This window comes from Rhodococcus coprophilus NBRC 100603, assembly GCF_001895045.1.
Taxonomy (GTDB): Bacteria; Actinomycetota; Actinomycetes; order Mycobacteriales; family Mycobacteriaceae; genus Rhodococcus; species Rhodococcus coprophilus.
This window is the reverse complement of the sequence record NZ_BDAM01000001.1, coordinates 685,988-743,229: the sequence shown is the minus strand read 5'-3', so window position 1 is coordinate 743,229 and position 57,242 is coordinate 685,988. Positions and strand designations below refer to the sequence as shown.

Sequence of the window (57,242 nt, the reverse complement as noted above, 5' to 3'; positions counted from 1 at the left end):
TCTCCCCGAGATCGCCGAGTCCCACGGCATGCAGCGTCGAGGCCACGAGTTCGTCCGTGCCGGTCTTCCGGCGGCCGAACAGATCCCGCCACAGCGTCGCCGGTCCGCCGGGACGCAGCGCCGCGACGACATTCTGCGCGACCGTGAGATTGCCGAAGAGCTCACCGGATTGCCATGTGCGGGACAGTCCGGCGCGTCTGCGCAGATGCGGAGCACGTCCGTCGAGCCGTGTGTCGCCGAGTGTGATCTCGCCGGAGTACTCGGTGAAGCCCGTGACTGCGTCGACGAACGTGGTCTTGCCGGCACCGTTCGGCCCGATCAGTCCGACGATCTCCCCGGAGCCGACCGTCAGCGACACGTCGTCGTTGGCGACGACGCCTCCGTAGGCCACGGTCACGTTACGCGCGGACAGCCGCGCCGGTTTCTCATCCGGCATCACTCACCGCAACCTTTCTGTCGTCGGCGTTCGGGGCGGAGTCGATCCCGGGTGGGGCCGGTGGTCGCGATCGGCGGGAGCGGACCAGATCGGCGATCCGGGATGCTTCTCCCGCCACCCCGACGGGATTGACGATCGCGGTGGCGATCAGCGCCAGTCCGGAGATCAGGGCGTAGTAGTCACCGAAATCGAACACGTTGTGCAGCAACACGTAGACGATCCCCAGTGGCCCGATCACGCCGGCGATCATCGCGCCGCCGACCGAGGTGATGCCGCCCAGGTACGCGACCGCAAGCACCTGCAATCCCACGAAGACCGTGAAGGACTCTGCCGACAGCTGGCCTGCGCTGTACCCGATGAGGCACCCGGCGACACCGGCGATGAAGGCGGAGAGACCGAACCCGACGAGCTTGGTCAGCCGCACGTTGATGCCGCTCGCGGCGGCGGCGCGCTCATTGGCGCGTACTGCCAGAAACGTCCGGCCCGTGTCGCCGGATGCGAGCCGGATGAATCCCCAGACGACCAGGGCTGCGACGACCAGGACGGTGAGGGAGAACGACAGACGCGCGATGTCGCTGCCCTCGCGCACACCGAGATTCAGTCCGAACAGCGTGGGGTTGGCGATGGGATTTCCCGACGGAGGGGTCAGGCTGTAGTTGTTGAAGACGAACCGCTCGATGGCCAGGGCGGCCGCGATGGTGACGATCGCGAGTTGCGCGCCCCGGATTCTGAAGGCGGGCAGCGCGACCAGCATTCCCAGCCCCGCCGCGACGAGCGAGCAGAACACCAGTGCTACCGGGAACGGTAGACCCCAGCCGGTGGTCACCTTCGACAGCATGAATCCTGCCGCTCCGGCGAATGCCGCCTGCGCCAACGAGATCTGGCCGAGGTAACCGGTGATCACCACGTACGACAGGGCCAGGAGCATCAGGATGATCGAATAGGTCAACCCGAAACGGTACGTGCCGGAGGTGACCGCCAGCAGGACCCCGGTCGCGACGACCACGACGGCGGCGGGGATCGGCCGGAAGCGCGGAATCCGCACATCGGGCAGTTTGACCGTCTGGAGCGAACCGCGGGACGGTATCCGTCCGCCGAACGCGAAGAGGATCACGATGATCACGAGGAACGGCACAACCTGGTCGACGCCGGATTGCGCCCACACCGGCCACCAGTTCTCACCGGTGAGCAGGTTGAGCACCGATTGGAATGCTCCCAGGGCGAGCGAGGCGATCACGATCGTCGCGACGGACTCCATCCGGGCGACGAGGAGCACCGCGAGAGCGGGCACCACGAGCAGCGAGTAATTGAGAGGATTCAACCCGGTCAAGCTCGCGCCCAGGACGACACCCATCGTGCTGACGAACGACGCCATCACCATCGCGAGTGCGGCGAGGCGGTCCGCCGAGAATCCCATGAGCGTCGCGCCCCGCTCGTTCTCGGCGGCCGCCCGGGTAGCCGCACCGGCCCGCGTGAAGCGGAAGTATGCCCAGATCAGTGCGGAGAGCGCCACCATAATCCCCGCCATCACCAACTCGGCGGACGAGACGGTGGTGCCGAAGACGTCGAGGGAGCCGTCCGGGACGATCGCCTCGATCGGAATGTTGTTCGGGCCGAACCGAAGCACCACCAGCGCCTGGATGGTGAGCATCAGTGCGACCGAGACGACCACCTGCGCGAGTGCCGGTGCGCGCCGGACGGGCCGGAACACCAGGTAGTGCGTGAGAAGGCCGAGGAGCAGTGCCATGAGCAGCCCGATGGCCAGCGCCACCGGGGTGGACGGTTTCTCGTCGAACTCCAGGCTTCCGATCGGCAGAACCAGTGTTCCGTCGCGGCGCAACTGCGCGAAGACGTACGCGCCCCACATCGCGGTCGCGCCCTGGGCGAAGTTGATGATGCCGGTCGACCGGTAGACGAGCAGGAGGCCGCCCGACAGCCCGATGTACACCGCTGCGAGGCCGAACCCCAGGACGATGAACTGCAGGTAGGTGCTCATGGTGTACTCCGGCGCGTCTCGGTCGTCATGTCTCGGTCGTCATGTCGTGATCGTCAGGACGCGGGCATCAGTGACGGATCGAGGTCGATGTATCCGTTCTCGTCCACCGAGCGGAGAGTCCCGTCCTCCTGCACCTCGAAGAAGATGGCCTGCGCGTTGCAGGTGGTGGCGACCCCGGGCCATTGCTGCCCGTCGCACGTCACCGTGGGTCCTGCGAACGACGGGAAGTCCTTCACTGCCTTGAACGCGTCCGTGACCGTGCCCGCGGTGATCTCTCCGCCGTGGTCGGACAGGATCTGGGCGATGTTGACGATCGCGGCGAACGTGTAGATCGACCGCGACGACAGTTCGTTCCCGTAACCGACCGCGTCCATCGCGTCGGCGAAGATGTCGAGTTGTTCCTGCACCTCGGCGGGCGCCGACTCCTTGGCCAGCGGCACCCACAACCGCGGCTGTGTGACGATACCGGCGGCGTCGGTCCCCATCTCGTCGATGAACTGGGAACACGACCCCGCGAGGATGGTGTCCTCGTAGCCTTGCCGGCGCAAGGCCTGGAACAGGCTGGTGCAGCCGTCTTCCGGTAGAGCGATCACACCGGCCATGTCGGGGTTGTCCGCAAGCTGTGTCGCGGCAACGACATTCAGATTCGCGCCCGATGCCGGGGGGTACTGCACGCTGACATCGATCCCCATCCCGTCGGCAATCGGCATGATCAGATCGTCGACGTAGGCATGGGAGGTGGGGGATTCGTTGACCGCGAGCGACGCTGTCGTCTTCCCCATGGTGTCGAGCGCCGACATGCTGGCGAGCGCCGCGAACGACACCGGGCCGGTGAAGTAGAACGCCTGCCCGTATTCGGCGGCATCGGCGACGAACGATCCGGCGAGCGTTCCGATGATGGGGATGCCCGCCGAACCGAGGATCGGTACCGCGGCCCCCATGCTCTGATCCACCGCGTCGATCACGAGCGGCACATTCTTCGAGACGAAGCCGTTGGCACAGTTGATGGACGTTTCGGGACTGCCGTCACCACCGCACACATCCACTTCGAGTGGGCGGCCGTTGATGCCTCCGAGCACCTCGTTCACGTAGTGGACGCCGGCTTCGAGTCCGTACGCGGTCTGCGGGTACGCGGTTGCACCTTTGATGGGTGCCTGCGCGCCGATGACGATGGGGGCGCCGGTGGGTGCGGCGGCGTCTCCGGACGCGTCGCCGCCGCTCGATCCGCACGCCGACACGGTGAGTGCGGCCACTGCTGCGATCGCACCGATGTGGAGCTTCTTCATTGGTGGGCCACTTTCTCGAATCAGTCGCGGGATGTGAGAGATCGGGCGGCGAGTGTGTGTTCGGGGAGGTACGGCACCAGGCCGGGTTCGGGCTGCACCTCGAACGAGCGCAACGCGGTCGCCAGCATCGCGTAACACCCGACCGTGAACACGATGTCCATCAGTTGCTGCTCCCCGAACTCGCCGGAGAGCACACCCCACGTCTCGCCGGACACCGCGCCCTCACCGATCAGTTCGTCGGTGGCCGCCAACAGTGCGCGGTCGATGTCGGACCAGCCCGGCGCTGCGGGACCTTCGGCGATGCGGGTGATCTCGTCGGCCGTGATGCCGGCACGATCCGCGAGGATGACGTGCTGGGCCCATTCGTAGTCGGAGTGGCGGAGTGTGGCGACTCGGAGAACCATCAGTTCCCGCTGCCGGATCGACAGCGTGGACTGCGCCAGCAAATGCCGGTTGAAGCTCAGAAACGCCATTGCCAGCGACGGGTGGCGGGCCAGCGTGCCGAGCAGATTGGTTCCCGGTTGCCGGTCTTCTTCGGGCGCGCTGCTCGCGACGGCCGAACGGAACCCGGTGACGTACGCTGCGATCTCCTCCGTCCAATCCTCTTGGGGGGCAGGAGAAATCCGGACCATCGTGCTCGGTGTCCTTTCTTCGGGAAGATGAGTGCTCGGCAGAGCCCGATCAGGTATTGCGTCCGCCGTTGACGCCGATGACCTGGCCGGTGATGTAGCCGGCCTCCTCGCGGACGAGGAACGCGCAGGTCGCGGCAATGTCCTCGGGCTGCCCGATCCGCCCGACCGGCGTCTTCGCGGTTTGCTGATCGAGGTCGACGAATCCCTTCTCGACCGTTCGGCGCAACATGGGTGTGTCGATGAAGCCGGGCGGAATCGTGTTGACGGTGACACCGTGCTTGCCGAATTCCAGGGCCAGCACCTTGGTCAGTCCGACGACACCCGACTTGGCGGACACGTAGCCCGCAAGACCGGGGGAGCCGCTGTGGAAACTCGAGGACGAGATGTTGACGATGCGGCCCCAGCCTTCCTCTAGCATGTCGGGAAGCACGGCCTGGCAGCAGTCGAATGTGCCGGTGAGGTTGACCGCCAGGGACTTCTGCCACAACTCCGCGGTGATGTCGAGGAAAGGAGAGTCGAGGGAGAGCCCGGCGTTGTTCACGAGAATGGTGGGCCGGCCCAGATTGGAGCGCACCTCCGCGACACCGGCGTCGATGTTCGCTCGGTCGGTGACATCGACCTGCACACCGAGTGCTTTTCCTCCGGCCTCGACGATCGTGTCGGCCGTGGCGGCTGCAGCGTCGCCGTCGAGATCGAAAATTGCCACCATGTTCCCGTCGGACGCGAGACGCAGGCCGATGGCCCGGCCGATACCGGAACCTCCGCCGGTCACTATCGCGATGCGGTCGCTCATTTGATCGGCTCCCTTCCGGCGATGGTCGAGCGGTGCATCACGCGCGGCTGCGACCGGTCGAAGGCGCACGCCCGGTGCAGCAGGCCGTGGTTGTCCCAGACCACCAGGTCACCGACCGACCAGGTGTGTCGATACACCCGATCCGGAGTCGTTGCCCGTCGTTCGAGATCCTCGAGCAACGCCCGCCCCTCATCGAAGTCCATCCCCACGATGTGCGATGCGAATGCACCGATCACGAGCGAGCGCCGTCCCGAATCGTGTTCCCAGACCAAGGGGTGCTCCCTCGGAGTCCGCGACGACCACTCGTCCAGCTGTTCCTGTGTCGGATTCGGATACGACCGGCGCTGGATGGCTTCGAAGGTGTAGACGGCGTGAAGACCGGCCAATCGCTCCTTCTCGTCGTCGGAGAGCGCGTCGTACGCGGCGTACGTGCTGGCGAACTCGGTCTCGCCGCCTTCGCCGGGAAGGACTCGCGCGCTCAGCATCGACGCTTTCGAGGCGACCTCGTCGGTCAGGCCGTCGATATGCCAGAAGACGTTGGCAGCGAGGTACTCCGCGTTCCCGTTGGCGGGATCGAAGCTAATTTCCATGACTTCCTCCGCGGCCGGAGGTAGATGGGGGAATGCGCGCAGGGGGCCGAGCTTGCGGCCGAACTCCACTTGCGCGTCGTCGTCGGCGTGCAGTTCGCGGAACAACAGGACGCCGTACTGCTCGAGCGCGTCCAGGCATGCTCCGGGCAGGTCCTCGTCGTGGAGCAGTCGATCGACGTCGACGTCGAGGATCTCGGCCCCGACATTCTCGCTCAGCTTTTCTATGGTGAGTGTGCGCATCCGTCATTCCTCGCTTGTGATCATGGGTTCGCGGGCAGGTTCGGATCCTGCTGTCAGCTCGGGATGTTCGGTTCCCGGACGTTGGTCAGCGGGCGGGTGTACGAAGGGTCGCTCGTGCTGCGGGACGGTGCGCCGTTGTCATGGATACCGGGCACGTCGGCGAACGGGATCTCCATCGACGGAACCATTCCCGACCACTCGATCGCGTTGGTGCGCAGAGCGATACGCCACTGGCCGTCGCGGCGTTCCAGCCGGTCGATGTACCGTCCGCCGGCAATCCAGTTGCTGTCGTCGAGGTTCCGGGCGGCGAACAGGTAGTAGGTCTCGGTGTGTGCGGTGTCGCCGTCGATATCGCACGTGTGATTCAGCAGATTGTGGTGGGTGGCCTTCTGGCCCTGCTCATGCATGGCGGTCGACCAGTCGTAGAGCTCCACCGGTCCGCCGACGAAGCTGCCCGCCGCGATGGTCGCGTCGGTGTGGAAGGCGGAGAGAAAGAGGTCGCGGTCGAAGCGATCCATGGCCCGGCTGAATCGGGTCAGCGTATCGAGGATTTCCTGGCGATCGAGAACGGCCTCGAGCTTGGCAATCCTGTCTGCGGAAAGTGATGTCACCGGCGTGGTCATGGTGCGCTCCGTTGCATTCGAGAGGAGTGGGATTCAACCGCTTCGATCGGCGACCAGATGGGTTCGCCGCGCGTCGCTCGTAGTGACGGAATTTCTCTGCCGTCGAGGTCTTTGATTCCGTAGTGCTGTGCCAGTTCGGCGGTGATGAAGGTGCCGCCCGAACGGCTCATGACTGCCGGGTCGTTCGCGAGGGCCGTGATGACCAGCCCGGGAAACTCCGGTGAGCAGCCGTTTTCCGGGCGTGTGGCCGAACCGGTTGTCAGGCCGGGTATGCCGGCGAGGTTCCGTTCCGCGCGTTCGGTGAAGGTCAAGCCCTGCCAGAGCGAGACCGACGCCACGTTGTATGGCTGCAGCTCGACTGCCATGTCGCGCGCCATGCGGTCCACCGCGGACTTGGCCGTCCCGAAGACGACGCCGTAGGTGTAGGCCACGCCGGTATAGCCGGACACCGCCACGATGAGCCCGGACCTTCGCGGAACCATCAGTTTCGCGGCGTGCCGGGCGGCCACGAAGTTCGACCGCACCCCTACATCCACCATCTCCCAGTTCGACAACGGTTTCTCCCAGAAGGGATCAGGGTCCGTCAGGTCGTCGGGAAGCGAGAACGCATTGTTGACGAGGATGTCGAGGCGGCCCTGTTCGTTGCCGACACGCTCGAAGAGGGAAGCAACCTGATCGTCGTCCGCGTGGTCCACCTGGACGGCGACGCCCCGGCCGCCACGGCGATCACACTCGGACGCGGTCTCCCCGATGGTGCCGGGGAGTGGATGCGTGCCGGGCGTATTCGTGCGGCCACTGACATAGACGGTGGCGCCCTGTTCCGCCAGTGCCAGCGCGATCCCCTTGCCGATACCGCGGCTGGCGCCGGTGACCACAGCGACCTTGCCCGACAACGCACCCATTCGAACTCCTTACCGCTGTAGCGGGTTACTTGCGTGTGGCGAGGTCGCCGGCGGCGAAGAACGCTTCGCTGTGATCTCCGGCGGCCTTGCCTGTGAACCGGTCGTCGCTGAACGGCGTGCCCATGACGCCCTGCGACCAGTCGACCGAGACGCCGTCGTCGCGGAACCAGTCGTAGAGCATCGTGCGTTCCGCGATCCGCCACTGCCCGTCGCGCTGCTCGAATCGATCGAGGTAGCGGCCGCCGAGGACGGTGTCGCGTTCTTCGGTGCCCATGTCGACGCGGTGGTAGGCGACGACATGCGTTTCGGCGAGCAACGCATCACCTGCCGGCTCGATGTGGGTCTGACCGAGCAGATGCTGTGTCACCAGAACGGCGGGCGAGCCCGGGACGACCCATGCGAAGTACTCGTCGAACGACCCCGCGAAGATGCCGAAATCCACGGTCGCGTCCGGCCAGAAGGCGGCGCGGACGGACTCACCGTCCCGGCGGTCCTCGCCGCGCGCGAGCCCGACGACGCACGCACGGACTCGATGGTGTGCGAGAAGCATGCCGAGGTCGGGGTCTTCGCTCACTCCGCGCCGTCCTCGGCCGCGTAGCCGATCACGGCCTTGATCTCCAGGTAGTCGTGAAAGCCGAATTCGCCCCACTCGCGCCCGTTCCCGCTCTTCTTGTAACCGCCGAACGGGGCGCCGAAGTCGAATGCGCCGTTGATGGTGATGTTGCCTGCGCGGATTCGACGCGCGACGCTGCGGGCCTGCTCGAGGTCCGCACCGGCCACGAATGCGGCGAGACCGTACTCGGTGTCGTTGGCGATGTCGACGGCGTGATCGATGCTGTCGTAGCCGAGGATCGTGAGGACCGGCCCGAAGATCTCTTCGCGTGCGATCGTCATGTCGTTCTTGACGTCCGCGAACACGGTGGGCTGCACGTAGTACCCGACGGCCAGTCCGTCCGGGCGCCCGACACCGCCGCCGACGAGAGTCGCGCCCTCGTCGATGCCCTTCTGGATCAGCGACTGGATCTTGTCGAACTGCGCCTTGGACACCACCGGCCCGATCGAGAAATCGCCCTCGGGGTCGCCCACGGTGATCTGCGACAGCGTCTGCGCCGCGATGTCGATGGCCTCTGCCATGCGTTCGCCGGGAACGAGCATGCGCGACCCGGCGCTGCAGGTCTGGCCCGAGTTGACCATCATGGTGGCGACGCCCGCTCCGACATTCGCGGCGAAGTCGGCGTCGTCGAGAATGACGTTCGGGCCCTTGCCGCCGAGTTCCTGCGTCACGCGCTTGACGCCGACCGCCGCGGCGGCGGCGATGTCGGCTCCGGCGCGCGTCGAACCGGTGAAGGACACCATGTCGATATCGGGATGGCCGGAGATGGCCCGGCCGACGCCGGCGCCGTCACCCTGGACCAGGTTGAACACGCCCGCGGGGACACCCGCTTCGTGCAGGATCTCCGCGAAGACCTGTGCGCTGAAGGGCGACTGCTCCGACGGCTTGAGCACCATGGTGCAGCCGGTGGCCAAGGCGGGGAACACCTTCACCGCGATCTGGTTGAGCGGCCAGTTCCACGGCGTGATCAGGCCGCAGACGCCGATGGGCTCTTTCGCGATGAGGGTGCCGCCACGCTGTTCCTCGAACGTGAAGTGCTCGAGTACGTCGATCGCGGTGGTCAGGTGCCCGAGTCCCAGGTTCACCTGGAAGCCACCCGCCAGCGCCTTCGGAGCGCCCATCTCCTCGGTCAGTGCGGACGCGAGATCGCCCATCCGCTGCTGGTAGAGGTCGAGGATGTTGCGGAGCACGCCCAGTCGCTGCTCGCGGCTCGTCCCGGACCAACCGGGAAAGGCGCGCCGGGCGGCTCCGACCGCTTTGTCGACGTCCGCGGCGGAGCCGAGCGCCACGATCCCCGCTACCTCCTCGGTGGCCGGGTTGACGACCTCGAAGGTCTCCGACTGCGCAGGATCGGTCCACTGCCCGTCGATATAGAACTTCCGGTACTCACGCATGTTTGCCCGATTCTCTCGTGTTGTTCGACCCGGATGTCACTGCCGGACTCCGGAAAGGCGCTGTCACTGCTGACCTTCGGCGTACCAGGTACGGAACTCGTCGTAGCTGGGCATTTCCTCCGAGTTGGCCTTGGGGTCGACGGCGACGTGGATGACGCCCGGCTTGCCGCTGGCGTAGGCGCGTTTGATCGCGGGCGCGATGTCTTCGTCGCGCTCGACGTACTCGCCGTAGCATCCGAACCCTTCGGCGACCTTGTCGAAGCGGGTGTCCTTGCTCCAATGGACGCCGGTTTCGAGCGATCCCTGACCGTAGGTGCGCTTGTAGACACCGACTTCCAGGCCCCATGCGTAGTCGACCGCGACGACGCAGACCAGCGGGAGACCGAGGCGCGCAGCCGTTTCCAGTTCGGCGATGTGGAACTGGAACGACGAGTCGCCGGTGATGAGCATCATCGGCCGCTTGCCTCCGGCGGCGACCCCCGCACCCACGGCGTAGGGGAGACCCGTGCCGAGATGGCCGAAGTTCTGGTTCCACATCACGTCGTGCGGCTTCGCCTGTGAGTACGTCCAGCCGAAGATGGTGGTGGCGCCGCCGTCACGGACCATGATGCCGTCTTCCGGGAACGCCTTGGTGGCCTCGACGATCAGGCGGGCCGGGTGCACGGGGGACATGCCGGACGGTGCCGTCTCCGCGAGCTCCGCCAGCTGATCGGCGTCCTGCTTGATCCATCCCTCGAGTTCAGGCGACGGGGTCCTCGGGGTGTCCTTCAGCGCGTCGACGAGCTGGGGCACGATCGCTCGCAGGTCGCCGACCAGCGGAACATCGATCGGACGGTTCACTCCGATGGCCGAGGGGTCCTGTTCGACGAGGATCCAATGACGGTTCGCTTCATTCGCGACCCAGTGCCGTCCGCGACCGAAGTGCACCGGCTCACCGAGTTCGGTGCCGATGGCCAGGCACAGGTCGGACTTGACGACCGCGTCGATCGCGGCGGCAGAGAAGCCGTACGGGAAGGTCCGGTCCTCGAGTCCTTCGATGTAGGAGGTGCCGCCGGAGGTCTGGATCACCGGGCAGGCCATCAGGTCTGCGAGTGCCTTCACCGACGCGCCCGCGCGTGAGGTGTGGACACCGTGACCGACGAGGAGAACGGGTTGCTGTGCAGCACCGATCAATTCGGCAGCCTTGGCGACGAGGTCCGCGCCGGCGGTCTGCCCGACGAGGCGGTAGGCCTCGGGCGGGAGGACCGGAGGAACGTCGAGTTCTTCCTGGATGACGTGCTGCGGGTACTCGATGTACACGGGACCGGGGGTGCCGGAGAGGGCTTTGCGCAGACCCTCGCGGATGATCTCGTCCGTCTGCTCGGCGTATTCGATGCTCGCGCTGTACTTCACGGAGTTCTCGACCAGTGCCATCTGCTGCACGAACTGGATGCGTCCGCGCCGGACACGCTGCTCGGTGATCCGCGCCCGCTGCCCGCCGAGGAAGATGACGGGGGAGTTCTCGACCTTGGCGCACATGATGGCGCCGGCGAGGTTCGCGAGTCCCGGCCCGAGCGTGCCGATGCACAACGCGGCCTTGCCCGTCATACGGGAGACGGCTTCGGCCATGAAGCCGGCGGACTCTTCGTGGTGGGGCGCAACGACGTTCCAGCCGCGCTCCTCCGCGAGATGGAACAGATGAACGAAGTTCGGATCGGGAATGCCGAACAGGGTGTTGATGCCCTCGGCTTCGAAGAGATCCAAAATGCGCTCGTAAACCTTAACCGACATGCGTACTGCCCTCCATGGCTATCGCAAAGCTTTTGGTGATGTGGTCGACGTGACCGGAGACGGCCGGCAGAATCCACGGATCGTCCGTGTTCCGGATGGCGTCGATGTTGTCCGCGACCTCGTCGATCGACCAGGACGGCCGGTACACGCCGGGGGTTTCGGCGACGAACACCTTCGCCACCCGTCCGGCGATCGCGGCGAACATTTCGCCGGTGACCGAGCAGGACTCGTGGGCGAGCCACCCGACGACCGGTGCGGCGAGTTCCGGTCCCATCGGGGGGTACGACGAGGTGTCGAGCCCGTCGGCGAGCCTCGTCAGGGCCGCCGGGATGATGACGTTGGACTTCACGCCGTGCTCCGCGCCTTCGATCGCGGCCACGTTGGACAGCCCGATCATCCCGGCTTTCGACGCCGCGTAGTTGGCGACGTTCGCGTTGCCGTAGATGCCGCCGATCGACGAGGTCAGCACGATCCGTCCGTATCCGGCTTCGCACATGAGGGGGAATGCCGGACGGACGACGTGGAACGCCCCGCGCAGGTGAACGTCGAGGACCGCGTCGAAGTCCTCGTACGACATCTCCGACAGCGACGCGTAGCGATTGTTACCCGCGTTGTGGACGAGGATGTCGATACGCCCGTAGTTGTCCAGGGCTGCCTGGACGATCGCCCGGCCGCCTTCGGCAGTCGCGACGGATTCGGTACAGGCGACGGCCTCGCCACCGGCCGCCCGGATCTCCCGGACCACTTCCTCGGCGGGACCGGAGTCCACATTGTCTCCGCTGATGGCGGCGCCCGGGTCGTCGACGACGACCTTGGCACCCAGGGATGCGAGCAGGAGCGCATAGTCGCGCCCCAACCCGCGGCCGGCGCCGGTGATCACGGCGACGCGGCCGTCGAACCGCAGGTCAGACATCGGACACTCCTCGCGCCGTCGCGATGTGGGGGTGGGGTGCACGTGTCATTTCTCGAGCACCAGGCCCTCCAGTTTCCCTGTGCTACGCCAGTTTTCGAGGAGCTCCGTGAGTTCGTAGAAGCCGCCCCAGAAGGGATCGCCGAGGAACGAACGGCCGCTCGGCTCACCTTCGCTGTTGTAGTAGCCGGGAGTGCATTCCGTCGTGAAGGTGCTGTTGTCCACCGAGTACGTCCGGACGGTCTGGATCCAGTCCTCCTCCGCCTCGGCCGTGGGCTCGACGACGGTGGCGCCGCGGGTCTGCGCTTCCTTGATGATGTAGGCGATGTGGTCGGCCTGCTGCTCGAACATGAGGGTGGTCGACGCGGTGACACCGCCCTGGACGAATCCGGTCGCGAAGTGGTTCGGGAACCCGTGCGCCATGATGCCGTGCAGGGTGCGGAAACCCTTACCCCAGTGGTCGTAGAGGGAAGTGCCTTCGCGGCCTGCGAACGGCGCGATGTCGAATTGGCGCTCGAGCGCAGTGGTGATCTCGAAACCGCTGGCGAACACGATGCAGTCGAACTCGTGCTCGACACCGTCGACGATGATGCCCTTCTCGGTGATCCGTTCGACACCCTTCGTCCCGGAGACGTCGACGAGGGTGACGTTCGGGCGGTTGAAGGTCGGAAGGTACTCGTCGTTGAAGACCGGGCGCTTGCACATGTTGCGGTAGTACGGCTTCAGCTTTTCCGCCGTCTCGGGATCCTCGACGATCTCGTCGACCCGGCGACGGAGGCGCTCCATCGACCGGTAGTCCTCGATTTCCTTCAGTTCCATGAACTTCGCCGGATCCGCCAGCGCGGCCCAGCCGTTGGTCTCGTTGAGCTTGGCCGCCATGTTGCGGGCCACCTCGGTCCAGCCGTCGCAGATGAGGTCGGGCTCGCCCGGGTTGTAGAACGCGAACGCGGCGTTGTGGAAGTTGCGCTGCCGAGCCGCGCGCCAGCCCGGCTCGAGGCTTTCCACCCACTCCGGATCGGTCGGGTAGTTGGCGCGCTCGAAGATGTACGACGGTGTCCGCTGGAAGACGGTCAGGTGCTTCGCACCCTGCGCCAGATGCGGGATCGCCTGGACGCCACTCGAACCCGTGCCGATGATGGCGATCTTCTTGTCGGCGATCTTGTCGAGCCCGCCGTGCAGGTCGCCACCGGTGTAGTCGTAATCCCAGCGGGCTGTGTGGAAGGTGTGGCCCTTGAAGTCGGTGATCCCGGGGATGCCCGGAAGCTTCGGGCGGTTGTAGGGGCCTTGTGCCATCACGACGAAGCGAGCGCGGATCTCGTCGCCCCGGTTCGTGCGGATCTGCCAGCGATCGATCTCGTCGTCCCACTCCAGGGAGCGGATCAGCGTATGGAAGATCGCGTTGTCGTACAGGCCGAAGTGCTTACCGATGCGCTGGGCGTGTTCGAAGCATTCGTCGCCCTTCGAGTACTTCTCCTTCGGCATGTAGCCGGTTTCCTCGAGCAGGGGGAGATAGCAATAGGCATCCGAGTCGATCTGGATGCCGGGGTAGCGATTCCAGTACCAGACACCACCGAAGTCGCCGCCCAGTTCGACGATGCGGAAGTCGGTGACGCCGGCCTGCTGAAGACGATGTGCCGCGATGAGACCGCAGAACCCACCACCGAGGATGACCACCTCGATGTCGTCGGTGATCGGTTGCCGTGGCACGACCGGCATGTGGGGATCGCCCTCGTAGAACTCCGCGAACTCGTTGTCGGCTTCGAGGTATTGTTTCTGGCCCTCGGGGCGAAGTCGCTTGTCGCGCTCGGCGAGGTACTTCTCTCTGAGGGCGGGGATGTCGACGTCGGGTGTCTGGGTGGGGGCGCAGTTCTGCATGCGGAGATCCTCGGGCTAGGGGGGAGTCGGGTCAGGCGAGGTCGCGCGGAGCGCCCGTACCCATGTAGGTGGCGAGATTGTGATGGAGATTGACGACGCTGCGTTCGCGGTACGGATTCGGCTTGGGGCCGGAGAATCCGCGGGTCTTCATGCCCTTTTGAACGGCGGCCATGTTGTGGAAGTCCTGCGGAAGCACCGTGCGCCAGCCCGGGTCGTCCGCCGGGGTGTACTCCCATTCCGTCTTCGGCTCCTCACCGGCGGGGAAGAGTTCGTACACAGCGGCTTCGAAGATGCACTTGTCGGGGTCTTCGCCGTAGGGACGGGCGCTGTAGCAGAGCATGTTGTTGAGGGCATGCCCGATCTGGAAGTTCGGGAAGATCTGCCACGCGGTACCGCTCTGGGCGACCACTTCGGGCGGAACGGTCGGCCACACCACGCCGCGTGCCTCGTCGTCGCGGCGGGCCGAATCGAGCCAGTGGCGCAGCACCTGATCGGGAGGCGTGCCCTCGGGCAGCTCGTCGATCAGCCGCTGTGCGGCGTCGACCAGAGTCCGGGTGGTGTTGGTGTTCGCGTTCTCCCACGTGAAGTTCTGCAACTGGATGGTGGCCTTGCGCGCGTCCGGACCGTTTCCGACCCGGAGCTTCGCCTGGTTCTCCTCCATGCCCTTCGGCGCGTCGTAACCGATGTTGCTGTGCTTGCCCTGTGCTCGCGACCACCCGAGGAAGTTGCCGAAGTTCATGAACTCCGGGTGGGTGTACGGCACGTGGTAGGTCTCCATGAAGGCCTCGAGCGCGACCTTCCAGTTGCAGTCGAAGACCAGCCACTTGCGCCAGCGGTACCGCATGTTCTCGAGCTGGAAGTGGTCGAGCAGGGAAGCCGCCGGCTCGAGGTAATCCCGCAGGGGCTCGGATTCCGGGTCCATGTTGATCCAGATCCAGCCACCCCAGGTGTCGACCTTGACGTCCACGAGGCGGGAACGCTCCGCCGTCAGGCTTTCCTGCCAGTCGTCCCGCTCCGGCGCAAAAGTGTTGTTGCCGTCGAGGTCGTAGCGCCATCCGTGGAAACCGCACACGAACTGCTTCGCGCACCCGTGTGCTTCGCGGGCACCGGCCGGGGTGTCGACGAGCCGGCGGCCCCGGTGCGAACAGACGTTGTGATACGCGCGGATCGTCTCGGGGGAAGTACGCACGACGATGATCGAGTCGTCGAGAATCTCGTAGGTGAGGAAGTCCCCGACCTTGGTGAGTTCCTCGACGCGGCCGACCTGTTGCCACACCTTCGCCCAGAGCTTGTCGCCCTCGGCGCGTGCGTATTCGCGGGAGGTGTATGCCTCCACACCGATCGTGAGCGGGGTCGAAAGCGGTTCGGTGGACGCGGTAGCGGTGTCTTCGATGTTGTCGACAGTGTCGGTCATGGGATCTCCTCTGAAACCGTGCTGTGTCAGCGGGTGATGGCGGCGCGGAAGGTGTCGTCCTTGAGGAACAGCGAGGTGTGGTCGGCGCCCATGTGGGTCCACTTGAGGTTCAGTCCGCCGTCCACGAGGATCGTCTGCCCCGTGATGTAGCTCGACAGTTCGGACAACAGGAAGAGAATTGCCCCCGCCTGCTCCTCGGGTCTGCCACGGCGGCCCATGGCGATGGCACGACGGTCGCGCTCGACGTCGTCGTCGACGTAGGTGCCGGAGGCCGGGGTCGCGGTGACCCCGGGTGCGATGGCGTTCACGCGGATGTTGTCGGTGGCGAGCTCGACGGCCATCGTGCGGGTTGCCGCGACGAGTGCGGCCTTTGCAGTTCCGTATCCGACGTGGAACGGCGCGGTGTTCATGCCGCTGATCGACGAGATGGAGACGATCGAGCCGGGCAGCGACTGCGACTTCAGTTCGGCGGCCACCGCCTGGCTCATGAAGAACATCGTCTCGAGGTTCTGGGTGAACAGGGCTCGCCAATCCTCCCGCGTGACGCGGGTCGCCGGCATCCACGTGGCCGGCGCGGCGCCACCGGCGACGTTGACCAGTCCGTACAGGTCGCCGTCCGTCCGGCGTGCAGCCTCCAGGGTGACGGCGATCCCCTCGTCCGTGGAGGCGTCCGCCGCGACCGGAACCACTGAAAGCCCTTCCGCCATCATTGGTTCGATGTGTTTGCCGAGGTTCTCCTCGGATCGGCTCACCGCGACGACCGTCGCGCCGGCCTGGGCGACCATTCTGGTCACCGACGTGCCGATGCCACCGCCTGCTGCCCCGGACACGATGACTGTGCGTCCGCTGAGATCGAGGAAGTTGTTGTCCATCGGGTGCTCAGCTCTGTTCACGGATCGCGAGGATGCTGCCCTCGGCGTCGGCGGAGATGTACAGCGTTCCGTCGGGGCCGGCGGCGATTCCGGCGAACGGTCCCTGAGGGCCGGCGAACGGAACGATGCCCTTGAGGGGTTTGGGCGTCACGCCCTCGGGCGCGCCGACCGGCAGGTGCCGGGCGATGATCTGCTGAGCCTTGGTCTCCAGGTCCACACTGATCAACTGCTTCGACCCGGCGTCGACGATGTAGAGCTTTCCGTCGCGCACGAGGATTCCCTGCGGTCGTTCGAGCCCGTCGACGAGCGTGTCGACGCCACCGCTCGTGACGGAGACGACGCGTCCCGCCCCGGCTTCGGAGACGAGAAGGCTTCCGTCCGCGGTGAATGCCACGCCCGTCGGGTCCTGAAGTCCGGACGCGACCACTTCGGACTGTCCGGATCGAACGGTGTGCACCTTGCCGGTGCCGAGGTCCGCTACCGCCACGGTGCCGTTTCCGGAGACCGCCACGCCGTAGGCCTGGGAGAGTCCGCCGAACAGCGTCTCGCTCTCGGCGGTGGAGGGACGGTAACGGGAGACGTGAGTGTCGCCGGCGACGATGAATTCGCCGTCCCCGACGGCCGTTACGCCGCGGATGTAACCGGGCCACCCGGGGTGGAAGAGCATTCCGGCGGTGTGCAGTTCGCCGTCGGCGCCGAGTGCGAGCAGGAAGGTGCCGTCTGCGACGAACAGCGTGCCGTCCGATCCCACCGTCAGGTCCAGCGGCCAGGTCAGGCCGTCGGCCAGGGCGGTCTTCGTCTCGCCGCCCCCGAGCACCTCGGTGATCTGCCCGGTGAAGCTCGACACGAACAGGCGGTCGCCGACGAAGGTGAGATTGTCCAGGCCCGAGCCGATGTCGGCGATCACGGTGCTCTCACCGTTGCGGGGGTTGATGCGCAGCACCTGTCCCGATGCGACCTGGGGCGAGATGATGAAGCCCTCGGCGTCGAATTTCAGCGCGACGGGCACGCCGAGGTCGCCGGCTACACGCTCGGGTTCACCACCGTCGGGATCGATACGCCAGATGTCGTTGGTGCCGAGCATCGGGTAGTACAGCTTGCCGTCCGGACCGACTTCGAGAGCATTCGGAAGCTGGAGCCCTTCCGCCAGGACTTTCGGTGCTCCGCCGTTGAGGTCGATCTCCATCAGGCGGCCGTCGGGGCGGCACTCGTCGACGAACAGCCGGCCCTGGTGGAACGTGATGCCGTTCGCACCGGGGAGGTCGTCGCGCAGCAGGCGCGTGGACCCGTCGGTGCCGCGCACGCTGACGCGGCCGTCGTAGTACTCGGTGATGTAGAGCTCGCCGTCCGGGTGGAAGGCCAGGTCGTCGGGCGCGGTGATGGTGCTGCCCATGGCGCTGATCGTCTCGATGTCCCCGGTGGCGGGGTCGAAGGCGCTGATCTGGCTGCCGGCCACCTGGGCGACGTAGATACGTCCGTCTGCGCCGGCGCGGATTCCGTTGGCGCCGAACAGTCTGCTGGGAGGGGTGATCCTCTCGAGACTCCATCCTTCGGCGAGGCTGGCCGGTGAACCTGTGTAGCGCGACCCTTGCGTCAAGGTGGGTCCCCTCCTGTAAGAGAACGTTGTTCCGCACAAAAAAAGAACATTGTTCTGCGGTCATGGGCGCGGGAGTGGCTCGTCGATACGGACCGTGATGCAGAATCCGTGTGAAAGTAGTGACGTAAGCCACTCCCCGCTGTGTTTCGCAGTTAACCACGAACAGAACAGCGTTACAAGTATTGTTATCCTTGCAAGGATAGAGGTACGCATGGCGAACGAACACGAGAATGCAATTCTCGTCGGTGCGCAGAGAAGGGGCGGTCGGGGTGGCGCCGTTTCGCGGCGCGCGCACGGCCGATCACGCACAGCAGAACGGCCGGGTGAGGGCGTCGAAGCGCCGTACCCGGCCGTTCTGGAAGTCGTGCCGGGGATCAGCCCCGGGCGGGGGTGTGTGAGCTCTACATTCGCGAACGTCGCCCGGCGCGGATCGCGTTGCGCTCCAGTGCGGCCGACGCGTTGACCACGCTGTCGCCGAAGCGTTCGAGGACGAGGGTCTGGGTCGCGGCGAGATGGATGCGTGCGAGTCGTTCCGCCTCGTCGGCGCGGCCGGCGGCAATCTCTCCGAGAATCCGCTGGTGGGCGCGCACCGCTTCGTTCGCGTCCTCTTCTGCGGGGTACTCGCCGCGCCGGGTGAGGGCCTCTGCCCAGGCCTCCTCCTGAGCGGACCACAGTGCGACGTAACTGCTCACGGCGTAGCGGATCGTCACATTGGGAGTGAAGGAGACGACGAGGTCGTGGAATTCGCGGGCAGTCTGGGTGAATGCGACGCCATCTCCCACGACCTGTGCCGAGCTCTCGATGGCGGCCTCGAGGACAGGTACGACCACCTCGAGCCGATCCTCACGCCGCGCGCATTCGGCCGCACACATCGGTTCGAGCATCTGCAGTCCGGCTGCGAGGTCGCGCAGGGTGACTCGGGCGCCCTGGAGTGAGAGGCCGAGATGGTAAGCGGCGGAGAACTCGTCGGGGCGATGCACTTCGGCCCCGCCGACGTTGCCCCGGCGTACGGTGACGAGCCCTTCGGTTTCCAGGATGCGAAGTGCTTCCCGGATCGAGGGGTAGCTGACACCGAAGTCCTTGACCAACTGATCCTGCGTCGGCAAGCGGTAGTTGTCGTCGGACAGGATGTGATCACGCAGTTCGGCGGCAACGGTCTCGGCGATGCGGCGTTGGGGTACCCGGCCGCGCCGCGGGCTCGTCACGAAAAGCGCCTTCCATACATGGAACGTCAGTCTAGCGACAGGCTGTCTTTTCTACCAAGTATTGCGAGGTTAATTCTCGTAAGCATTGCTATCCTTGTTAGGATTGTCGTAATGTCCGGGCATGGACTTCACGATGGGTGGGGCGGCCCCGGAACTCCGGAGTGAGCTACGCCGGCTGGTACACGAGCACGTCCCCTCGCACTTTCTCGGGGCGTTCACCGACGACCCTGCCGATCTCGAAGCGGCACAAGAGTTCTGCCGTCTCCTGGCCGACCGCGGCTTGCTGTGCATGACCTGGCCGGAGGAATTCGGGGGCCGCGGGGCATCGATCTGGGAACAGACGGTGGTCCGCGAAGAGATGTGGGCACATCACGAGCCCAGAGGCGCACAGTACATGGGCGTGAACTGGGTCGGCCCGACGATCATGCGTCACGGAACCGCAGACCAGCAGCGCAAGCACCTGCCGCCCATCGCTCGCGGGGAGGCCATCTGGTGCCAGGGCTTCAGTGAGCCCGGATCCGGCTCCGACCTCGCCTCGCTGCGGACCGCCGCCCGCCGTGACGGCGACGGATGGCTCATCTCCGGCCAGAAGATCTGGACGTCCTACGCCACCATGGCGCAATGGTGCTTCCTGCTCGCACGAACCTCCACCGGAGCGCGGAAACAGCAGGGGCTCACCGTATTCCTGGTGCCGATGTCCGATCCCGCCATCCAGGTCCGTCCCATTCGCGCGATGCTCGGGCCCCACCACCTCAACGAAGTCTTCTTCGACGACCTCCGGGTCACCGACGCCGACGTTCTCGGCACCGTCGACGAAGGGTGGAAAGTCGTGCAGGAGGTACTCGCGTACGAACGCGTGGGTATCGCCCGGTACGCCCGATGTGAGCGACTCCTGCACGCGGCGCCCTCGGTGCTCGGCGACCGGTGGGACGACGTGCCGGACGAACTGAAGGCGCGCTGGGCACGGATGCTCACCCATTGCCGCCGGGCGCGTCTTCTCGCCTACCGCGTGGTGTCGCTGCAAGGCGGCGGCGACGTGCAACCCGGCGACGCAGCGGCGTATCGGATCGCAGTGACCACCCTCGATCAGGACAGTGCCGAGGTGCTCACCGAGATCGCCTCCTACGCAACGCCACCCGAAGCCGGGGCAGATCGATTCGACGACGACACCGCCAAGTGGTTCCGACGCGCGGTCGAAGATCACTGGCGCTATTCGCAGGCAGCCACCGTGGCATCCGGAAGCATCGAGATGCAGCGTATTCTGCTTGCCCGAACCCTCCTGGCGGCATCATGAAAACCGAGTTGAGCACGGAAGCGACCGACTTCGGGCGCGAAGCCCTCCGAGCGCTCGAAGCCGCCGGCGGAGACAGCCTGACCCAGGCAATCGAGAACGACCCCGACCGGCGGGGCACCGTCGTCGCGCCATTGCTCGGCGAACTCGGTGCGTGGGAACTAGATCCGCGCGGTGACGCCGACGAACTCGAGGCGTCCGCTGCCCTGTGCCGCAGCGTGGGGTACTGGGCGGTGCCCTACCCGGTCGCGGAGCGGCTGGCGCGGCCCACCGACCTCGACGTCGACGGACTGCTCGTCGTCGCGGATTCCGACCCCAAGGCACCTGTCGCCAACCTGGACCTCCGCTGGGCCGCAGTCTCCCTGGACGGCCGGCGCAGCACCGCGGTGACGCGGCCCCCGAGCACCTCGCCGCGCACATCGGCATTTGTCGCGCAACTCGACCTGCAGCCCCTCGACGACGACGGTGCGAAGGACATCGCGCTCGCACTGACCCTGCCGTGCTGGACCCTCCTCGGCATGCTCGATCGGGCGATGGAGCTGACGCGCTCACACGTGCTCCTGCGGGAACAGTTCGGGGCGCCACTGGCGAAACTGCAAGGCGTCCAGTTCCAGCTCACCGAAGCGGAAGTCGAACGCACCGGCGTGGACGTGCTCGCCAAATACACCCTGTGGAGCATCCAGGCGGGCAACCCCGAGGCGGTCGACGACGCACTCGCACTGCGGTTGGCGGCCGTCGAAGCAGCACAGACGGTCTTCCGCGTCGCACATCAGTTGCACGGCGCGAGCGGGTTCTGCGACGAGACGACGCTGTCCTGGATCTCCCGGTACAGCCTGCCGATTCGGCGCACACCGTGGGGACCGTCCGGGACGCTCGACGCGCTGACCCGTCGTATCGGGCGGATCGGGCTGACCGGGCTGTTCGGTGACGCTCACGAGAAAGCGACGCGATGAATTACGACTTCCCGGACGCGCTGACCGTGACCTGCGAAGGTCCGGTCCGCATCGTCGAGATCAACCGTCCCGACGAACTCAACGCGGTCGACGAGAAACTGCACCGGGCACTCGCGACCGTGTGGCGGCAACTGGCCGCCGATACCGACGCGGCGGTGGTGATCCTCACCGGCGCGGGCCGTGCGTTCAGCGCGGGTGGTGACCTGGACTGGATCACCTCCTTCCTCGACGATCCGGTGGCTCGCGACGAGAGCATCCGCGAGGGCGCGGAGATCATCGACGAGATGCTCCGCTTCCCACTTCCGGTGATCGCTGCGGTCAACGGTCCGGCGGTCGGCCTCGGATGCAGCATCGCAGTGCTGTGCGACGTGGTCCTCATGTCGGAGAAGGCGTACCTGGCCGACCCGCACGTTGCCGTCGGGTTGGTCGCCGGGGACGGCGGCGCCGCATTCTGGCCGCTGCTCACCCCGATCCTGAGGTCGCGCGAATACCTCTACACCGGCGACCGGATCCCCGCGGCTACCGCGGTCGAACTCGGTCTGGCGACGCGCGTGACCGCAGCCGACGAACTGCTCCCCGAGGCCCGCCGGCTCGCCGGCCGTTTCGCTGCGCAACCTGCCCAGGCATTGCGTGCGACCAAACGTGTCGTCAACATGTATTTGACCCAGGCGCTCGGCGGCCCGATGCAGGCAGGGTTCGCGGCCGAGGTCGCGACCATGCAGTCCGCCGAACACCGGGACCGGTTGACGGCGCTCCGGAAGAGCGCGTCGAGGCAGAAGGAGCCGACGTGACGAGGGCAGCGACCTCCGCCCTCGAGGATTTCCGGGCCGCCGTCCGCGACTGGTGCCGCACCCACATCCCCGAGGATTGGCGCCGAGCACAGACGGGTGTGACGGACGAAGAATTCGTCCGGTTCCAGAAGGAGTGGTTCCAGAAGCTACGCGGAGCGGGCTACGCCGTGCCGCACTGGCCCGAGGAGTGGGGCGGAGGGATGTCCGTCGCCGAACAGGTCGTGCTGTACCAGGAACTGGCCACCCACGACGCACCGCGGCTGGTGCTGCCCTTCGTCTCGATCCACCACGCCGCGTCGACACTGCTCGCAGCCGGAACCGAGGAACAGCGCGCGCGGCACCTGCCCGCCATCCTCGACGGCGAGATCTGGTGCCAGGGGTTCTCCGAACCCGGCGCCGGCTCCGATATGGCGTCTCTGACGACCAGTGCCCGCAGGGACGGCGACGTCTACGTCGTGAACGGGCAGAAACTGTGGGCGAGCGGTGCGATGCACGCCGACCGCTGTCTCCTGCTGGCCCGAACCGACCCCGATGCCCCGAAGCGCAAGGGCATCTCGTACTTCCTCATGGACATGAGCCTGCCCGGCATCGAGGTACGGCCCATCCGGCAGGCGACCGGCGAATCGCACTTCTGCGAGATCTTCCTCGACGACGTCGTAATCCCGGCAACGGATCTCGTCGGCCCGGAGAACGAAGGCTGGCGGGTGGCCCAGGAGACACTCGGCGCCGAACGCGGAATGACCATGCTCGAGCTCGCCGAGCGACTGGGCAACGGTGGATTTCGCCGGCTCGTCGACCTGTCCGCGCGTCGAGGCCCGGACGGGACGGTGCCACTCGACGATCCACTGGTCGCCGACCGGCTCGCGCAGCTCGAGATCGAGCTCACCGGCCTGCGCGCTCTCTGCTCCGACTTCGTTTCCGACGACCGGCCCGGGCCCGCGGATGCCTCGATCGTCAAGCTGTACTACAGCGAACTGCTTCAGCGCATGACCGATTTCGGCACCGAGGTCGCCGGTCTCGCCGCCCACACCGAGCTGCGGAAGCCGCTCTCGAGCGGGTGGGAGTCGGGCGCATGGGTACTCGACTTCATCGGTTCGTGGGAATGGACGATCCCGGGCGGAACCAGCGAGATCCAGCGCACCATCATCGGGGAACGCGGCCTCGGCCTGCCCCGCGAACCGGGAGGCACCCGATGACGGATTCGCTCACCGACCTTTCCGAATTCCACGACGACGTACGGGCGGTGGCCCGGGATCTCCTCGGAAACCGTTTCGCCTCGCCGGAATGGTCGGCGATCGCCGGGGCAGGCTGGCTGGGATTCGAGGCCGGCGGTGACTTCGACGGAGCCGACGCAACTTTCGCGGAGGTGGCCGTGGTGCTCCGCGAGATCGGTCGAGCAGCCGCCGACGGCCGGTACTCCGCGGTCGCTGTGCTCGCTGTGGGGGCACTCGGTCTGCTCGAGCCCGGCCGCGAGCGCGACCGGTTGCTCCGCGACACCGTGTCGGGGGCATGTGCCCCCGTCTTCGTCACCGCGGGGGAGCAGTCGCGAGGGCAGACGCACTTCCGTCTCGAGTACGGCCCCGGAGGTGCCGTCCTCGACGGCACCGCAAGCTTCGTTTCCGGGGCGCCCGGCGCGGACCGCCTCCTCGTCCCGGCCGAGGGACCCGACGGCACCGTCGTGGTCGTCGAAGTCGATCCCCGGGCACCCGGACTGGTGATCACCGAGCAACCGGTGCTCGATGAGACCCGCAGCTTCGGCTCCGTCCTTGCGGGCGGGGTACGCGTCGCACCCGAATCGGTATGGCGATTCCGGGGCGACGCGCGGGCGGACCTGCGACACCTCGAGGATCGGGCCGCGGTCGCGGTGGCCTGCGACAGTCTCGGGTTGAGCGAGGCGATGCTCGAGGCGACGGTCGCCTACGCCGGTGCGCGGGAACAGTTCGGCCGCAAGATCGGCTCGTTCCAGGCGGTGAAACACGCCTGCGCCGACATGCTCGTTCAGGTCACCGTTGCGCGCAGGCTTGTCGACGCCGCGGTGCGGAGTGTCGTGCAGAGGGAAGACGATGCGTCCGTGGCGGCCTCGATGGCCAAGTCGTTCGTGTGTGCGGGGGCTGTCGACGTCGCCGGTAAGGCGATGCAGTTGCACGGCGGAATGGGATACACGTGGGAGAGCGGCATCCATGTGTACCTCAAGCGGGCGACACTGAACCGTGCACTGTTCGGGTCGCCGGCGGTACATCGCAGCAGGCTGGCGCAGCGGTACCGGAGCGGAACCGCGTGAAATGAGATTTCCTCGCGCTCGGTAGAGTTCAGCGCGGGGGAACACGCAGCATCGCGCACGCGAGGTCGAGGATCTCGTTCTCGAATGCCGTCAGATCCGGCGCAGACCGGGTTTCCTGGGCGCGTTCCCACGTGGCGAACGAGCCGATGACGAACCGCACCATCAGTCCTACCCGGCGTCGTGCGTCGCTGTCCGGGAGGCCGAGTCTTTCCGCGATCCGGGTCAGGAGCATGGTCAGGACGTCGAGTGACTCGTCGCTGGGGTAGTAGTCGGCGCTGACGCCCTCCGGCCCGGGAACGGTGAGAAACTCGAGTGGCGCGGCGGCGAGCCACTGCTCGTTGAAACGTGCCCAGTAGCTGGGGTTCCCGCGGGCGACCTCCGCGGCGATCGGATGCACGTACGCATATACCAGGCGCTCGAGCGCAGGTGGTGAATCGAGTTCGGCGACTTCCACGAGCGTGGCGCGTTCGATGTTGATCCGCGGTGCGTGCCGACTCCAGACCGCGTCGAGTAGTCCGTGCCACGACCCGAAGTGGTAAGAAATCGCCGAGTTGTTCCGCTGGCCCGCGGCTTTGGTGAGTTCGCGCGCCGACGTCCCATGAATTCCCTTGAGGGCGACCAGCTTCTCCGCCGCATCCAGAAGAGCGAGGCGACCCGTTGACACTGCCATGCCCCTACTGTACTAAGAAGCTCACCTGAAATATTAATACAGTCTTCTTAGGGAGCTCCATGAACGACTCCTCCACCCGCTCAGTCCTCGGGGCGTTCGCGCTTGCCTCGATGCTCGGTCTCGCGGCCTGCGCGAACGGCAACCCTCCCGAGGGAGGCGACCGCTCGCCCGGATCACTGGTCACCCACCGGGTGGTGACGACTACCGCCGCCCTCCCGAGTGCGGCACGCACCGAGTTGATCACCTACCTGTCCGAGGATGCGACCGGACAACCGGTCCTGGTGTCCGGCACCGTAGCGATCCCGCGAGGGGAAGCGCCGGAAGGCGGATGGCCGGTTGTCAGCTGGGCCCACGGCACGACGGGCGTCGGCGATGCCTGCGCTCCGTCGGCCGACACGATCGGCGGTCCCGCCCACAGTTACGTCTCGAGAGCAGGCGCGATGCTCGATCGCTGGGTCGCCGACGGGAACGTCGTGGTCCAGACCGATTACGAGGGTCTCGGTACACCCGGTGGACATCCCTACATGAACGGCGAGAGCGCCAGGAATTCGGTCGTCGACATCGTACGTGCGGCGCGCGAACTCGATGCCGACGTCGGGAGTCGCTGGACGGTGATCGGGCACAGTCAAGGTGGACACGCCGCGTTGTACACGGCCGCCGGTGGTCCTGATCGCGCTCCGGAACTCGAACTCCAAGCAGCGGTCGTACTCGCACCCGGAAGCCGGACCAGCGACGTCGCGGGCTACTTCGCGTCCGGCGGACCTGGCATCGAGCAGGCGTTGAGCTTCCTGCCGGTCCTGCTGCTCGGCGCGGAAGCGGCCGACCCGAGCCTGTCGGCCGACGCGATGCTCACCGACACCGCGCGACCGTTGCTCGCCGCGGCCCGCACCGGGTGCATGGACGACGTACGCGAGGCGGCCGCAAGAGTTCCCGTCGACAACCTGTTTGCGCCGGATGCGGACATGAGCCGTCTCGGGGAGTACTACGCGACGCAGGAACTCGAGTCACTCACGCCGGTGGTGCCGACGCTGGTCGTGCAGGGCACCGCGGATGTCCTCGTCTCCCGGGCCGCCACGGACCGGATCACCGAAGCGTTGTGCGGCAACGGTGCTGCGCTGACCTACAGCGTCTACGACGGTGCAGACCATCGCGGCGTACTCGAGGAGTCGTTCCCGGAAACGAAGGCTTTCGTCGACAAGGCGAGGACCGGAGACGCTTCGACGCCGACCTGCGGCTGAGCCGACAACTTTGGTTGCTTTCTGCCCGCTGAGCGGGCAGAAAGCAACCAAAGTTCTTTCACCCGAGACGCGCGACGGCGAGGTCCCGGATCTCGTTCGACTTGATCTTTGCGCTGCCCGTGAGGCTGATCTCGTCTTCCTCGAAGAACAGCACCTGGCGCGGCACCTTGTAGCTCGCGAGCCGTTCCCGTAGGTACGACCGGATTTCGTCCGCGTCGACGGTCGCGCCCGAGTGCGCGACGATGCAGGACACCACGACCTCACCGAGCGTGTCGTGCGGGACACCGACGGTGCGAGCGACCTTCACTGCGGGATGGGCCACCAGCGCCTCGTCGACCTCGAGAGGGGAGACGTTCGCGCCGCCGGTCTTGATGATGTCGGTGAGCCGTCCTTCCCAGAACAGCCGGCCGGTCTCGTCGACGTAGCCGCCGTCGCCGGTGTGGAAGAACCCGTGGTCGTCGAGTGTTTCGACGAGCGGTGTTCCCACGTATCCGAGCATCAGGGTCGGCCCCTTAACACAGATCTCACCTCGCTCGCCGCGCGGAAGGACCTCGCCTGTCAGCGGTTCGACTATCGAGATCGTCACCCCGGGCAGCGGTTCGCCGCTGCTACCGGCCGCCACCTCCGGCGGAGTGTTCGCCGGGAAACACGCGCTGATGGTGAACGTTTCGGTGTTTCCGTACGCGTGGCTGGGTTCGTACCATTCCGCCGTCACCGTGGGATGCCGCGCGACGGGGGTGTTGAAGTCGACGTAGAGCAGGCTGCTCAGATCGGCTTTGTCCCAGTTGGGCGCGCCGACGAGTTGTGCCCATTGGTGGGGCCAGGCGAAGGGGAAGTTCACCCGCTCCTTCTCGATCAGGTCGAGTGCCTCGACCGGGTCGAACGTCGGCTGCAACACCAGAGATCCTCCGCTGGCGAGGGTGTTGCCCAACGCCATCGCGAAGTTACCCGACCAGAAGTAACCGTTGGCCGTCCAGCAGCGGATGTCGTGCTCGGGCGCGAACCGGTACATGCGCCGGAAGCGCCACATCTGGATACTCACGCCGCGGTGGGCACTGAGAATCCCCTTGGGTTTGCTCGTCGACCCCGAGGAGAAGAACAGCACAGCGACGTCGCTGGGCCGGACGGCCGCCGCGGAGGCCTCCACCAGTTCGCGGTTCTGTGTCTCTCCGCGGGCGAGAAACTCGTCCCACGACGGGATCTGCACATCCGCGTCCGGGACGCCGAGCATCGCCGCGTAGCGCAGGAACGGGTATTTCACCGACTGCACCCCGCCGGCCGCGTCGGTACCGATCCCTGGTTCCAACGCGACCAGGGTCGCTGCGAAATCCGTCTTGAGCACATTGCGCTCGAACAGCAGAACCGACACCCCGGAAGTCTCGAGCATGTAATCGAGTTCCGAGGGAGTCGAGAAGGTACTCAGCGTGACGGCGACTCCACCGGCCAGCGAGGTACCGAACACCGCGGCGATCCATTCGGGACGGTTCGTCATCAGCACGCCGACGCGGCCGTCCTTGGTGAGTCCGACTCCGCGCAATGCCCGTGCGACCTCGACGGCGCGTTCCCACAGGTCGGCGTAGGTCCAGCGGGTGGTGCCGTCCGCGTCGTGCATCACGAGCGCTTCGCGGTCGCCGTACAACTCGGTCACTTCGCGCAGGAAACCGGGCAGGGTGAGGGCTCCCAGACCGGGCTCTTCGCTGAGCGGAGGTCCCGACACGATCGAAGCGGACTCCACCACTTCCGTTTTCGTCTCAGTGCTCATGATGACTCCCTTGTCTGCGGTGCCGTCAGAGCGGCAGCTCGACCTCGGCGGTGGAGGAGACGAGGACGTTGCCGTCCTGATTGGTCAGGCGCAGCTTGATCTGGACGAGAGGCACACCCCACGTGGTGTCGGTCTCCTTGCCCACGACCTCGGCGTCGAAGTACGTGACGTCGCCTTCGAAAGCAGGTCCGCGGAAGTCGGACTTGATGTGGCGCACCATGCCTTCGTGTCCGGCCCAGTTGGCCAGGTAGTCGGTGCACCAGGCGCCCATCGTGGCGCCGTAGCCGTATGCGCGCGCCATGCCGACCTCGCCGGCCTTCTCGGCGTCGATGTGTCCCCGTGACGGGCCGACGTACAGACCGTCACGCTTGCGCGGGTCGATCATGGCGCCTTCTTCGTCGAAGCCGAATCCCTCGACCCAGCCGGGGTCCTGGTTCACCCAGGGGTCCTCGACACCTTCGGGGGCAACCCATTCGAACGTGCCCCAGATGTTGAAAAGGAAGGCTCGGTACTCCGTCGTGAACGAGGCGATGGTGTGCGGCCCGATCACACGGCGGGGAAGGGTGTCGCCGACCTTGACCTCGTCGAAGTGCGGCGACTTGCCGGCCCAATTGGACAGCAGCCATTCGTGGCGCAGGGCCTCGATCTCGAGGAGTTCCTCGTTGGTCCACTTCTTGATCTCGCCGAGTTGATTCTCGTACATGCCGCGCTTGGTGGCTTCGGCCGAGAGGTAGCGGATCGCGGTGGACCGTTCACGGGCGACGAGGGCGCCGTGCTGATTGGTGTGTGTGGTGTCGCCACGCGAGAACATCGTGGGGCCTGCGAACTTGGTTTCCGTGACCTTGTAGTCGTGGAAGCGGCGATCCTGGAAGAGCTTGTCGCCGGGACGTACCGGGACGCCGTAGAACCACCATTCTTCACCGCCGAAGATCAGGTGGCTGTTCGGGATGTAGCCGACGCACGCGGGCGCGGCGCCGTGCCCGAAGTCGAGCGCGACCGCGATGGACTGGGGAGCGACGAGACCCCCGAACTTCGATTCCCGCGCGAAGGTCTCGTTCCAGTGGAGGGGGTTGGGGTTGTCCATGGCCATGGCCCACCGGCGAATGTCGGAGGTACTGCACGGATCCCACAGCTGTCCACCGCCAACGGGCTTGCCCACGCGATGGTCGACGTCGGACAGGTCCAGTTCGACGGTTTCGGTCTCTGCGGATTTCTTGGTCATCGGTGCTCCCGGTTATCGGTTGACGTCGACGACGATGCGTCCACGCACCGTGCCGTCCATGAGTTGGTCTGCCGCGGTGATCGCTTCGTCGAGCGATGCTTCCCGGGCGATGGCGTCGAGTGCGCTCGTGTCGAGATCGCGGGACAGGCGCGCCCATGCGGCGACGCGTCGTTCGCGCGGCGCCATGACGCTGTCGATGCCGAGGAGAGACACTCCGCGCAGGATGAACGGCGCAACCGAAGCAGGGAAGTCCATCCCCTGCGCCAGCCCGCATGCGGCGACTGCGCCGCCGTAACGGGTTTGGGCGCAAGCGTTCGCGAGGGTATGGCTGCCTGCGGTGTCGACGACGGCCGCCCAGCGTTCCTTCTGCATCGGTTTGCCGGGCCCGGACAGGTCCGCGCGGTCGACGACGGTGGACGCGCCGAGTTGCTGGAGGTATTCGGCCTCGGACGTCTTGCCGGTCGCGGCCGCCACGGTGAAACCGGCCTTGGTCAGCAGCGCGATGGCGACGCTGCCCACTCCGCCGGTCGCGCCGGTGACGAGAACCTCGCCCTGATCCGGAGTCACGCCGAAGTCCAAGAGGGCGTCCACGCACAGGCTTGCGGTGTACCCGGCTGTGCCGATAGCCATCGCTTGCCGCGCGGTGAATTCGGCGGGCAGCGGCACGAGCCAGTCCCCGTTCAGCCGTGCGCGCTGGGCCAATCCGCCCCAATGGGTTTCGCCGACGCCCCAACCGTTGAGGACGACTCGGTCGCCCGGCGACCAGTCCGCGTGGGTGCTCTCGGTGACGACGCCCGCGAGGTCGATTCCGGGAACCATCGGGAACTTGCGCACCACAGGCGATTTGCCGGTGATCGCGAGTGCGTCCTTGAAGTTCAAGGTCGAGTATTCGACGTCGACGGTGACGTCGCCGTCGGGCAGATCGCTGTCCTCGAGGTTCTTCCGCGTCACCGTCTGGCCGGCGTCGCCCTTTTCGATCACTAGTGCCGCAAACATCTGTAGAGACTTCCTTCCTCGGTCCGCCCGTGGTGCGTTCGGACGTTGCATCGAACCGCACCGTACTTCAATCATTACAAGGATGGCAATACTTGAATGTTCGGCGCCGACCGGTGATACTCCCTGTGATCGCCATCACCATCAACGACGGGCAGGCGGTCTCTCGCCCCCCTGGCGGCGCCATCTCTGCCCGTGTCCTTCCATCGCGACCGGTGCAGGTCGCTGCCTCGTCCCGCTGTTCCGTTCTTACCGAGAGGTCCTGATGTTCAGACAGAGACGTTTCCTGCCGGCGGTGGCCGTGGCCTGTGCCGCGGCCCTGCTGCTGAGTTCGTGCAGCGAGTCGAGTTCCGCTTCGGGTGACTCCAGCGCCCCCGCCGGCGATCCGGTCGCCGGCGGTTCCCTCACCGTCCTGCAGACCGGGGAGCCGCGATCGCTCGATCCCGCAGCGCTGACCAACTATTGGGCGTTCCAGCCGGCCCTCGGCAACGCGCTGTACGGCACCTTGATGACCAATGACGTCGAATCCCTCGACATCGAATACAAGATGGCGACGGACTTCTCCACCACCGACGGTGGGGCGACGTTCACGCTGACCCTCCAGCCCGGCCTCATGTTCACGGACGGCACCCCGCTCGATGCGGCCGCAGTGAAGTACAACTGGGATCGCCTCGTCGATCCGGCCCTCGGCTCGACCTCCGGTCGCTGGGCCGCGCAGATCGCGGAGACGCAGGTCGAAGACCCGACCACGCTGCGGGTGACGATGAGATCCCCGAACCCGCACTACGCCCAGTCGATTGTCGGAAGTTCGCTGAACTGGATCGCTTCTCCGGCCGCACTGGCGAAGGGCCAAGCGGAATTCGACGCGAACCCCGTCGGTGCGGGGCCGTTCACCCTGACATCGTGGACGCGTCAGGACGCCATCGAACTGACGAAGAACCCCGGTTACTGGGACGCGCCCAAGCCGTACCTCGACGAACTCGTCATCCGCACGGTGAGCGACACGAACCAGCGTGTGAACGCGATGACGACCGGCGCCGCAGACCTCGCGTCCGAGACGAACTGGGCGAGTCTGAACAAGATCGAAGCAGCGGGACTGAACAGCACGGTGGTACCGACCGGCGGCGGGCAGTTCGTCGGCATGAACTTCGCGCGGGCTCCCTTCGACGACGCACGCGCACGCCGGGCGGTCTCTCTCGCCGTCGATCTCGATGCGATCAACACGGCCGTCTACAACGACGAAGGCCAGATCCCCGACACCCTTTTCGAGGAGAACTCACAGTTCTTCAGCGATATCCCGCTCAAGGAAACCGATCCGGCCGCCGCACAGAAGCTCTTCGACGAACTTGCTGCCGAAGGCAAGCCGGTCTCCTTCACGTTCCTCTCCTACCCGACGACGGAAAGCCGCACACTCGGCGAGGCACTGCAGGCTCAGCTGAGCGCATTCAAGAACGTCGAGGCGAAGGTCGACGTCGTCGACTACGCGCAGGCGACAGCCCGCACCGCTGCACGTGATTTCGACATGCTCATCTCGTCGGCCGTCATCCAGGACCCCGACAACCCGCTGTGGCTCGCGTTCCACAAGGACTCTTCCGGCAACACCGTGGGAGTGAACGATGCGGAACTGAACGCGGCACTGGACGCCGGCCGCACGGGTGTGACCGTCGAAGAACGCACAGCCGCTTACAAAACCGTCCAGGAACGTCTGCTCGAACTCAACCCCGGGATCTGGTACTACCGCGCCGTCCCGGCCGTCGTGTGGGGAGAGAACGTGCAGGGCGTGAACGTGTACGCCCTCGGATCACCGTTGCCCGAGGAGATCTGGGTCACCGATTAGTCCCGACCACCGCCAACCCGCGGAAAACTACGACAGGAGTAGCAGAGTGACAGTGAGATCGCGGACAATGCCACGAGCGTTGCTGATGGCCGTCGCATCGGTCGTGGTGGCCGCGGGTTGCGGTGGTGGCGGCGGGTCGGGAAACGAAGGCGCCGGATCGACCACCCCCGTGCGCGGCGGCGAGCTGGTGATGGCCGTCAACGTCGAGGGACAGACGATGGATCCGGTCTGGTGTGCGACCCATGCCTTCGATCGCTGCCTGCCCGTCTTCGGCACCCTCCTCCGCTTCGACACCGAGGACGAGGAGTTCGTACCGGCGATGGCGTCGTCGTTCGAGTCGGAGGACGGAATCACCTGGACACTGAAACTGCGTGAAGGTGTGCAGTTCAGCGACGGCACCCCGTTCGACGCCGACGCGGTCGTGTTCAACTGGGATCGCGTCAAGGATCCCGCGAATCTCTCGCCGTCCGCCCGGATCGCCGCCCCGCTCACCTGGCGAGTGATCGACCCGCTCACGGTCGAGCTGGTTTCGGCCGAGCCGAACTTCCAGCTGCCGTGGGCGCTCGCGCAGGGTCTCGGCATGATCGGATCGCCCACCGCGATCGCACAGCTCGGGGCCGACTTCGGTAATGCTCCTGTCGGTGCGGGTCCCTTCTTGCTGGACGCGTGGACACGCAACTCCGAGGCCAGGTTCAGCGCCAACCCCGATTATTGGGACGAGGGTGCCCCGTATCTGGATACCTTCGTGCTGAAGGTGATCGGGCAAGACGACCAGAGACTCAACGCCCTGCGGACCGGGGAGATCGACATCAACTGGTCGCTGCTCTCGAAGGACGCAAGGACGGTCGAAGCCGAAGGATTCACCGTCCATGCGCTCCCGTTGGTCGGGGGAACCGGACTGAACCTCAATTTCGAGGATCCGGACCTGAAGGACCCGCAGCTGCGGCTGGCGGTGCTCAAAACGTTCGACAGCGCGCAGATCAACAGTGCCGTCTACCCCGGTGACGAGCCGGTCGACGCGTTCCTGTTCCCGGACAGCGAGTATCGCGACGACACCCTCGGGACTTTCCCGGAGAAGAATCTTCCGGAGGCACAAGCTCTGCTCGACGAGTACCTCGCGAAGACGGGCAAGTCCGACCTCACGTTGCGGTTGAGCACCTTTGCCGGACTGCCTGCGCTCGAACAGGTCGCGCAGTTGATCCAGTCGCAGGTGCAGCAACTCGACGGGGTGCGCGTCGAGATCGAGTCGATGGATTACGCCACGTTGCAAGGTGTTCTGCGTTCCGGCAAGTTTCAGATGGGCATCGCAGCGACGTTGTCGCAACATATGGACGCGATCTACGACACGTTCCACTCGGACGGGACGAACAACATCACCGGGTACTCGAATCCGAAGGTCGACGAGGCCCTCGAGGTGAGCAGGGCATCCAAGGATCCCGAGGTGGTCGCCGAGGCCTACAAGGTGATCAACGGTGAGATCTCCAACGACGCGCCGCTGCGGAACTGGCGCTACCAGACCGGATACATCTTCACGCCGGGCTACGTGAAGGGCCTGGTTCTCACGGGCACGCTCAGTGGCGCAGGGGTCTACCTCGACCGGGCGTGGGTCGACAAGTAATTCTCCGCCTGCCCGGAGATGCGGCGGGCACGGTCGTGATCCACGGCTGTGCCCGCACGCATCTTCGCACCGAACGAACGGGGTTGAACGAGCGTGGGCCGAATGTTCAGACGAACTGCGGTACCGATAGGAAACTTCGTACTGCTGATCTGGATGGTCAGTGTGGCGGTGTTCCTGCTGCTGGAAATGATCCCGGGCGATCCGGTCGACAGCCTGGTCCCGCCGGGCGCGAGCGACGAGATGCGCGAACTCGCACGCACCACCTACGGCCTCGACGAACCACTCGTCGAGCGGTACCTCTCGTGGATCGGCGCGGTGCTGCAAGGTGATTTCGGGCGTTCGTTCACCACGCAGACGGATGTGCTGTCGTCGATCGCCGAACGGGCACCGGTGTCACTGGAACTGGCGATCCTGTCGATGATCGTTGCGCTCGCAGTGTCGATCCCCGTGGGAGTGTGGTCCGCCTATCGCCCGGGTGGCCGCCTGGACCGGATCGCGACCGCGTTGACGTCCGCGACCCTGGCTGTGCCGTCGTTCGTGCTGGGCATTCTTCTCGTCTTCGTCTTCGGCGTGCAGCTGGGCGTTCTGCCGACGCTCGGCTGGGTGCCGTTCTCCGAGGACCCCGTCGAACACCTCCTGCACATCGCGCTCCCGGTGCTGACGCTGGCGGCGGGGGAGTGCGTGTTGTTCACGCGTCTGCTCAAGGGCGACATGATGGCCACCCTGCAGCAGGACCACGTGCTCTCGGCCCGTGCCCGGGGCCTGCCGACGTCACGAATCCTCGTCCGGCACGCACTGCGGCAGTCGTCCTTCTCCCTCGTCACGGTGTCCGGCGTGGTGATCGGCCGGCTCATCGGCGGCACCGTGATCGTGGAACTGATCTTCTCCCTGCCCGGCATGGGCAGCCTCGTGGTCAATTCGATTCTTTCCCGCGACTTCATCGTCGTGCAGGCCGTCGTCCTGCTCAGCGCCTTGCTCTACCTGACCATCAACACCGTCGTGGATCTGGCCTACCCCTTGCTCGACCCCCGGCTGAGGAAGGTGCGTGCGTCGTGACCGATGTCATCAGGCAGGGCGGCGCCGACACCGCGCAAGTGGGTCTCCCGATCGTCGAAGCTCCTCCGGCTCAAAGAAAGACACGCCGGCGCCGACGGGACTACGGCGCGATCCTCGGCGCGGTGTGGATCGCTGCGATCGTCCTCGCCGCGGTGGCGGCGGACTGGCTACCGTTGCCCGACCCCAACGAGATCACCGACGACTTCAGTGCACCGCCCTCATTCGGCGCGCACCCACTCGGAACCGATTCGCTGGGCCGCGACATCCTGTCGCGGTGTATCCACGGTGCGCGGGTCTCGATGGCAGTGGCGATCGGTGGCACAGCCATCGCGATGATCGTCGGCGTCGTGGTGGGGATGGTGGCGGGGTATTTCCGAGGAGTGGTGGACCGTGTGGTCTCGCTTCTCGTGAACTTCCTGCTGTCCTTTCCCGCCCTCATCTTCCTCATCGCGCTGGTTGCCGCACTGGGACCGGGCTTGCCCACACTGGTGCTCGGCCTGGCGTTGCTCGGCATCCCGAACTTCGCGCGCGTGGCGCGCGCCAACACGATGGCCTTCTCCGGCCGCGAATTCGTGACGGCCGCAAAAGCTCTCGGTGCGGGCCCGTGGCGCGTGCTGGTGCGCGAGTTGCTCGCCAACGTCATGCTCCCCGTCATGTCGCTGGCTCTCGTGGTGATGGCGACCCTCGTCGTCGCCGAAGGCAGCCTGAGTTTCCTCGGACTCGGAGTGCCACCGCCGACGCCCAGTTGGGGCGGAATGCTGGCCGCGGGACGCGAATCCCTGAGGGAGTATCCGCATCTCGTACTCGTACCGTCGTTGTTCTTCTTTCTCACCGTGTACTCGTTCAACAAACTCGGCGACTGGGTGCGCGGCCGGGTAGGCAGGGAGTCGTCCATATGACCAAGGCAGACGAGGCGGTACTCGGCACCACCGTCGAGCAACCGGTCGCGACCACGCCCGGCGGCGCGTTGCTCGAGGTGCGGGATCTGCGGGTCCGCTTCGAGACTGCGCGGGGTCTGGTCCGGGCGGTCGACGGAGTGGACCTCGACATCGCGGCCGGCCGAACCCTCGGCATCGTCGGCGAGTCGGGTTCCGGAAAGTCCGTGCTCTCCCGCGCGATCATGAAGATTCTGGCTCCGAACGCGCACGTGCTGCCGGGCAGCCGGATCCTTCTCGACGGGGTCGATCTCGCCACCGTCTCTCCGAAGCGGAACAAGCACCTCTGGGGTGTGGACCTGTCCATGGTGTTCCAGGATCCGATGACGTCCCTGACACCGGTTCTCACCGTCGGACAGCAACTTACGGAGACACTCCGATTCCATCTCGGTCTCGATCGCCGCTCGGCGAAGGCGGAGGCGATCCGGTTGCTCACCGAGGTCGGTATCCCGGAGCCCGCGACACGGTTCGGCCAGTACCCGCACCACCTCTCGGGCGGGATGCGGCAGCGGGTGACGATCGCGCTGGCAATCGCGTGCTCGCCCAAGTTGCTCATCGCCGACGAGCCCACCACAGCGCTCGACGTCACCGTGCAGCAACAGATCCTCGACCTGCTCCGCGATCTGCAGGAGAGGACCGACATGGGCATGATCCTCATCACGCACGATCTCGGGGTCGTGGCAGGACGCACCGATTCGATCGCGGTGATGTATGCGGGAAGGATCGTGGAGACCGGGCCGACGAAACAGCTGTTCTCACGCATGCGGCACCCGTACACCCGGGCACTCATGGACGCGATTCCACGGTTGTCGGATCCGAGCCACACCCGTCTACCCTCGATTCCCGGCCGGCCACCGACCGTCATCGACCCACCGCCGGGGTGCAGTTTCGCGCCGAGATGTCCGTCGGCGCAGGCCCGGTGCTTGTCGGAAACTCCCCGGCTGGTGGTCACCGACGACTCACCCCTGCATTCGGCCGCATGTTTCTTCCCATTGGGAACGCCCGCCGGTGACACCGCTCGAGAAGTCAACGCCGCCGCGGGTGTGACCGCGGCGGGCACCCGAATCGATTCCAGGGACGTGATCTGATGGCCGGCAGTGGAACAGCGCACCTCCGCGACGACCCCGACGTAGTGCTGAGCGTGCGAAACCTCACCGTCGAATACGCGAACGGCGGTAACGCGCGCGTCTTCGCGGTCTCCGACGTGAGCTTCGACGCCCGGCGAGGAGAGACCGTCGGTCTGGTCGGGGAATCAGGATGCGGCAAGTCCAGTGTGGCGAAGGCGATCCTGCAACTTCCCCCGCCCACATCGGGATCGGTGGTGGTGGACGGATCCGAACTCGTCGGCCTCCGCGGCTCCGGGCTCCGCTCCCAGCGCCGGAAACTACAGATGATCTTCCAGGATCCGATTTCTTCCCTGAACCCGATGCGCAAGGTCAAAGACATCGTCGCCGAAGGCTTGCGCATCCAGGGAGGGGTGTCGGCGACCGAAATCGAGAGTCGCACCCGGACGATTCTCGAGCGGGTGGGACTCGACCCGGACACGGCGTCAGATCGTCTGCCCCACGAATTCTCCGGCGGGCAGTGCCAGAGGATCTCCATTGCGCGCGCGATGGTTCTCGATCCCGAACTCGTGATCTGTGACGAGCCGGTGGCAGCACTCGATGTATCCGTGCAGGCACAGATCATCAACCTGCTCGAAGACATGAAGACCCGGTACAAGCTCACCCTGGTCTTCATCGCTCACGACCTCGCGGTGGTCAAGAACGTGAGCGACCGGGTCGTGGTGATGTATCTCGGCAAGGTGTGCGAGGTCGCGGAGTCGGACGAACTGTTCACCGCACCGGCACACCCCTACACGCGCGCCCTCATCAGCGCCGTTCCCGAACCGGACCCAGAGGCGCAACCGCGGCGCGCCGTCAGCACCGGCGATATTCCGTCGCCGGTCGATCCGCCGAGCGGCTGCCGGTTCCGCACCCGATGCCCGTCGGCTCAGGACACTTGTGCCGTCGAGGAGCCCAGCGTCCGCGAAATTCGGCCCGGGCATTTCGTGGCGTGCCATTTTCCCGAAGGCGCTGACCCAGCGGCCGTAAGCGTCGGTGAGGCGGTAGGTACCGGCGTCCTCACCGGGTGACGGGGGAGGGTCAGCGTGCGGTCCATCCGCCGTCCACGACGATGGTCTGACCGGTGACGTAACTACCGGCGTCACCGGCGAGCCACACGATCGCGCCGACGATGTCGTCGGCCGTTCCGTCCTTGGGGAGCGGGGTGTTTCTCCGGAGGTATTCGGAGGCACGCTCGCTCTCGTAGAGGGGGCCGGTGATCTCGCTCCGAAAGAACCCCGGCGCCACCGTGTTCACGCGGATCGAGTGCCGCGCCCATTGCACCGCCAGTTCGGCAGTCAGCCCGGACAGCCCGAGTTTGCTTGCGGCATAGGAGGCCTGGGGGATACCGGGGACGCCTACCCGGCCGCTGATGGACGACACGTTCACGATCGCGCCGCGGCCGACCGCGCGCATATGGGGGAAGACGTCCTGGGCGAGCCGGAACGGCGCCAGCAGGTTGAGATCGAGCGTGCGGCGCATCGCGTCGAGTGGTTCCGACTCCGCTCGTTCCTCCGTGAACATGCTTCCCGCCGCGTTCACCAGGATCTCCGGCGGTCCGAGGCTCTCCGCCACGGCCGGCACCACCTGGCCGATTCCGTCGAGATCGGTCAGATCGGCGGCCACCGCGATGCCGCCGATCCGCTCGGCGAGTTCTTCGAGCCGGTCCTTACGCCGGGCGACGACCGCCACCTTCGCACCGAACCCCGCCAGCGTTTCGGCGACTGTCGCGCCGAGTCCCGACGACGCGCCGGTCACGATCGCCACCCGGCCTTCCAGGCCGAACATCCGGGCGGCGATCTCGTTGTTCAACGCCACAGGGCACTCCTCGATTTCGTGGGCGGAACGATCTGCGAGCAGGTCGTCATGTGTCGTCGCGCCCGGAGCGGCGGTGGGCGTCGACGAGTTCGTACAAGCCGGCACGCTGGATCTTGCCCATGGCGTTGACGGGCAGGCAGTCGATCCGGGTCCAGATCTCCGGGACCTTGTACGGGGAAAGCTCACTGCGGCACAGCTCGGTCAGCGCGTCGAAATCCGGTTGTGCACCGGAAGTTTCGACGACAGCGGCGACGCGTTGCCCGAGCCGGTCGTCCGGTACCGGGTACACCGCGACCTTCGCGATGTCGGGGTGGGTGGCGATGACGCGTTCCACTTCGAGCGGGTAGACGTTGGCACCACCCCGGATGATGACGAGTTTCTTACGGTCGACGACGGTGAGCCAGCCGTCGTCGTCGACGGTTCCGATGTCGCCGGTGGGGATCGTTCCGGGCTCCGGCGCCTGGATGGTCCCCGCCTCGAGGTAACCGAGCATCGGTGTCCACGCGCCGGCCCACGGCCCGGTGGTCGCAGCGGAGAGCCGCAGTTCTCCTGGCACACCCGGAGGGAGGCGGCGACCTTCGTCGTCGTAGGCGCCGACGTCGTACTGGGGGAGCACCTGCCCGCTCGTGCCCGGCTGCCACTGCGCCCCGGCCGGATCGATCGATACGACGGTGGGTGCTTCCGTGAGCCCGTAGGTGACCCGCGGCACCAGGCCGTGCGCCTCGGCGAACGCCTTGCGCAGCGCGTCGGGAGTGTCGCTGCCGCCGCTCCACACCTCACGGAGAGATCCGAGATCGAGGTCCGGGCGCGCGGCGAGATCGTAGAGCTGCGCGGGCGCCCCGTTCCACACGGTGACGCGGCGGGAGGAGATCCACTCCGCGACACCCTCGAGGTCGCGGCGGTCCATGACGACCGCGCACCCGCCCGCCTGGGCGGTGAGGAGAGTCGAGAGCACCATGAGGTTGAGGATAGTGAGGGGGAAGCTGTCTCCCTTGCGGAGTTCCGGTCCCCAGCCGCGGGTGGCGACGAGCACCGCCCCGGGCAGGAGCAGGTTGCGCTGGCTGTGCACCACGGCTTTCGGAGTCCCGGAAGTTCCACTGGTGAAAGCGATTCCGGCAGGCTGATCGAGGTCGTGCGTCAGTTCCGGGACCTCGTGGTCGTTGCCGAGGAGCTGCGCCCAGCGCTCGGGATCGATACTCCGCTGCCCGCCCGGCTTGTACTGCGATCCGGCGAGGACCACCGTGGGTGCGCAGATGTCGTGCAGATGTTTCTGTTCGGGCTCGGACAGCGCTTCGCCGATGCCTGCCCAGATCGCGCCGACGCGTTGCGCGCCGTGGAAAGCGGCGACGATGTCGAGGTCGTTGGGGAGGCACGCGGCGACGCGGTCGCCGGGCCTGACACCGAGTGACCACAGCGCTCCCGCCGCGCGTCGCGCGTGATCGTCGAGCTCGGCGTACGACCAGACCCCGGATGCGGCATCGATCGCCGGTGCGTCGGGGTGGGCTGCCAGCGCGGCATCGAGCACCGTGTCGATCGTGCCCGAGAGGGCTCTGGTTCTGTCCACCACCCAGTCATACCACTATCCTTGTAAAGATTCATCTGATAGTTTTGCGCCGTTCCCGGAAGGCCCGCGTGCGTCTCCGGGACTCCGACCCGACGCAGCAGCGAGGTTCTGTCGATGAAACACCGAGGTCCCCTGTCAGGAGTGCGAGTCGTCGACCTGACGGCAATGGTGATGGGTCCGTACTGCACCCAGATCATGGCCGACATGGGGGCGGACGTGATCAAGATCGAACCACCGGCCGGTGACAACACCCGCTACATCTCGGTCGGGCCCGAACCGGGAATGGGTGGTGTCTTCGTCAACGTCAACCGTGGCAAACGCAGTGTCGTGCTGGATCTGCGCACCACCGAAGGAGCGGCCACGCTACGGGAGCTGATCCTCGACGCCGATGTGTTCATCCATTCGATGCGCGCCACGGCGATAACGAAGCTCGGATTCGGCTACGACGACGTCGCGGCGCTCAACCCGTCGATCGTCTACACCAACTGCTACGGATACGGGCGCGGCGGCCCCGACTCCGACCTCACCGCTTACGACGACACGATCCAAGCCGAATGCGGACTCCCGTCGGTCCAGGAGCAACTCACCGGTGAGTCCGGGTACGTGGGCACGATCATCGCCGACAAGGTCGCCGGGATGACCGCTCTCTACGCCACCACGATGGCGCTGTTCCACCGCGAACGCACCGGTGAGGGCCAGGAGGTCGAAGTTGCCATGTTCGAAACGATGGCGGCGTTCATGCTCGTCGAACACGGCAACGGCGCCATGTTCACTCCGCCGCTCGGACCTGCCGTCTATCCGCGGGTCGTGGCACGGAACCGAAAACCGTACCGCACCAAGGACGGACTGATCTCGGCGCTCGTCTACAACGACAAGCAATGGGCGGCATTCGTCGACGCGGTCAAGCCCGAATGGGCAGGCGCTCACTTCGCGACACTCGAACAACGCGCCCGCCGGATAGACGAGGTCTACGCACTGCTGGGGACGACGTTCGAGGAGCGCACCACGCAGGAGTGGCTCGACCTCCTGCGCTCACGCGACATTCCCGCCGCGCCCGTCCGGACGCTCGACGAACTGTTCGACAATCCGCACCTGGAAGAGACCGGATTCTTCGACGAAGTCGAATCTCCCTACGGACCGGTGCGCTACCCCGGCCCGCCGACCTGGTTCTCACGCACCCCCGGACGCATAGCCGGGCCGGCTCCCAGGCTCGGCGCCGACACCGACGAGGTTCTCGCGCAGCTACGAGTATCCACCGAACCGTGTTCTCGCGACCGCGCATTCGGCTCGACGGCAGCCGACGGAACGGAAAGCCCATGATGCAGGGGCGTACCGATGCCGATATCGATATCCGCGACTTCGTCCGCCCCGGAGACCACATCGTCGTGGGGCAGGCCTGCGGAGAACCGTCGACGCTGATCGAAGCGCTGATCGCGCAAGGCGACGCCATCGGGGATCTGAAAGTCTTTGTCGCCACGAGTTTCTCCGGAATATTCACTCCCGAGACGGCGGAGAGTTTCTCGCTGTCGAGCATGGGCGCGATCGGTGCCCTGAGGTCGATGAGCAAAGCGCACCGCCTCGACGTCATACCGTGCCACGTCAGTCAGGTCGGTCCCATGATCGAGGCCGGAATCATCGGCTGCGACGTGGCACTGGTGCAGGTCAGCCCCGCCGACAACGACGGCAACCACAGCTTCGGGCTGGTCAGCGACTACGTACAGGCAGCCGTGGCGCGTGCGCGCGTCGTGGTAGCGGAAGTCAACGATCAGGTGCCCTTCACCTGCGGTGAGACGATCTCGTCCTCCGATATCGATCACGCCGTACACGTTTCCCGGCCGCCGGTGCAGGTTTCTCCCGGAGCCATCGGCGAGACCGACGAAGCGATCGCGCGGCACGCCGCGTCGTACATCGACGACGGTTCGGTCATCCAGATGGGGGTCGGTGGTGTGCCCGACGCGATCCTTCGTCTGCTGTCCGACCGCCGGGATCTCGGGGTGCATTCCGGGATGCTGGGCGACGGACTGGTCGACTTGGTCGAGGCGGGCGCAGTCACCAACGCCCGAAAGGCAATCGACCGCGGCGTGTCGATCACCGGCGCCCTGATCGGCACCCGCCGGCTCTACGACTTCGCACACCGCAACAGCGAGATCCGGATGTGCACGACGGCATACACCCACGACGCCGGCGTTCTGGCGCAACTGGAGAAGCTGGTCACCATCAACTCGGCGATGGAGGTCGACCTGACCGGACAGGTCAACGCGGAACAGAGCGGATCGGCGTACCTCGGTGGCACAGGCGGTCAGGTGGATTTCGTCCGGGCAGGTGCACGATCGCCGGGCGGTCACGCGATCATGGCGTTGCCCGCAACCGCGAAAGGCGGGACCGTCAGCCGCATCACCGCCTGCCTGTCCGGTCCGGTCACGACGGCCCGCAGCGACGTGGACGTCGTCGTCACCGAGTTCGGCGCGGCAGAACTGCGCGGACAGACCTTGGCAGAGCGCACCAGAAGGCTGATCGCCGTCGCGCACCCGGAGTTCCGGGAAGCGCTCGACCGCGAAGCACATGTGATCCGACAGAGAGGCTTCTGATGAACGAGACCGGTCGATGACCAGTGGGAGCGCGGCGGAGGACGCCGTCCTGTTCGACGCGCGCGACGACGGCATCGCCGTCATCACCCTGAACCGGCCCGAGACGCGCAACTGTCTCACCGCCGAGGTGCGGGCGGGCCTCTATGACGCGTGGGAACGCTTCGAACAGGATCCGCAACTGCGGGTCGCCATCCTGACCGGGGCGGGGGAGAAGGCATTCTGCGCGGGCGGTGACCTCAAGGAGATGGTGGAGACCGGAATGCGAGTGCCGCCGCGCTCGCTGATACCCGTCCCGTACGACACCGTCGAACTGTCGAAGCCCACGATCGCGGCCGTGAACGGTGCGGCGTTCGCCGGTGGCTGGTTGCTCGCGCAGTCGTGCGATCTCTGTGTGGCAGGCACGAATGCGACATTCGCGGTCACCGAGGTGAAGGTGGGCCGGAGTTCACCGTGGGCGGCGCCGCTGATCCACATGATTCCGCAGCGGATCATGATGGAGATCCTCCTGACCGGAAAGCCGATCAGCGCGCAACGCGCCTACGAAATCGGGTTGGTCAACAGGCTCGCCGAGCCAGACGCGCTCCTCCCCGCGGCGCTCGAACTGGCTCGCGAGATTCTGGGTGGCGCGCCGCTGTCGGTTCGCGCGGCGCGGGAGACCGTGATGCTCTCGACCGAAATGGGACGCTCGGCCGCATTGGTGGCGGCACGGCACGCCTCCGAACTCTGTTACAACAGCGAGGACGCGCAGGAAGGACCGCGAGCGTTCGCGGCCAAACGTGCTCCCCGATGGCAGGGGCGCTGACCGCGCGTTCACTCCATGTTGCGTGCACGACCGCCACAGACGACGCAGGGCCCGCCCGGAACACGTTCCGGGCGGGCCCTGCCGTCTGACCAGGAGGTACTACCGCATGCGGCGGCGCGCGACGATGTCGCGTACGAGGATGAACACGATCACCGCAGCGAAGCCGATGAGGTACAGGTCCTCGACGCGGCCGCTGTGATTGCCGATCATCATCAGGAGGAGGAAGGCCGCGAAAATCCAGCCTGCGGCGCGGAACACCCGCGGTGCTTCACCGCTCCAGCCCCATTCCGCCGAGGGCACCTCCGCCACCGTTCTGTCATGGTTGGATTCCAGCTCGGTACCGGCCACCGTTTCCTCCTGCTTGCCAGTTGGTCTGTTGCCGGTAATCGTGACATACGACCGCCCGTCGTATGAAGTGGGGGCGTTCACCGGACGCGTCGGCACGACCCCGCGACCACCGGTTCATGACGTACTCGCCGCGGTCGGGAACAATGCATCCGTGGCCGAAGCTGAGAACTCCTCCCGTACACGCGTGCTGCTGCTGGGCAGCACCGGTTCCATCGGAACCCAAGCGCTCCAGGTGATCGGAGCCAACCCCGACCGGTTCGAGGTCGTGGGCCTGGCCGCGGGCGGGGGCAACATCGACCTGCTGGCAGAGCAGATCCGCACGTTCGGTGTGTCCGAGGTCGCGGTGGCCGATCCCGGCGCCGCATCCCGTCTCGACCTCCCCGTGCGCAGCGGCCGCGATGCCGTCACCGCACTGGTGCAGGAGGTGGAAGCGGACGTCGTCCTCAACGGACTCGTCGGCTCGCTCGGCCTCGCGCCGACCCTCGCAGCGCTGAGGACCGGGGCGCGTCTGGCACTGGCGAACAAGGAGTCCCTCGTCGCGGGCGGCGCGCTCGTGACCGCAGCAGCAGCGCCGGGTCAGATCGTGCCCGTCGACTCCGAGCACTCCGCTATGGCACAGTGCCTGCGCGGCGGTACCGGCGACGAGGTCGCACGACTGGTGCTCACCGCGTCCGGTGGGCCGTTCCGCGGCTGGACGGCAGATCGGCTCGAGTCCGTCACACCTGAGCAGGCCGGCGCCCACCCCACGTGGTCGATGGGTCCGATGAACACCCTCAACTCGGCGACGCTCGTCAACAAGGGCCTCGAACTCATCGAGGCCCACCTGCTGTTCGGTGTTCCGTACGAGCGGATCGACGTCACCGTGCATCCCCAGTCGATCGTGCACTCGATGGTGACGTTCACCGATGGGTCGACGCTTGCCCAGGCGTCGCCTCCCTCCATGACCCTCCCGATCGCGCTCGCCCTCGGCTGGCCGCACCGGGTGGCGGACGCGGCACCGGCGTTCGATTTCTCGACGGCCTCCACATGGGAGTTCGAACCGCTCGACAACGAGGTGTTCCCCGCCGTGGACCTCGCCCGTGCCGCCGGCAGCGGAGGTGGATGCCTCACCGCCGTGTACAACGCGGCGAACGAAATCGCGGCAGAGGCGTTCCTCGAGGGACGGCTGTCGTTCCCCCGGATCGTGCGGACCGTGGAGGCCGTGCTGGGCGAGGCGGACGAGTGGTCAGCGCAACCCAGTACCGTGGACGATGTGCTCGCAGCTGACGGCTGGGCCCGCAGCCGGGCGCGCACACTCGTCGACTAGGAGGATCGGCCACACATGATGTTCGCACTGGGCGTGCTCGTTTTCGCCTTTGGCATCGCCGCCTCTATCGCGCTGCACGAGGCCGGTCACATGTGGACCGCGCAGAAACTGGGCATGAAGGTCCGGCGGTACTACATCGGCTTCGGGCCGCGCATCTTCTCGTTCCGCCGTGGGGAGACCGAGTACGGACTCAAAGCGATACCCGCAGGCGGCTTCTGCGACATCGCGGGCATGACGGCACTCGACGAGCTCGCACCCGACGAGTACGACCGGGCCATGTACAAGCAGAAGACATGGAAACGCCTGGTCGTGATGTCGGGCGGCATCGGCATGAACTTCCTGCTGGGCATCATCCTGATCTACGTCCTCGCGGTCGCGTGGGCACTGCCTCAATTGCGCCCCCAGGCCACGGTCGCGGAGGTGTCGTGCGTGGCGCCCAGCCAGGCGGGCGAAGAAGGCAACTACGCCCTGGCGCCGTGCACCGGCACCGGACCGGCAGGGGAGGCCGGAATCCGGCCCGGAGACGTGATCGTCGCGGTGGACGGGCAGGAGGTCGAAGGGTTCTACGCACTGGTGGAGGCGACACGCGCCGCCACGGGCACCGTCGACTTCACCGTCGAGCGAGACGGACAGACCCTGACCGTGCCGGTCACCGTCGAGCAGGTCCAGCGGTACGTCGAGGACACCCGGACCGGGGAGATCACCTCGGAGACCGTCGGCGCTATCGGTGTGACGGGAGAAGAGAACCGGCCCACCGAATACAACGCGATCACCGCCGTCCCGGGAACCCTGAAATTCACCGGTGACCTGATGGTCATCACCGCGCAGTCGCTCCTGGACCTGCCCAGCAAGGTGTCGGACCTGTGGACGGCGGTGACGGGAGGGGAGCGTGCCGTCGACACGCCGGTCAGCGTCGTCGGTGCCAGCGTCATCGGCGGCCAGTTCGCGGAACGTGGGATCTGGCAGTCGTTCGTGCTGTTGCTCGCGCAGCTCAACTTCTTCCTCGGCGCCTTCAACCTCCTGCCGCTGCTACCGCTCGACGGCGGACACATGGCCGTTGCCGTCTACGAACGCATCCGCAACTGGATTCGCGGACTGCGTGGGTTGCCGGACGGAGCGCCCGTCGACTACATGAAACTGCTCCCGCTGACCTATGTCGCCGTCGTGATCGGCGGTGCGTTCATGATCCTCACCCTCACCGCCGACATCATCAACCCCATCCAGCTGTTCTGACCTGCGCGGCTAGACTTGCCAGATAGCTACGAAAGAAGGCGAACTGTGACCAGCCCCGTCGGATTGGGCATGCCCGAACTGCCTGCGGTCCTCGCTCCGCGACGCAAGACACGCCAGCTCATGGTCGGCAATGTCGGTGTCGGCAGCGATCACCCCATCTCGGTGCAGTCGATGTGCACCACCAAGACACACGACATCAACGCCACCCTCCAGCAGATCGCCGAGCTCACTGCCTCGGGTTGTGACATCGTGCGCGTCGCTTGCCCTCGGCAGGAAGACGCCGACGCCCTCGCGACCATTGCGAGGAAGAGCCAGATCCCGGTGATCGCCGACATCCACTTCCAGCCCCGGTACATCTTCGCGGCGATCGAAGCGGGATGCGCCGCTGTGCGGGTCAACCCCGGCAACATCAAGGAATTCGACGGCCGCGTCAAAGAGGTCGCCAAGGCCGCAGGCGACGCGGGCATCCCGATCCGTATCGGCGTCAACGCCGGGTCCCTCGACCCGCGCCTGATGCAGAAGTACGGCAAGGCGACCCCCGAAGCGCTCGTCGAGTCCGCGCTGTGGGAAGCGAGCCTGTTCGAGGAACACGGCTTCGGCGACATCAAGATCTCGGTCAAGCACAACGATCCGGTGATCATGGTCGAGGCGTACCGCCAGCTCGCCGCCCAGTGCGACTACCCGCTGCACCTCGGGGTGACCGAGGCGGGCCCGGCCTTCCAGGGCACCATCAAGTCCGCGGTGGCGTTCGGCGCCTTGCTCAGCGAGGGGATCGGCGACACCATCCGAGTGTCGCTGTCCGCACCGCCCGCCGAGGAGATCAAGGTCGGCACGCAGATCCTGCAGTCGTTGAACCTGCGTCCGCGCAAGCTGGAAATCGTCTCGTGCCCGTCGTGCGGGCGTGCCCAGGTCGACGTGTACACCCTGGCCGACGAGGTCTCCGCTGGGCTCGAGGGCATGGAGATTCCGTTGCGCGTCGCTGTGATGGGCTGCGTCGTCAACGGTCCGGGTGAGGCACGCGAGGCCGACCTCGGTGTCGCGTCCGGCAACGGCAAGGGCCAGATCTTCGTCAAGGGCAAGGTCATCAAGACGGTGCCGGAGGCGCAGATCGTCGAGACGCTGATCGAGGAAGCGATGCGGATCGCCGAGGACATGGAGGGTGAGGCCGGAGCCGGAAACCCCGTTGTGTCCGTCGGCTGATACCCGGATTTCCCTGTGCGGGTGACGCGTGGCACCCTGATCTCGTATCGGCTTGTCGACGGGTGGTGAGCGAGTGCTCAAGCTTCTGGGTGTCCGGTCGCTGGGTGGCCGGGATACGGCTTCGGTGTTGCGGGTGCTCGCGCGAGACCCCGTGGCGTCGTGCATGGTGGCCGGCCGCATCGAGCAGTACGGTCTCGACGGTCGCGCCGTCGGCGGCGACATGTGGAGTCGCGGCGGACCGGAGTCCTCTCTCTGTTTCGCCGGCGCCAACCTCATCCCGTTGCTCGGGAACCCGGACGACATCCAGGCCTTCGCCGAGCGTGCCGTCCGCGGGCCCCGTCTGTGCTCGTCGATCGTCGGGCGCGCAGAGTACGCGCTGCCGATGTGGGATGCGCTCGCCCCGTCGTGGGGGCCACCGCGTGAAATTCGCGCCGAACAACCGCTCCTCGTACTCGACCGGGAACCCCGCGTCGCTCCTGACCCACAAGTGCGCCGGGTGCGTCCGGAAGAACTCGATGCCTACCTACCTGCCGCGATCTCGATGTTCATCGAGGAGGTGGGCGTCGATCCGCGTCTCGGTGACGGGGGAGCAGGTTACCGGCGCAGGGTCGCGAGCCTGATCGCAACCGGGCGGGCCTGGGCCCGGTTCGAGGAAGGCCGTGTCGTGTTCAAGGCCGAAGTCGGGTCGCAGTCGTCGACTGTCGGACAGATCCAAGGGGTCTGGGTCGATCCGGAAAAACGTGGCCTCGGCCTCGGCTCCGCCGGAACCGCCGCGGTCGGGGCGGCCGTGACCTCCTCCGGACGCCTGCCGAGCCTGTACGTCAACAGCTTCAACACCCGGGCGCGGGCAGCCTACGAACGGGTCGGTTTCCGTCAGGTCGCGACCTTCACGACGGTCCTCCTCGACTGACGCGATTTCGGCCGATTCGCGCAGTCCGCCGCCTACGATGACGGCGATGAGACCACGAGGTTCGAACTCGGTGCGTGCGCACGTTGCCAGTCTCCGCGGGGTCGCGATCTGGTCGGTTACAGCTGTGCTCTGCGGCCTCGTCGTGGCCTGCACCCCCCGCGTCGCCGGACCCGAAGCGGCTGCTCAACTGTTCTTCTCGGACTTCGCCTCGCAGGATTTCAGGGCAGCCGCCGCGCGCTCGGACCGGCCCGGCGAAGCCGAGGGCGCGTTGGCCGAGGTATGGGGAGGGCTGCAAGCCGAATCATTGGTTGCGAGCACCACTTCCACACGCATCGACGGCGATTCGGCGACGGTGGGCTACAGCTACGAGTGGCATCTGCCGCGGGAGCGGGTGTGGCAGTACACGGGTGAACTGCACATGGGACGTAGCGGTGACCAGTGGTCGGTCAGATGGGCGAAGTCCGCTGTCCACCCGCAACTCGGCAACCGCCAGACCTTGCAGTTGCGCAGCACTCCGGCGCCGCGCGCCCGCGTCAACGAGCATGCGGGCAGCGACGTCCTGGTGCCCGGCACCGTGTACGGAGTTGCCTTCGACGCGAGCCGGAGCAAGGACATCTCTTCCGAGGCCAGAGCGGTGGCCGCTGCGCTCGTGCAGTTCGATCCGTCGATCGGTGCCCAGGCGATCGCCGAATCGGTGACCGCGGTGTCCGGGCCGCGGGGACTGATGCGACTCGGCGAGGAGGACTACGACCTCGTCGCCGATCGGCTCGCCGCGATACCCGGTGTCGTGGTCACCGAACAGTCGGACCTCGTCTCGACCGACCGCACGTTCGCACCCGACCTCGTCGGCCAGGTGAAGAAGACGGTCATCGGCGAAGTGGACGGCACCGCGGGGTGGAGCGTGGTGATCGTCAACCAGTACGGCGTCGACACGGATGTGCTCACCGAGACGAAACCCCGGCCGGTGCCGTCGGTTTCGATCAGCCTCGACCGCCCGATCCAGGTCGCCGCGCAGAACGCGGTGAGTGCCCGTTCCGAGCAGGCGATGACGGTGGTCGTCGAGGCCTCCACCGGCGCGGTACTGGCGGTGGCGCAGAATGCCGCTGCCGATCGCGACGGGCCGGTGGCACTCGCGGGACAGTATCCGCCGGGTTCCACCTTCAAGATCATCACGTCGGGTGCAGCGATGGCGAGCGGTCTCGCGACGCCCGGCACGATGGTCCCCTGCCCGGGCCGGATCACCGTCGGGGAACGCAGCATTCCCAACTACAACGAGTTCGCACTCGGCACCGTCTCGCTGGCGACCGCGTTCGCGCGGTCGTGCAACACCTCGTTCGCCGATCTGGCTTCCCGTCTGGCACCGGACGCACTGCACGTCGCGGCAGCCCGGTTCGGAATCGGTGTCGATTACGAGGTGGTCGGCATGCCCACATTCACCGGTTCGGTGCCCCCGGCCGACGACCTCGTCGAACGCACCGAGGACGGATTCGGTCAGGGCAAGGTGGTCGTCAGCCCGTTCGGAATGGCACTTGCCGCCGCGACGGTCGCGAGCGGCCGGACACCGGTCCCGTATCTGATCGAGGGCCGGGACACGGTCGTGCGGGACGATCCGCCGCAGGTCTCCCCGGACGTTGTAGAAGGCCTGCGCGACATGATGCGTCTGGTGATCACCAGCGGCACCGCGGACCGCATCCGCGACCAGGGCGACGTGTACGGCAAGACCGGTGAAGCGGAGGTGGAAGGGGGCTCCCACTCGTGGTTCGTCGGCTACCGCGGCGACCTCGCGTTCGCGACACTCGTGGTGCGCGGCGGCAGTTCCGACAACGCCGTCGCGGTCACCCGGGACATGTTCGCCGCGCTCCCGCCGGGCTACCGGGACGATGGAGCCTGACCGGTCAGTTCTCGGGATCTTCCGCCGGATCGAACGTGCGGTGGGTGAGTCTTCCGCGCCGGGCTGCCACCCAGGTGACGAGCCACAGCAGTGCTCCGATCCCGAGCAGGACTCCCGCGATCCGGTACTGGGTGCCCGGCCGATCCACGAAGGGGGAGGCGAGGAACAGGCAAGTCGCGGCACCCATCAACGGAAGCACCGTGGGCGCCCGGAAGTGCTTGTGGTCCACGCGATCGCGGCGGAGCACCAGCACGACCACGTTGACGATCGCGAACACCATGAGCAGCAGCAACGCGGTCGTGCCCCCGAGTTCGGGGATCTCACCGACGAAGGTGATGAGGCCGATCGCGAGCAGGGTGGTGAATGCGATCGCCACGTGAGGGGTGTGCCGCGTCCGGTGCACCTTCCCCAGCACCGCTGGAACCACCCCCTCGTGGGAGATCCCGTACAGCAGGCGGCTGGCCATCAGCATGTTGATCAGAGCGGTGTTGGCGACCGCGAACATGGTGATGAAGGCGAAGATTCCGAGGGGAAAGGCCGGCGCGCCCGCCTCGACCACTCGCAGCAGCGGGGTCTCGCCCGCGCCGAGCAGGTCGGGCGGCACCAGCGCCACCGCCGTGACGGACACCAGCACATAGATGAGTGCGGTGATGCACAGGCCGCCGAGCAGCACCTTCGGGAAGATCCGGGTGGGGTTCTTACACTCTTCGGCCATGTTGACCGAGTCCTCGAAACCGACCATGGCGAAGAAGGCGAGTGCCGTGCCGGCGACGACGGCGGTGAACACCGAGCGGTCGCCGGTCTCGATGTCCACGACCCGCGAGAAGTCGCCGTTGCCGAAGCCCAGCGCCCACATCCCGATGAAGACGATGATCAGCAGGCCCGAGAGTTCGACGATCGTGAGCACGACATTCGTCTTCACACTCTCACTGACCCCACGCATGTTGACGAGGGCGACGACGAGGATGAATCCCAGCGCCACCAGCGTGATTCCGATCCCGCCGGTGAAATCCAGTTCGAATGCCTCCGCGAAGTTCGCCGCGAACGCCCGCGCTGCCGTCGACGCCGAGGTGATACCGGACGCCATCACCGTGAATGTGACCATGTACGTGAGGAACTGGATGCCGAAAGCCTTGTGCGTGTAGAGCGCGGCACCCGCGGCACGCGGATACTTCGTCACCAGTTCGAGGTAACTGAACGCCGTAATGGTGGCGACGACGAATGCCAGCAGGAACGGCAGCCACACCGCGCCGCCGACCTCGTTCGCGACATTTCCGGTGAGCGCATAGATTCCGGTGCCGAGGATATCGCCGACGATGAAGAGCAGCAGCAGGCCGGGGCCCATCACGCGCCGGAGTTCGGGTGCTGCGGTGGTCTCGGGCATCGAACAATGTCCTTTCCGATGCCCGGCCGGTCTGTACCCGACCGGGTCAGGGCAGCAGACCCGATCTTCTCGCGGCGACCACCGCTTCGTAGCGGGAATGGACGTCGAGTTTGCTCATCGCACTGCGCAGGTAGCTCTTGACCGTCTCGGGACCGACGGACAGCCGTCGGGCGATCTCGGGATTGCTGCACCCCAGAGCGACGTAGGAAAGGACGTCGGTCTCGCGGGGCGAGAGCGTCACCTCCGGCCGCACACCGTCCGCTCCCGCCAGTGCGGCAGCGAGTCGTTCGGACAGGGAACGCAAGCGCCTCTGCAAGTCCTCGTCGCCCGTTTCCTGCGCCAGAGTGCGCAATTCGGCGTGCACCTCACGTACGTGTGTGGTTGCCACGGGATCAGGGTCACCGGGCCCGCGATGCGCGAGCATCGCCATCCGCCGATCCACCTCGTCCCGCACGGCGATCTCGTTGGCGAGCCGTGCCGCGGTCTGCACGAAAGCGTTGACGGCCCGCTCGCCGAGTGGGCCGCATTCGCGTGCGGCGCCGTACAACACGGCGCGCGCCATCCCGCCGACCGTCACCGGCACCGCGACGATCGACCGGAGTCCTTCACCGAGAACCGGACGGTCGAAGTGATGGGTGATCGACGACGATCTCCCGTAGTCCGCCACGGTGACGGGCCGGCCTTCGGACAGCACCCGGCCGCCGAGACCCGCGCGGGGCGGCACGACGACACCGGCGAGCTTGTTGGTGCGGGTCCCGAAGAACTCGCTCAGGTGCAGATTGTCGTCCCGGACCTCGCCGGCGAACACGACCGGTAGCTGTGCCTGCGAGGCGGTGCGACGCAGTTCGAAGCGGAGCGCGTCGGCGTCGCGGGGACGGAGCAGCGGTGAGGAGACGACCGGCACCTGGGCCACCCCTTTCCGGGGGTATCGGAACCATTGTGTGACTCGGATCATAGAACGGTAGGGCGAGCGCGTGGACAGCGGCTCGCCGCGTGACACAACGAGAGGACGGCCCCCATGGTCGACACAGCGACCCGCGTTCGGGAACTGCTGGACCGTTACGACACTCCCGACGCGTGCGCCGCACAGTTGCTCTGCGACGACCATCCGGCCGATGCGGTGGCGTTCACCGTCATCGACCCCGATCTCACCTCGGTCGATCTGACGTACGGCGAACTGCGGGAACGCTCGGAGCGATTCGCTGCGGCGCTCGCGCACCTCGGTGTCGAACCCGGTGATCACGTCGCCACGCTGATGGGGAAGTCGGCCGACCTCGTGGTTGCCGTCCTGGGCATCTGGCGCCGCGGCGCGGTACACGTTCCGCTGTTCACCGCATTCGCGCCCCCGGCCATCTCCTTCCGCCTGCAGGCCAGCGGTGCGCGGGTCGTCGTCGCGGACGCCGACCAGGTCGGCAAACTCGCGCCGGGCGAGGACATGCCCGACGATGCTCCTTGGCAGGTCGTGGTCGCGGGAGAGAGCAGCGGGGTCGGGCTGCGCTTCGCGGATCTGCTCGCATCCCATTCCGCCGACGACCCGCGCGCCGCCGCGGTCGCGGTGGGATCCACCGGCGGGCTCGTGCAACTGTTCACCTCCGGCACGACCGGAACGCCGAAGGGCGTGCCGGTGCCGGTGAAGGCGCTCGCATCGTTCCACGCGTACCTCGAATTCGGTCTCGACGTACGCGAGGACGACGTGTTCTGGAACGCTGCGGATCCCGGCTGGGCGTACGGCCTGTACTACGCGCTGCTCGGCCCGCTTGCGGCCGGACGGCGGAGCATCCTCCTGCACGCGGGCTTCTCGCCCGCCCTGACGTGGCAGATCCTCGATCGGTTCGGCGTCACCAACTTCGCCGCCGCGCCCACGGTCTACCGCAGCCTGCGGGCCGATACCGCGCCGCATCCCGCGGTGTCGCTTCGCCGCGCTTCCTCGGCAGGGGAGCCGCTCACCCCGGACGTGCTGGCGTGGTCGTCGGAGACCCTCGGTGTGGTGGTGCGCGACCAGTACGGACAGACCGAACACGGCATGTTCGTCGTGGACGCATGGGCCGATGGTCTGCGCGAACAGGTTCCGCCGCAGTCGATGGGCAAGCCCCTGCCCGGGTGGACGTGCGCGGTACTGCGCGACGACAGCGACGAGATCGCCGCCCCGGGTGAGATCGGCAGAGTAGCGATCGACGTCCACGCCAGCCCGCTCGTGTGGTTCACCGGTTACGTCGACGCCCCGGAGAAGACGGCGGACCGGTTCAGCGCCGACGGCCGGTGGTATCTGACCGGTGACGCCGGGAAGGTCGACGAGAACGGGTTCTTCTACTTCTCGTCCCGCGACGACGACGTCATCATCATGGCCGGGTACCGCATCGGCCCGTTCGATGTGGAATCCGTTCTCGTGATGCACCCCGACGTGGTGGAGGCAGCCGTGGTGGGAGTGCCCGACGCGCTGCGCGGCGAGGTCCTCGAAGCATTCGTGGTGGTGCGCGACGGCGTCGAGGGCGACGACGCGCTCGAACGCGACCTTCAGCAACTGGTGAAGAAGAAGTTCGCGGCCCACGCCTACCCGCGGACCGTGCACTTCGTACCGCACCTTCCCAAGACCCCCAGCGGCAAGGTGCAGCGCTACATTCTGCGCCGGGAACACGGCGCCACTTCGTAGCGGGACCACAGGGGTCGGCCGGGTGTCGGTACGAGCGGTGCGCGGCGGGTTAATCTGATTCCATGCCTACCCGCGCCCCGCTCGTCCCCGGTACCGCGACACCGATCCGTGAGGTGCCCAAATCGATCGAGCGTCCCGAATACGTGTGGAAGCCGACCGCGAACGAAGGCAACGAGCCCTGGGTGCAGACACCCGAGACGATCGACAAGGTGCGTATCGCATCGAAGATCGCTGCGCAGGCACTGATCGAGGCCGGTAAAGCTGTCGCGCCGGGAGTCACCACCGACGAGATCGACCGCATCGCACACGAGTACATGTGCGATCACGGCGCGTATCCGTCGGATCTCGGCTATCGGGGATTCCCGAAATCGGTGTGCGTGTCGCTCAACGAGGTGATCTGCCACGGGATCCCCGACACGACGGTGATCGAGGACGGCGACATCGTGAACATCGATGTGACCGCGTACATCCACGGCGTGCACGGGGACACCAACGCGACGTTCTTCGCGGGCGACGTGTCCGAGGAGGCGCGGCTCCTCGTCGAACGCACTCGCGAGGCCACCGCCCGCGCGATCAAGGCCGTCGCGCCGGGCCGCGCGCTCAACGTGGTCGGCCGCGTCATCGAGTCGTACGCCAACCGGTTCGGTTACGGCGTCGTGCGCGATTTCACCGGCCACGGGATCGGCGAGACCTTCCACAACGGCTTGGTCGTCTTCCACTACGACCGCCCGGACATCGACACGGTCCTCGAACCGGGGATGGTCTTCACCATCGAGCCGATGATCAACCTCGGCACTCCGGACTACGAGATCTGGGACGACGGCTGGACTGTCGTGACCAAGGACCGCAAGTGGAGTGCCCAGTTCGAACACACTCTGGTCGTGACCGACAACGGTGCGGAGATCCTCACCGTCGCGTGACGGTCGTCGCCGGTAAGGCGGCGACCGTCTTCCGTGGCGTGCGGGCCTGGCGGGAAATCAGCTTTCGGTGATCGCCCACACGTCGAAGCAGAAGGGGCATGTCATCAGTTCGCCGAGGCTGTGCCTCAGTCCGCTGTGACCGCGCGGGCGGTCCATGACCTCGCCGGGTCCTCCTCGTTCCCCGGGCTGAGTGAACGGTGCGCGCAGCGGCCGCGCGACGGTTGTCCGCGTCCGTGCCGTCACCGTCCCTCGTGGAGGCGTGAGCGTGGCCGGGTGCTGTGTGGGAAGGCTCGTTCCGGCGCGAGCCGAAGTCATTGGTCGTCGGAGTCATGGCGCCCGTTTTCCCGGGCAGAACCCGAATAAACCTGCGGGCACCGCAGCCGCCGGTCGCGCCGGAGCGTGTAGCGTTTCGGGGCATGGAATCGACGACGGTGACCACGGATTCGGGTTCGTTCGCGGTGCGCATCGACGGACCCGAGAGCAGGCACACCGTGCTGTTGCTGCCCGACGCGGGGCAGGGCGCCGACGTGTTCGACGCGGTCTGCGAACGGCTGCACAACTCCGATCTGCGTACGGTCGTGCCGGAGAGCCTCGACGGCCTGAACCCGGACGACGTCTTCGCAATGCTCGATCACCTGGCCCTGCCGTGGGTCCACCTCGCCGGCGCCGGTGCAGGCGCCGAACTCGCGTGGGCAGTCGCGTCGGGCCGGTTCGGCCGGTTCGCGAGTCTCGTCGTGGTGGATCGCGGTCACCCCGTCGTCCCGATGGTCGACGGCACGGTGCGCGATGCGTCGGCGCCGATCGCCGAAGTGCCCACCACCATCGTGGTCGGTGATCCGACTCGCATGCCGGAAGCGGACGCTTCGATGAGGTACGTGACCGGCGAGTTCCGTGTGGTCGACCTCGGCGGCATCGACGACGTGCCCGCCCGCGCCGCGGCGGAGTTCGCGTCTGCGATCGCCCTGCGCACCGGGAGCTGGTAGAGCACAGAGCGCCGGGATCTTTGGTGCACAGCGCATTCCGGCCCCCGCGCCCCGAAGGGCGGCGAGGGCCGGATGGGAGGAACGTGCCTACAGGCCGAGCAGGGCGTTCTCCACCAGTTCGGGGAGCGCCGGGTGGATCCAGTACTGCTGGGTGGCCATGTCGCGCGCCGTGATGCCGAAAGCCATCGCCTGGATGAGCGGCTGGATCACCGTCGACGCCTGGGCGCCGATGATGTGGGCGCCGAGCAGCAGCCCGGTGGAACGGTCTGCGATCAGTTTGCAGAATCCCTCGGTGTCCTCCATCGCCCACCCGTAGGCGACGTTTGCGTAATCCTGGATCTTCACCGAGATGTCGTACGCCGCGGCGCGGGCCTCCGCCTCGGTGAGTCCGACCGTCGCGATCTGCGGTTCGGTGAACACCGCGGCGGGCACGAACCGGTGATCGGTGCGCTGGAGGGCCGAAGTGTCCGGTCCCCACGCGTCGTGGAGGAGATTGTGCTGGACGACGCGCGCTTCGTGATTGGCGACGTGCTTGAGCTGGTGCGGCGACGACACATCTCCCAGGGCGAAGACACCCTCGGCGGTCGTGCGCTGGAATTGGTCGACGACGATGCTGCCGGCCGAATCGAGTTCGATGCCCGCCGCGGCGACGTCGAGCAGATCACCGTTGGGCCGCCGGCCGGTCGCGACGAGCAGCACGTCCCCGGTCACCACGGTTCCGTCGGTGAGTTCGGCGTCCACGCCGTC

51 protein-coding genes (2 of these 51 running past the window's edge) are annotated in these 57,242 nt (G+C 66.6%); 23 read left to right on the top strand and 28 right to left on the bottom strand.

Annotated features, from left to right (window positions below; genetic code table 11):
• The 17 genes from RDCOP1_RS03385 to RDCOP1_RS03305 form a co-directional block, all read right to left on the bottom strand.
• On the bottom strand, positions 1-436 hold the 5' portion of the coding sequence (locus tag RDCOP1_RS03385) for an ABC transporter ATP-binding protein (RefSeq protein WP_072698611.1). It extends 338 nt beyond the left edge of the window; the window shows 436 of its 774 coding nt (coding positions 1-436); the start codon lies at positions 434-436; the stop codon falls past the left edge of the window.
• Positions 426-2,432 (bottom strand): ABC transporter permease, encoded by a 2,007-nt coding sequence (locus tag RDCOP1_RS03380; RefSeq protein WP_072698610.1) that lies wholly within the window; start codon positions 2,430-2,432, stop codon positions 426-428. The genes RDCOP1_RS03385 and RDCOP1_RS03380 overlap by 11 nt, the downstream gene beginning before the upstream one ends.
• 53 nt (positions 2,433-2,485) lie before the next feature.
• The gene (locus RDCOP1_RS03375) at positions 2,486-3,718 is read right to left on the bottom strand and encodes an ABC transporter substrate-binding protein (RefSeq protein ID WP_072698609.1); all 1,233 of its coding nucleotides are present in this window, start codon (positions 3,716-3,718) and stop codon (positions 2,486-2,488) included.
• Between the two features lie 20 nt (positions 3,719-3,738).
• Positions 3,739-4,350 carry a carboxymuconolactone decarboxylase family protein gene (locus RDCOP1_RS03370; RefSeq protein WP_072698608.1) on the bottom strand — a complete coding sequence of 204 codons (612 nt, stop codon included), beginning with the start codon at positions 4,348-4,350 and terminating at the stop codon, positions 3,739-3,741.
• Positions 4,351-4,399: 49 nt separating this feature from the next.
• Positions 4,400-5,143, bottom strand: coding sequence for an SDR family NAD(P)-dependent oxidoreductase (locus RDCOP1_RS03365; protein ID WP_072698607.1), 744 nt, complete (start codon positions 5,141-5,143; stop codon positions 4,400-4,402).
• Positions 5,140-5,973 carry a TauD/TfdA dioxygenase family protein gene (locus RDCOP1_RS03360; RefSeq protein ID WP_072698606.1) on the bottom strand — a complete coding sequence of 278 codons (834 nt, stop codon included), beginning with the start codon at positions 5,971-5,973 and terminating at the stop codon, positions 5,140-5,142. The genes RDCOP1_RS03365 and RDCOP1_RS03360 overlap by 4 nt, the downstream gene beginning before the upstream one ends.
• 53 nt (positions 5,974-6,026) lie before the next feature.
• Positions 6,027-6,596 carry a nuclear transport factor 2 family protein gene (locus tag RDCOP1_RS03355; RefSeq protein ID WP_072698605.1) on the bottom strand — a complete coding sequence of 190 codons (570 nt, stop codon included), beginning with the start codon at positions 6,594-6,596 and terminating at the stop codon, positions 6,027-6,029.
• Positions 6,593-7,498 carry an SDR family NAD(P)-dependent oxidoreductase gene (locus tag RDCOP1_RS03350; protein WP_072698604.1) on the bottom strand — a complete coding sequence of 302 codons (906 nt, stop codon included), beginning with the start codon at positions 7,496-7,498 and terminating at the stop codon, positions 6,593-6,595. The genes RDCOP1_RS03355 and RDCOP1_RS03350 overlap by 4 nt, the downstream gene beginning before the upstream one ends.
• Before the next feature lie 25 nt (positions 7,499-7,523).
• On the bottom strand, positions 7,524-8,072 hold the full coding sequence (locus tag RDCOP1_RS03345; protein ID WP_231922961.1) for a nuclear transport factor 2 family protein: 549 nt from the start codon (positions 8,070-8,072) through the stop codon (positions 7,524-7,526).
• The gene (locus RDCOP1_RS03340) at positions 8,069-9,505 is read right to left on the bottom strand and encodes an aldehyde dehydrogenase family protein (protein WP_072698603.1); all 1,437 of its coding nucleotides are present in this window, start codon (positions 9,503-9,505) and stop codon (positions 8,069-8,071) included. Before RDCOP1_RS03340 ends, RDCOP1_RS03345 begins: the two co-directional genes overlap by 4 nt.
• A gap of 63 nt (positions 9,506-9,568) precedes the next feature.
• Complete coding sequence (locus RDCOP1_RS03335; RefSeq protein ID WP_072698602.1) at positions 9,569-11,275, bottom strand: thiamine pyrophosphate-binding protein; 1,707 nt, start codon at positions 11,273-11,275, stop codon at positions 9,569-9,571.
• Positions 11,265-12,188 carry an SDR family NAD(P)-dependent oxidoreductase gene (locus tag RDCOP1_RS03330; protein WP_072698601.1) on the bottom strand — a complete coding sequence of 308 codons (924 nt, stop codon included), beginning with the start codon at positions 12,186-12,188 and terminating at the stop codon, positions 11,265-11,267. Before RDCOP1_RS03330 ends, RDCOP1_RS03335 begins: the two co-directional genes overlap by 11 nt.
• 45 nt (positions 12,189-12,233) lie before the next feature.
• Positions 12,234-14,060, bottom strand: a complete 1,827-nt coding sequence (locus RDCOP1_RS03325) for a flavin-containing monooxygenase (RefSeq protein WP_072698600.1) — start codon at positions 14,058-14,060, stop codon at positions 12,234-12,236.
• A 31-nt stretch (positions 14,061-14,091) separates the two neighbouring features.
• Positions 14,092-15,474, bottom strand: a complete 1,383-nt coding sequence (locus RDCOP1_RS03320; protein ID WP_072698599.1) for an aromatic ring-hydroxylating oxygenase subunit alpha — start codon at positions 15,472-15,474, stop codon at positions 14,092-14,094.
• A 26-nt stretch (positions 15,475-15,500) separates the two neighbouring features.
• Positions 15,501-16,346, bottom strand: coding sequence for an SDR family NAD(P)-dependent oxidoreductase (locus tag RDCOP1_RS03315; protein WP_072698598.1), 846 nt, complete (start codon positions 16,344-16,346; stop codon positions 15,501-15,503).
• 7 nt (positions 16,347-16,353) lie between these two features.
• A complete protein-coding gene (locus RDCOP1_RS03310) occupies positions 16,354-17,943 on the bottom strand; it encodes an SMP-30/gluconolactonase/LRE family protein (RefSeq protein WP_231922960.1) in 1,590 nt (529 codons plus the stop codon).
• 401 nt (positions 17,944-18,344) lie between these two features.
• Positions 18,345-19,148, bottom strand: coding sequence for a FadR/GntR family transcriptional regulator (locus RDCOP1_RS03305; protein ID WP_072698596.1), 804 nt, complete (start codon positions 19,146-19,148; stop codon positions 18,345-18,347).
• 121 nt (positions 19,149-19,269) lie between these two features.
• Here RDCOP1_RS03305 and RDCOP1_RS03300 point away from each other — a divergent pair, with 121 nt between their 5' ends.
• From RDCOP1_RS03300 to RDCOP1_RS03280, 5 genes are read left to right on the top strand one after another with little or no spacing between them, the layout of a single operon-like run.
• Positions 19,270-20,442: an acyl-CoA dehydrogenase family protein gene (locus tag RDCOP1_RS03300; protein WP_072698595.1), complete on the top strand. Its 1,173-nt coding sequence runs from the start codon at positions 19,270-19,272 to the stop codon at positions 20,440-20,442.
• Positions 20,439-21,392, top strand: coding sequence for an acyl-CoA dehydrogenase family protein (locus tag RDCOP1_RS03295; protein WP_072698594.1), 954 nt, complete (start codon positions 20,439-20,441; stop codon positions 21,390-21,392). The genes RDCOP1_RS03300 and RDCOP1_RS03295 overlap by 4 nt, the downstream gene beginning before the upstream one ends.
• Complete coding sequence (locus RDCOP1_RS03290; protein ID WP_072698593.1) at positions 21,389-22,183, top strand: enoyl-CoA hydratase/isomerase family protein; 795 nt, start codon at positions 21,389-21,391, stop codon at positions 22,181-22,183. The genes RDCOP1_RS03295 and RDCOP1_RS03290 overlap by 4 nt, the downstream gene beginning before the upstream one ends.
• Entirely contained in the window at positions 22,180-23,379 is a 1,200-nt protein-coding gene (locus RDCOP1_RS03285) for an acyl-CoA dehydrogenase family protein (RefSeq protein ID WP_072698592.1), read from the top strand. Before RDCOP1_RS03290 ends, RDCOP1_RS03285 begins: the two co-directional genes overlap by 4 nt.
• Complete coding sequence (locus RDCOP1_RS03280; RefSeq protein ID WP_072698591.1) at positions 23,376-24,464, top strand: acyl-CoA dehydrogenase family protein; 1,089 nt, start codon at positions 23,376-23,378, stop codon at positions 24,462-24,464. Before RDCOP1_RS03285 ends, RDCOP1_RS03280 begins: the two co-directional genes overlap by 4 nt.
• Positions 24,465-24,492: 28 nt before the next feature.
• On the opposite strand, the gene RDCOP1_RS03275 is transcribed toward RDCOP1_RS03280, so the two are convergent.
• A complete protein-coding gene (locus RDCOP1_RS03275) occupies positions 24,493-25,134 on the bottom strand; it encodes a TetR/AcrR family transcriptional regulator (RefSeq protein ID WP_072698590.1) in 642 nt (213 codons plus the stop codon).
• A gap of 59 nt (positions 25,135-25,193) precedes the next feature.
• Between RDCOP1_RS03275 and RDCOP1_RS03270 the strand changes: the two genes are divergently transcribed.
• On the top strand, positions 25,194-26,372 hold the full coding sequence (locus RDCOP1_RS03270; RefSeq protein WP_072698589.1) for an alpha/beta hydrolase family protein: 1,179 nt from the start codon (positions 25,194-25,196) through the stop codon (positions 26,370-26,372).
• Between the two features lie 58 nt (positions 26,373-26,430).
• Here RDCOP1_RS03270 and RDCOP1_RS03265 read toward each other — a convergent pair whose 3' ends face one another.
• The 3 genes from RDCOP1_RS03265 to acuI are packed head-to-tail and all read right to left on the bottom strand — an operon-like array spanning position 26,431 to position 30,352.
• A complete protein-coding gene (locus RDCOP1_RS03265; protein WP_174555752.1) occupies positions 26,431-28,134 on the bottom strand; it encodes a class I adenylate-forming enzyme family protein in 1,704 nt (567 codons plus the stop codon).
• A 25-nt stretch (positions 28,135-28,159) separates the two neighbouring features.
• The gene (locus RDCOP1_RS03260; protein ID WP_072698588.1) at positions 28,160-29,356 is read right to left on the bottom strand and encodes an FAS1-like dehydratase domain-containing protein; all 1,197 of its coding nucleotides are present in this window, start codon (positions 29,354-29,356) and stop codon (positions 28,160-28,162) included.
• Positions 29,357-29,368: 12 nt separating this feature from the next.
• The gene (gene acuI, locus RDCOP1_RS03255; RefSeq protein ID WP_072698587.1) at positions 29,369-30,352 is read right to left on the bottom strand and encodes an acrylyl-CoA reductase (NADPH); all 984 of its coding nucleotides are present in this window, start codon (positions 30,350-30,352) and stop codon (positions 29,369-29,371) included.
• A 262-nt stretch (positions 30,353-30,614) separates the two neighbouring features.
• Here acuI and RDCOP1_RS03250 point away from each other — a divergent pair, with 262 nt between their 5' ends.
• From RDCOP1_RS03250 to RDCOP1_RS03225, 6 genes are all read left to right on the top strand, one after another.
• A complete protein-coding gene (locus tag RDCOP1_RS03250; RefSeq protein ID WP_072698586.1) occupies positions 30,615-32,186 on the top strand; it encodes an ABC transporter substrate-binding protein in 1,572 nt (523 codons plus the stop codon).
• 46 nt (positions 32,187-32,232) lie between these two features.
• Entirely contained in the window at positions 32,233-33,804 is a 1,572-nt protein-coding gene (locus RDCOP1_RS03245) for an ABC transporter substrate-binding protein (RefSeq protein WP_143152175.1), read from the top strand.
• A gap of 102 nt (positions 33,805-33,906) precedes the next feature.
• Positions 33,907-34,860: an ABC transporter permease gene (locus RDCOP1_RS03240; RefSeq protein ID WP_072698584.1), complete on the top strand. Its 954-nt coding sequence runs from the start codon at positions 33,907-33,909 to the stop codon at positions 34,858-34,860.
• On the top strand, positions 34,857-35,759 hold the full coding sequence (locus RDCOP1_RS03235) for an ABC transporter permease (protein ID WP_084722326.1): 903 nt from the start codon (positions 34,857-34,859) through the stop codon (positions 35,757-35,759). The genes RDCOP1_RS03240 and RDCOP1_RS03235 overlap by 4 nt, the downstream gene beginning before the upstream one ends.
• Positions 35,756-36,883, top strand: coding sequence for an ABC transporter ATP-binding protein (locus RDCOP1_RS03230; RefSeq protein ID WP_084722324.1), 1,128 nt, complete (start codon positions 35,756-35,758; stop codon positions 36,881-36,883). The genes RDCOP1_RS03235 and RDCOP1_RS03230 overlap by 4 nt, the downstream gene beginning before the upstream one ends.
• On the top strand, positions 36,883-37,929 hold the full coding sequence (locus tag RDCOP1_RS03225) for an ABC transporter ATP-binding protein (RefSeq protein WP_072698583.1): 1,047 nt from the start codon (positions 36,883-36,885) through the stop codon (positions 37,927-37,929). Before RDCOP1_RS03230 ends, RDCOP1_RS03225 begins: the two co-directional genes overlap by 1 nt.
• A 10-nt stretch (positions 37,930-37,939) precedes the next feature.
• Here RDCOP1_RS03225 and RDCOP1_RS03220 read toward each other — a convergent pair whose 3' ends face one another.
• Together RDCOP1_RS03220 and RDCOP1_RS03215 are read right to left on the bottom strand one after the other, a co-directional pair.
• Complete coding sequence (locus RDCOP1_RS03220; protein WP_231922959.1) at positions 37,940-38,716, bottom strand: SDR family NAD(P)-dependent oxidoreductase; 777 nt, start codon at positions 38,714-38,716, stop codon at positions 37,940-37,942.
• Positions 38,717-38,762: 46 nt separating this feature from the next.
• On the bottom strand, positions 38,763-40,280 hold the full coding sequence (locus tag RDCOP1_RS03215; protein WP_072698582.1) for a class I adenylate-forming enzyme family protein: 1,518 nt from the start codon (positions 40,278-40,280) through the stop codon (positions 38,763-38,765).
• Positions 40,281-40,394: 114 nt separating this feature from the next.
• Here RDCOP1_RS03215 and RDCOP1_RS03210 point away from each other — a divergent pair, with 114 nt between their 5' ends.
• From RDCOP1_RS03210 to RDCOP1_RS03200, 3 genes are read left to right on the top strand one after another with little or no spacing between them, the layout of a single operon-like run.
• Positions 40,395-41,600 (top strand): CaiB/BaiF CoA transferase family protein, encoded by a 1,206-nt coding sequence (locus tag RDCOP1_RS03210; protein WP_072698581.1) that lies wholly within the window; start codon positions 40,395-40,397, stop codon positions 41,598-41,600.
• Positions 41,597-42,868 (top strand): acetyl-CoA hydrolase/transferase family protein, encoded by a 1,272-nt coding sequence (locus tag RDCOP1_RS03205; RefSeq protein ID WP_231922958.1) that lies wholly within the window; start codon positions 41,597-41,599, stop codon positions 42,866-42,868. The genes RDCOP1_RS03210 and RDCOP1_RS03205 overlap by 4 nt, the downstream gene beginning before the upstream one ends.
• A gap of 16 nt (positions 42,869-42,884) precedes the next feature.
• On the top strand, positions 42,885-43,670 hold the full coding sequence (locus tag RDCOP1_RS03200; protein WP_072698580.1) for an enoyl-CoA hydratase/isomerase family protein: 786 nt from the start codon (positions 42,885-42,887) through the stop codon (positions 43,668-43,670).
• Positions 43,671-43,769: 99 nt separating this feature from the next.
• On the opposite strand, the gene RDCOP1_RS03195 is transcribed toward RDCOP1_RS03200, so the two are convergent.
• On the bottom strand, positions 43,770-44,018 hold the full coding sequence (locus RDCOP1_RS03195; protein ID WP_072698579.1) for a DUF2631 domain-containing protein: 249 nt from the start codon (positions 44,016-44,018) through the stop codon (positions 43,770-43,772).
• A 151-nt stretch (positions 44,019-44,169) separates the two neighbouring features.
• Here RDCOP1_RS03195 and dxr point away from each other — a divergent pair, with 151 nt between their 5' ends.
• The 5 genes from dxr (at position 44,170) to RDCOP1_RS03170 (ending at position 50,558) form a co-directional block, all read left to right on the top strand.
• Complete coding sequence (dxr, locus tag RDCOP1_RS03190; protein WP_072698878.1) at positions 44,170-45,324, top strand: 1-deoxy-D-xylulose-5-phosphate reductoisomerase; 1,155 nt, start codon at positions 44,170-44,172, stop codon at positions 45,322-45,324.
• 15 nt (positions 45,325-45,339) lie between these two features.
• Entirely contained in the window at positions 45,340-46,557 is a 1,218-nt protein-coding gene (locus tag RDCOP1_RS03185) for a M50 family metallopeptidase (RefSeq protein ID WP_072698578.1), read from the top strand.
• Between the two features lie 45 nt (positions 46,558-46,602).
• Complete coding sequence (gene ispG, locus RDCOP1_RS03180) at positions 46,603-47,757, top strand: flavodoxin-dependent (E)-4-hydroxy-3-methylbut-2-enyl-diphosphate synthase (RefSeq protein WP_072698577.1); 1,155 nt, start codon at positions 46,603-46,605, stop codon at positions 47,755-47,757.
• Between the two features lie 73 nt (positions 47,758-47,830).
• Complete coding sequence (locus RDCOP1_RS03175; protein WP_072698576.1) at positions 47,831-48,667, top strand: GNAT family N-acetyltransferase; 837 nt, start codon at positions 47,831-47,833, stop codon at positions 48,665-48,667.
• Positions 48,668-48,713: 46 nt separating this feature from the next.
• Entirely contained in the window at positions 48,714-50,558 is a 1,845-nt protein-coding gene (locus RDCOP1_RS03170) for a penicillin-binding transpeptidase domain-containing protein (RefSeq protein WP_072698877.1), read from the top strand.
• A 4-nt stretch (positions 50,559-50,562) separates the two neighbouring features.
• Here RDCOP1_RS03170 and RDCOP1_RS03165 read toward each other — a convergent pair whose 3' ends face one another.
• Positions 50,563-51,942, bottom strand: a complete 1,380-nt coding sequence (locus RDCOP1_RS03165) for an APC family permease (RefSeq protein WP_072698575.1) — start codon at positions 51,940-51,942, stop codon at positions 50,563-50,565.
• A 46-nt stretch (positions 51,943-51,988) separates the two neighbouring features.
• Positions 51,989-52,897 carry a LuxR C-terminal-related transcriptional regulator gene (locus tag RDCOP1_RS03160; protein ID WP_111731574.1) on the bottom strand — a complete coding sequence of 303 codons (909 nt, stop codon included), beginning with the start codon at positions 52,895-52,897 and terminating at the stop codon, positions 51,989-51,991.
• 63 nt (positions 52,898-52,960) lie between these two features.
• Between RDCOP1_RS03160 and RDCOP1_RS03155 the strand changes: the two genes are divergently transcribed.
• Complete coding sequence (locus tag RDCOP1_RS03155; RefSeq protein WP_072698573.1) at positions 52,961-54,592, top strand: AMP-binding protein; 1,632 nt, start codon at positions 52,961-52,963, stop codon at positions 54,590-54,592.
• A gap of 62 nt (positions 54,593-54,654) precedes the next feature.
• Complete coding sequence (gene map / locus RDCOP1_RS03150; protein ID WP_072698572.1) at positions 54,655-55,512, top strand: type I methionyl aminopeptidase; 858 nt, start codon at positions 54,655-54,657, stop codon at positions 55,510-55,512.
• A gap of 57 nt (positions 55,513-55,569) precedes the next feature.
• On the opposite strand, the gene RDCOP1_RS21675 is transcribed toward map, so the two are convergent.
• Positions 55,570-55,755 (bottom strand): DUF1360 domain-containing protein, encoded by a 186-nt coding sequence (locus RDCOP1_RS21675; RefSeq protein WP_072698571.1) that lies wholly within the window; start codon positions 55,753-55,755, stop codon positions 55,570-55,572.
• 173 nt (positions 55,756-55,928) lie between these two features.
• Here RDCOP1_RS21675 and RDCOP1_RS03140 point away from each other — a divergent pair, with 173 nt between their 5' ends.
• Complete coding sequence (locus RDCOP1_RS03140) at positions 55,929-56,495, top strand: hypothetical protein (RefSeq protein WP_072698570.1); 567 nt, start codon at positions 55,929-55,931, stop codon at positions 56,493-56,495.
• A gap of 87 nt (positions 56,496-56,582) precedes the next feature.
• On the opposite strand, the gene mtr is transcribed toward RDCOP1_RS03140, so the two are convergent.
• Positions 56,583-57,242, bottom strand: the final stretch of a protein-coding gene (gene mtr / locus RDCOP1_RS03135; RefSeq protein ID WP_072698569.1) for a mycothione reductase. The gene runs 714 nt beyond the window's last position; the window shows 660 of its 1,374 coding nt (coding positions 715-1,374); the start codon falls outside the window, past its right edge; it ends in the stop codon at positions 56,583-56,585.

What these genes read in the sequence shown, in the direction of transcription:
- RDCOP1_RS03380 (WP_072698610.1), bottom strand. Translation starts at nt 2,432, where the DNA reads ATGAGCACCTACCTGCAGTTCATCGTCCTGGGGTTCGGCCTCGCAGCG.
- RDCOP1_RS03375 (WP_072698609.1), bottom strand. Translation starts at nt 3,718, where the DNA reads ATGAAGAAGCTCCACATCGGTGCGATCGCAGCAGTGGCCGCACTCACC.
- RDCOP1_RS03370 (WP_072698608.1), bottom strand. Translation starts at nt 4,350, where the DNA reads ATGGTCCGGATTTCTCCTGCCCCCCAAGAGGATTGGACGGAGGAGATC.
- RDCOP1_RS03365 (WP_072698607.1), bottom strand. Translation starts at nt 5,143, where the DNA reads ATGAGCGACCGCATCGCGATAGTGACCGGCGGAGGTTCCGGTATCGGC.
- RDCOP1_RS03360 (WP_072698606.1), bottom strand. Translation starts at nt 5,973, where the DNA reads ATGCGCACACTCACCATAGAAAAGCTGAGCGAGAATGTCGGGGCCGAG.
- RDCOP1_RS03355 (WP_072698605.1), bottom strand. Translation starts at nt 6,596, where the DNA reads ATGACCACGCCGGTGACATCACTTTCCGCAGACAGGATTGCCAAGCTC.
- RDCOP1_RS03350 (WP_072698604.1), bottom strand. Translation starts at nt 7,498, where the DNA reads ATGGGTGCGTTGTCGGGCAAGGTCGCTGTGGTCACCGGCGCCAGCCGC.
- RDCOP1_RS03340 (WP_072698603.1), bottom strand. Translation starts at nt 9,505, where the DNA reads ATGCGTGAGTACCGGAAGTTCTATATCGACGGGCAGTGGACCGATCCT.
- RDCOP1_RS03335 (WP_072698602.1), bottom strand. Translation starts at nt 11,275, where the DNA reads ATGTCGGTTAAGGTTTACGAGCGCATTTTGGATCTCTTCGAAGCCGAG.
- RDCOP1_RS03330 (WP_072698601.1), bottom strand. Translation starts at nt 12,188, where the DNA reads ATGTCTGACCTGCGGTTCGACGGCCGCGTCGCCGTGATCACCGGCGCC.
- RDCOP1_RS03325 (WP_072698600.1), bottom strand. Translation starts at nt 14,060, where the DNA reads ATGCAGAACTGCGCCCCCACCCAGACACCCGACGTCGACATCCCCGCC.
- RDCOP1_RS03320 (WP_072698599.1), bottom strand. Translation starts at nt 15,474, where the DNA reads ATGACCGACACTGTCGACAACATCGAAGACACCGCTACCGCGTCCACC.
- RDCOP1_RS03315 (WP_072698598.1), bottom strand. Translation starts at nt 16,346, where the DNA reads ATGGACAACAACTTCCTCGATCTCAGCGGACGCACAGTCATCGTGTCC.
- RDCOP1_RS03300 (WP_072698595.1), top strand. Translation starts at nt 19,270, where the DNA reads ATGGACTTCACGATGGGTGGGGCGGCCCCGGAACTCCGGAGTGAGCTA.
- RDCOP1_RS03295 (WP_072698594.1), top strand. Translation starts at nt 20,439, where the DNA reads ATGAAAACCGAGTTGAGCACGGAAGCGACCGACTTCGGGCGCGAAGCC.
- RDCOP1_RS03290 (WP_072698593.1), top strand. Translation starts at nt 21,389, where the DNA reads ATGAATTACGACTTCCCGGACGCGCTGACCGTGACCTGCGAAGGTCCG.
- RDCOP1_RS03280 (WP_072698591.1), top strand. Translation starts at nt 23,376, where the DNA reads ATGACGGATTCGCTCACCGACCTTTCCGAATTCCACGACGACGTACGG.
- RDCOP1_RS03275 (WP_072698590.1), bottom strand. Translation starts at nt 25,134, where the DNA reads ATGGCAGTGTCAACGGGTCGCCTCGCTCTTCTGGATGCGGCGGAGAAG.
- RDCOP1_RS03270 (WP_072698589.1), top strand. Translation starts at nt 25,194, where the DNA reads ATGAACGACTCCTCCACCCGCTCAGTCCTCGGGGCGTTCGCGCTTGCC.
- RDCOP1_RS03265 (WP_174555752.1), bottom strand. Translation starts at nt 28,134, where the DNA reads ATGAGCACTGAGACGAAAACGGAAGTGGTGGAGTCCGCTTCGATCGTG.
- RDCOP1_RS03260 (WP_072698588.1), bottom strand. Translation starts at nt 29,356, where the DNA reads ATGACCAAGAAATCCGCAGAGACCGAAACCGTCGAACTGGACCTGTCC.
- acuI (WP_072698587.1), bottom strand. Translation starts at nt 30,352, where the DNA reads ATGTTTGCGGCACTAGTGATCGAAAAGGGCGACGCCGGCCAGACGGTG.
- RDCOP1_RS03250 (WP_072698586.1), top strand. Translation starts at nt 30,615, where the DNA reads ATGTTCAGACAGAGACGTTTCCTGCCGGCGGTGGCCGTGGCCTGTGCC.
- RDCOP1_RS03240 (WP_072698584.1), top strand. Translation starts at nt 33,907, where the DNA reads ATGTTCAGACGAACTGCGGTACCGATAGGAAACTTCGTACTGCTGATC.
- RDCOP1_RS03230 (WP_084722324.1), top strand. Translation starts at nt 35,756, where the DNA reads ATGACCAAGGCAGACGAGGCGGTACTCGGCACCACCGTCGAGCAACCG.
- RDCOP1_RS03225 (WP_072698583.1), top strand. Translation starts at nt 36,883, where the DNA reads ATGGCCGGCAGTGGAACAGCGCACCTCCGCGACGACCCCGACGTAGTG.
- RDCOP1_RS03210 (WP_072698581.1), top strand. Translation starts at nt 40,395, where the DNA reads ATGAAACACCGAGGTCCCCTGTCAGGAGTGCGAGTCGTCGACCTGACG.
- RDCOP1_RS03205 (WP_231922958.1), top strand. Translation starts at nt 41,597, where the DNA reads ATGATGCAGGGGCGTACCGATGCCGATATCGATATCCGCGACTTCGTC.
- RDCOP1_RS03200 (WP_072698580.1), top strand. Translation starts at nt 42,885, where the DNA reads ATGACCAGTGGGAGCGCGGCGGAGGACGCCGTCCTGTTCGACGCGCGC.
- RDCOP1_RS03185 (WP_072698578.1), top strand. Translation starts at nt 45,340, where the DNA reads ATGATGTTCGCACTGGGCGTGCTCGTTTTCGCCTTTGGCATCGCCGCC.
- RDCOP1_RS03170 (WP_072698877.1), top strand. Translation starts at nt 48,714, where the DNA reads ATGAGACCACGAGGTTCGAACTCGGTGCGTGCGCACGTTGCCAGTCTC.
- RDCOP1_RS03165 (WP_072698575.1), bottom strand. Translation starts at nt 51,942, where the DNA reads ATGCCCGAGACCACCGCAGCACCCGAACTCCGGCGCGTGATGGGCCCC.
- RDCOP1_RS03160 (WP_111731574.1), bottom strand. Translation starts at nt 52,897, where the DNA reads ATGATCCGAGTCACACAATGGTTCCGATACCCCCGGAAAGGGGTGGCC.
- RDCOP1_RS03155 (WP_072698573.1), top strand. Translation starts at nt 52,961, where the DNA reads ATGGTCGACACAGCGACCCGCGTTCGGGAACTGCTGGACCGTTACGAC.
- map (WP_072698572.1), top strand. Translation starts at nt 54,655, where the DNA reads ATGCCTACCCGCGCCCCGCTCGTCCCCGGTACCGCGACACCGATCCGT.
- RDCOP1_RS03140 (WP_072698570.1), top strand. Translation starts at nt 55,929, where the DNA reads ATGGAATCGACGACGGTGACCACGGATTCGGGTTCGTTCGCGGTGCGC.